Annotated in this window: 49 protein-coding genes, 7 tRNA genes and 1 pseudogene (1 of these 57 only partly in view); 22 read left to right on the top strand and 35 right to left on the bottom strand. The window is 66.1% G+C overall.

The window, feature by feature from the left end:
- On the bottom strand, positions 1–497 hold the beginning of the coding sequence (locus ACFXKA_RS33595) for a lipase family protein (RefSeq protein ID WP_379430361.1). The gene continues 637 nt to the left of window position 1, outside the view; 497 of the gene's 1,134 nt are visible here — the first part of the coding sequence; its start codon is at positions 495–497; the stop codon falls past the left edge of the window.
- A complete protein-coding gene (locus tag ACFXKA_RS33590; RefSeq protein WP_379430360.1) occupies positions 494–1,735 on the bottom strand; it encodes a cutinase family protein in 1,242 nt (413 codons plus the stop codon). The genes ACFXKA_RS33595 and ACFXKA_RS33590 overlap by 4 nt, the downstream gene beginning before the upstream one ends.
- A 1,540-nt stretch (positions 1,736–3,275) precedes the next feature.
- Here ACFXKA_RS33590 and ACFXKA_RS33585 point away from each other — a divergent pair.
- Positions 3,276–4,106 carry a helix-turn-helix domain-containing protein gene (locus ACFXKA_RS33585; RefSeq protein WP_379430359.1) on the top strand — a complete coding sequence of 277 codons (831 nt, stop codon included), beginning with the start codon at positions 3,276–3,278 and terminating at the stop codon, positions 4,104–4,106.
- A gap of 1,673 nt (positions 4,107–5,779) precedes the next feature.
- Complete coding sequence (locus ACFXKA_RS33580; protein ID WP_379430400.1) at positions 5,780–7,468, top strand: recombinase family protein; 1,689 nt, start codon at positions 5,780–5,782, stop codon at positions 7,466–7,468.
- Here the strand turns inward: ACFXKA_RS33580 and ACFXKA_RS33575 are convergent.
- The 3 genes from ACFXKA_RS33575 to ACFXKA_RS33565 form a co-directional block, all read right to left on the bottom strand.
- Positions 7,425–7,499 (bottom strand) — tRNA-Val (locus ACFXKA_RS33575). The two genes, ACFXKA_RS33580 and ACFXKA_RS33575, sit on opposite strands and share 44 nt — an antisense overlap.
- A 61-nt stretch (positions 7,500–7,560) precedes the next feature.
- On the bottom strand, positions 7,561–7,716 hold the full coding sequence (locus ACFXKA_RS33570; RefSeq protein ID WP_379430358.1) for a hypothetical protein: 156 nt from the start codon (positions 7,714–7,716) through the stop codon (positions 7,561–7,563).
- 27 nt (positions 7,717–7,743) lie between these two features.
- A complete protein-coding gene (locus ACFXKA_RS33565) occupies positions 7,744–8,151 on the bottom strand; it encodes a hypothetical protein (protein WP_379430357.1) in 408 nt (135 codons plus the stop codon).
- A 384-nt stretch (positions 8,152–8,535) separates the two neighbouring features.
- Here ACFXKA_RS33565 and ACFXKA_RS33560 point away from each other — a divergent pair, with 384 nt between their 5' ends.
- Positions 8,536–8,838: a hypothetical protein gene (locus ACFXKA_RS33560; RefSeq protein ID WP_379430356.1), complete on the top strand. Its 303-nt coding sequence runs from the start codon at positions 8,536–8,538 to the stop codon at positions 8,836–8,838.
- A gap of 53 nt (positions 8,839–8,891) precedes the next feature.
- Entirely contained in the window at positions 8,892–9,233 is a 342-nt protein-coding gene (locus ACFXKA_RS33555; RefSeq protein WP_379430355.1) for a hypothetical protein, read from the top strand.
- A gap of 58 nt (positions 9,234–9,291) precedes the next feature.
- Here ACFXKA_RS33555 and ACFXKA_RS33550 read toward each other — a convergent pair whose 3' ends face one another.
- The gene (locus tag ACFXKA_RS33550) at positions 9,292–9,624 is read right to left on the bottom strand and encodes a hypothetical protein (protein ID WP_379430354.1); all 333 of its coding nucleotides are present in this window, start codon (positions 9,622–9,624) and stop codon (positions 9,292–9,294) included.
- Between the two features lie 121 nt (positions 9,625–9,745).
- On the opposite strand from ACFXKA_RS33550, the gene ACFXKA_RS33545 reads away from it, so the two are divergent.
- The gene (locus tag ACFXKA_RS33545; protein WP_379430353.1) at positions 9,746–10,768 is read left to right on the top strand and encodes a putative zinc-binding metallopeptidase; all 1,023 of its coding nucleotides are present in this window, start codon (positions 9,746–9,748) and stop codon (positions 10,766–10,768) included.
- Between the two features lie 83 nt (positions 10,769–10,851).
- Here ACFXKA_RS33545 and ACFXKA_RS33540 read toward each other — a convergent pair whose 3' ends face one another.
- The 7 genes from ACFXKA_RS33540 to ACFXKA_RS33510 form a co-directional block, all read right to left on the bottom strand.
- Positions 10,852–14,655 (bottom strand): ABC transporter ATP-binding protein, encoded by a 3,804-nt coding sequence (locus ACFXKA_RS33540; protein WP_379430352.1) that lies wholly within the window; start codon positions 14,653–14,655, stop codon positions 10,852–10,854.
- Positions 14,652–15,998: an LLM class flavin-dependent oxidoreductase gene (locus ACFXKA_RS33535; RefSeq protein WP_379430351.1), complete on the bottom strand. Its 1,347-nt coding sequence runs from the start codon at positions 15,996–15,998 to the stop codon at positions 14,652–14,654. Before ACFXKA_RS33535 ends, ACFXKA_RS33540 begins: the two co-directional genes overlap by 4 nt.
- A 10-nt stretch (positions 15,999–16,008) precedes the next feature.
- Positions 16,009–16,734, bottom strand: coding sequence for an ABC transporter ATP-binding protein (locus tag ACFXKA_RS33530; protein ID WP_379430350.1), 726 nt, complete (start codon positions 16,732–16,734; stop codon positions 16,009–16,011).
- Entirely contained in the window at positions 16,710–17,558 is an 849-nt protein-coding gene (locus ACFXKA_RS33525; RefSeq protein WP_379430349.1) for an ABC transporter permease, read from the bottom strand. Before ACFXKA_RS33525 ends, ACFXKA_RS33530 begins: the two co-directional genes overlap by 25 nt.
- Entirely contained in the window at positions 17,555–18,592 is a 1,038-nt protein-coding gene (locus ACFXKA_RS33520) for an ABC transporter substrate-binding protein (protein WP_379430348.1), read from the bottom strand. The genes ACFXKA_RS33525 and ACFXKA_RS33520 overlap by 4 nt, the downstream gene beginning before the upstream one ends.
- A 165-nt stretch (positions 18,593–18,757) precedes the next feature.
- A complete protein-coding gene (locus ACFXKA_RS33515) occupies positions 18,758–19,906 on the bottom strand; it encodes an ROK family protein (protein WP_379430347.1) in 1,149 nt (382 codons plus the stop codon).
- A complete protein-coding gene (locus tag ACFXKA_RS33510; protein WP_379430346.1) occupies positions 19,906–20,733 on the bottom strand; it encodes an NADPH-dependent oxidoreductase in 828 nt (275 codons plus the stop codon). Before ACFXKA_RS33510 ends, ACFXKA_RS33515 begins: the two co-directional genes overlap by 1 nt.
- 396 nt (positions 20,734–21,129) lie before the next feature.
- On the opposite strand from ACFXKA_RS33510, the gene ACFXKA_RS33505 reads away from it, so the two are divergent.
- Positions 21,130–22,332 (top strand): LLM class flavin-dependent oxidoreductase, encoded by a 1,203-nt coding sequence (locus ACFXKA_RS33505; protein ID WP_379430345.1) that lies wholly within the window; start codon positions 21,130–21,132, stop codon positions 22,330–22,332.
- Between the two features lie 12 nt (positions 22,333–22,344).
- Entirely contained in the window at positions 22,345–23,715 is a 1,371-nt protein-coding gene (locus ACFXKA_RS33500; RefSeq protein ID WP_379430344.1) for an NtaA/DmoA family FMN-dependent monooxygenase, read from the top strand.
- Here ACFXKA_RS33500 and ACFXKA_RS33495 read toward each other — a convergent pair.
- On the bottom strand, positions 23,684–24,925 hold the full coding sequence (locus ACFXKA_RS33495) for a cytochrome P450 (RefSeq protein ID WP_379430343.1): 1,242 nt from the start codon (positions 24,923–24,925) through the stop codon (positions 23,684–23,686). The two genes, ACFXKA_RS33500 and ACFXKA_RS33495, sit on opposite strands and share 32 nt — an antisense overlap.
- Positions 24,926–25,291: 366 nt before the next feature.
- Between ACFXKA_RS33495 and ACFXKA_RS33490 the strand changes: the two genes are divergently transcribed.
- Positions 25,292–25,516 carry a hypothetical protein gene (locus tag ACFXKA_RS33490; protein ID WP_354836682.1) on the top strand — a complete coding sequence of 75 codons (225 nt, stop codon included), beginning with the start codon at positions 25,292–25,294 and terminating at the stop codon, positions 25,514–25,516.
- A gap of 73 nt (positions 25,517–25,589) precedes the next feature.
- Here ACFXKA_RS33490 and ACFXKA_RS33485 read toward each other — a convergent pair.
- The 6 genes and pseudogenes from ACFXKA_RS33485 to ACFXKA_RS33460 form a co-directional block, all read right to left on the bottom strand.
- Positions 25,590–25,886: pseudogene (locus ACFXKA_RS33485) on the bottom strand (FHA domain-containing protein); the annotation flags it as partial.
- 81 nt (positions 25,887–25,967) lie between these two features.
- On the bottom strand, positions 25,968–27,452 hold the full coding sequence (locus tag ACFXKA_RS33480) for a serine/threonine-protein kinase (protein WP_379430342.1): 1,485 nt from the start codon (positions 27,450–27,452) through the stop codon (positions 25,968–25,970).
- Positions 27,453–27,463: 11 nt separating this feature from the next.
- Entirely contained in the window at positions 27,464–28,963 is a 1,500-nt protein-coding gene (locus ACFXKA_RS33475) for a serine/threonine-protein kinase (RefSeq protein WP_379430341.1), read from the bottom strand.
- Positions 28,960–30,555 carry a serine/threonine-protein kinase gene (locus tag ACFXKA_RS33470; protein WP_379430340.1) on the bottom strand — a complete coding sequence of 532 codons (1,596 nt, stop codon included), beginning with the start codon at positions 30,553–30,555 and terminating at the stop codon, positions 28,960–28,962. The genes ACFXKA_RS33475 and ACFXKA_RS33470 overlap by 4 nt, the downstream gene beginning before the upstream one ends.
- A gap of 234 nt (positions 30,556–30,789) precedes the next feature.
- Positions 30,790–32,172, bottom strand: coding sequence for a wax ester/triacylglycerol synthase domain-containing protein (locus ACFXKA_RS33465; RefSeq protein ID WP_379430339.1), 1,383 nt, complete (start codon positions 32,170–32,172; stop codon positions 30,790–30,792).
- Between the two features lie 446 nt (positions 32,173–32,618).
- Entirely contained in the window at positions 32,619–33,341 is a 723-nt protein-coding gene (locus ACFXKA_RS33460) for a hypothetical protein (RefSeq protein WP_354836690.1), read from the bottom strand.
- A 596-nt stretch (positions 33,342–33,937) separates the two neighbouring features.
- On the opposite strand from ACFXKA_RS33460, the gene ACFXKA_RS33455 reads away from it, so the two are divergent.
- A complete protein-coding gene (locus ACFXKA_RS33455; RefSeq protein WP_379430338.1) occupies positions 33,938–34,180 on the top strand; it encodes a hypothetical protein in 243 nt (80 codons plus the stop codon).
- A gap of 2,483 nt (positions 34,181–36,663) precedes the next feature.
- The gene (locus tag ACFXKA_RS33450) at positions 36,664–37,179 is read left to right on the top strand and encodes a hypothetical protein (protein WP_354836694.1); all 516 of its coding nucleotides are present in this window, start codon (positions 36,664–36,666) and stop codon (positions 37,177–37,179) included.
- Positions 37,180–37,408: 229 nt separating this feature from the next.
- Here the strand turns inward: ACFXKA_RS33450 and ACFXKA_RS33445 are convergent, their stop codons facing one another.
- Positions 37,409–37,663: a hypothetical protein gene (locus ACFXKA_RS33445; protein ID WP_379430337.1), complete on the bottom strand. Its 255-nt coding sequence runs from the start codon at positions 37,661–37,663 to the stop codon at positions 37,409–37,411.
- A 371-nt stretch (positions 37,664–38,034) separates the two neighbouring features.
- Here ACFXKA_RS33445 and ACFXKA_RS33440 point away from each other — a divergent pair, with 371 nt between their 5' ends.
- Together ACFXKA_RS33440 and ACFXKA_RS33435 are read left to right on the top strand one after the other, a co-directional pair.
- Positions 38,035–38,349 (top strand): hypothetical protein, encoded by a 315-nt coding sequence (locus ACFXKA_RS33440; RefSeq protein WP_379430336.1) that lies wholly within the window; start codon positions 38,035–38,037, stop codon positions 38,347–38,349.
- 551 nt (positions 38,350–38,900) lie between these two features.
- Complete coding sequence (locus ACFXKA_RS33435) at positions 38,901–40,910, top strand: serine/threonine-protein kinase (protein ID WP_379430335.1); 2,010 nt, start codon at positions 38,901–38,903, stop codon at positions 40,908–40,910.
- Between the two features lie 213 nt (positions 40,911–41,123).
- On the opposite strand, the gene ACFXKA_RS33430 is transcribed toward ACFXKA_RS33435, so the two are convergent.
- Positions 41,124–41,198: transfer RNA gene (locus ACFXKA_RS33430), tRNA-Val, on the bottom strand.
- A gap of 371 nt (positions 41,199–41,569) precedes the next feature.
- Between ACFXKA_RS33430 and ACFXKA_RS33425 the strand changes: the two genes are divergently transcribed.
- The 4 genes from ACFXKA_RS33425 (at position 41,570) to ACFXKA_RS33410 (ending at position 44,337) form a co-directional block, all read left to right on the top strand.
- Positions 41,570–41,642 (top strand) — tRNA-Gly (locus ACFXKA_RS33425).
- Positions 41,643–41,665: 23 nt separating this feature from the next.
- A tRNA-Cys gene (locus ACFXKA_RS33420) sits at positions 41,666–41,736 on the top strand.
- Positions 41,737–41,761: 25 nt separating this feature from the next.
- A tRNA-Val gene (locus ACFXKA_RS33415) sits at positions 41,762–41,836 on the top strand.
- A gap of 203 nt (positions 41,837–42,039) precedes the next feature.
- Positions 42,040–44,337 carry an FdhF/YdeP family oxidoreductase gene (locus ACFXKA_RS33410; RefSeq protein ID WP_379430334.1) on the top strand — a complete coding sequence of 766 codons (2,298 nt, stop codon included), beginning with the start codon at positions 42,040–42,042 and terminating at the stop codon, positions 44,335–44,337.
- Here the strand turns inward: ACFXKA_RS33410 and ACFXKA_RS33405 are convergent.
- The gene (locus ACFXKA_RS33405) at positions 44,306–45,436 is read right to left on the bottom strand and encodes an FUSC family protein (RefSeq protein WP_379430333.1); all 1,131 of its coding nucleotides are present in this window, start codon (positions 45,434–45,436) and stop codon (positions 44,306–44,308) included. The two genes, ACFXKA_RS33410 and ACFXKA_RS33405, sit on opposite strands and share 32 nt — an antisense overlap.
- Before the next feature lie 403 nt (positions 45,437–45,839).
- Positions 45,840–46,763: a LysR family transcriptional regulator gene (locus ACFXKA_RS33400; RefSeq protein ID WP_379430332.1), complete on the bottom strand. Its 924-nt coding sequence runs from the start codon at positions 46,761–46,763 to the stop codon at positions 45,840–45,842.
- A 347-nt stretch (positions 46,764–47,110) separates the two neighbouring features.
- Here ACFXKA_RS33400 and ACFXKA_RS33395 point away from each other — a divergent pair, with 347 nt between their 5' ends.
- Positions 47,111–48,157, top strand: coding sequence for a fused (3R)-hydroxyacyl-ACP dehydratase subunits HadA/HadB (locus ACFXKA_RS33395; RefSeq protein WP_379430331.1), 1,047 nt, complete (start codon positions 47,111–47,113; stop codon positions 48,155–48,157).
- 39 nt (positions 48,158–48,196) lie between these two features.
- On the opposite strand, the gene ACFXKA_RS33390 is transcribed toward ACFXKA_RS33395, so the two are convergent.
- Positions 48,197–49,942 (bottom strand): amidohydrolase family protein, encoded by a 1,746-nt coding sequence (locus tag ACFXKA_RS33390; protein WP_379430330.1) that lies wholly within the window; start codon positions 49,940–49,942, stop codon positions 48,197–48,199.
- Between the two features lie 127 nt (positions 49,943–50,069).
- Here ACFXKA_RS33390 and ACFXKA_RS33385 point away from each other — a divergent pair, with 127 nt between their 5' ends.
- Positions 50,070–50,753 carry a CPBP family intramembrane glutamic endopeptidase gene (locus tag ACFXKA_RS33385; RefSeq protein ID WP_379430329.1) on the top strand — a complete coding sequence of 228 codons (684 nt, stop codon included), beginning with the start codon at positions 50,070–50,072 and terminating at the stop codon, positions 50,751–50,753.
- Here the strand turns inward: ACFXKA_RS33385 and ACFXKA_RS33380 are convergent.
- Entirely contained in the window at positions 50,726–51,220 is a 495-nt protein-coding gene (locus ACFXKA_RS33380; RefSeq protein WP_354836714.1) for a DUF1772 domain-containing protein, read from the bottom strand. The two genes, ACFXKA_RS33385 and ACFXKA_RS33380, sit on opposite strands and share 28 nt — an antisense overlap.
- Before the next feature lie 120 nt (positions 51,221–51,340).
- Here ACFXKA_RS33380 and ACFXKA_RS33375 point away from each other — a divergent pair, with 120 nt between their 5' ends.
- The 4 genes from ACFXKA_RS33375 (at position 51,341) to ACFXKA_RS33360 (ending at position 53,072) form a co-directional block, all read left to right on the top strand.
- Complete coding sequence (locus tag ACFXKA_RS33375) at positions 51,341–51,832, top strand: MarR family winged helix-turn-helix transcriptional regulator (RefSeq protein ID WP_379430328.1); 492 nt, start codon at positions 51,341–51,343, stop codon at positions 51,830–51,832.
- 90 nt (positions 51,833–51,922) lie between these two features.
- On the top strand, positions 51,923–52,792 hold the full coding sequence (locus tag ACFXKA_RS33370; protein WP_354836718.1) for a DMT family transporter: 870 nt from the start codon (positions 51,923–51,925) through the stop codon (positions 52,790–52,792).
- A 114-nt stretch (positions 52,793–52,906) separates the two neighbouring features.
- A tRNA-Gly gene (locus ACFXKA_RS33365) sits at positions 52,907–52,982 on the top strand.
- A gap of 15 nt (positions 52,983–52,997) precedes the next feature.
- Positions 52,998–53,072, top strand: a tRNA-Val gene (locus ACFXKA_RS33360).
- Between the two features lie 351 nt (positions 53,073–53,423).
- Here ACFXKA_RS33360 and ACFXKA_RS33355 read toward each other — a convergent pair.
- From ACFXKA_RS33355 to ACFXKA_RS33315, 9 genes are all read right to left on the bottom strand, one after another.
- Positions 53,424–53,735, bottom strand: a complete 312-nt coding sequence (locus ACFXKA_RS33355; protein WP_354836720.1) for a gas vesicle protein K — start codon at positions 53,733–53,735, stop codon at positions 53,424–53,426.
- Positions 53,728–53,961, bottom strand: coding sequence for a gas vesicle protein (locus tag ACFXKA_RS33350; RefSeq protein WP_379430327.1), 234 nt, complete (start codon positions 53,959–53,961; stop codon positions 53,728–53,730). Before ACFXKA_RS33350 ends, ACFXKA_RS33355 begins: the two co-directional genes overlap by 8 nt.
- Complete coding sequence (locus ACFXKA_RS33345) at positions 53,958–54,752, bottom strand: GvpL/GvpF family gas vesicle protein (RefSeq protein ID WP_379430326.1); 795 nt, start codon at positions 54,750–54,752, stop codon at positions 53,958–53,960. Before ACFXKA_RS33345 ends, ACFXKA_RS33350 begins: the two co-directional genes overlap by 4 nt.
- Complete coding sequence (locus ACFXKA_RS33340) at positions 54,749–55,135, bottom strand: gas vesicle protein GvpJ (RefSeq protein ID WP_354836724.1); 387 nt, start codon at positions 55,133–55,135, stop codon at positions 54,749–54,751. Before ACFXKA_RS33340 ends, ACFXKA_RS33345 begins: the two co-directional genes overlap by 4 nt.
- The gene (gene gvpO, locus ACFXKA_RS33335; protein WP_379430325.1) at positions 55,132–55,467 is read right to left on the bottom strand and encodes a gas vesicle protein GvpO; all 336 of its coding nucleotides are present in this window, start codon (positions 55,465–55,467) and stop codon (positions 55,132–55,134) included. The genes ACFXKA_RS33340 and gvpO overlap by 4 nt, the downstream gene beginning before the upstream one ends.
- Before the next feature lie 5 nt (positions 55,468–55,472).
- The gene (locus ACFXKA_RS33330) at positions 55,473–55,724 is read right to left on the bottom strand and encodes a gas vesicle protein GvpG (protein WP_379430324.1); all 252 of its coding nucleotides are present in this window, start codon (positions 55,722–55,724) and stop codon (positions 55,473–55,475) included.
- 3 nt (positions 55,725–55,727) lie between these two features.
- Positions 55,728–56,489, bottom strand: coding sequence for a GvpL/GvpF family gas vesicle protein (locus tag ACFXKA_RS33325; protein ID WP_379430323.1), 762 nt, complete (start codon positions 56,487–56,489; stop codon positions 55,728–55,730).
- Positions 56,489–56,893 (bottom strand): gas vesicle protein GvpJ, encoded by a 405-nt coding sequence (gene gvpJ, locus ACFXKA_RS33320; RefSeq protein ID WP_354836732.1) that lies wholly within the window; start codon positions 56,891–56,893, stop codon positions 56,489–56,491. Before gvpJ ends, ACFXKA_RS33325 begins: the two co-directional genes overlap by 1 nt.
- Positions 56,890–57,459: SRPBCC family protein (locus tag ACFXKA_RS33315; RefSeq protein ID WP_379430322.1), on the bottom strand; the 570-nt coding region annotated here is incomplete at its 5' end. The genes ACFXKA_RS33315 and gvpJ, both read right to left, overlap by 4 nt.

The raw sequence follows: 57,459 nt of genomic DNA, 5'->3' as shown, positions 1-57,459 counted from the left end.
CCCCACAAGACAATCGGCGCTTGCCCCGGATTCGACTGCGCCACTTCCGGTATCGCCTGGGATGCCCGTGCCAGATCGAGAGTGACCTGACCGGCTGCGCGGGCGGCGAGGAAGGTGTGCGGTCCGAGCCCGGTGATGCCGAGGTTCTCGCCGTCGGGGACAGCCACCGTCCACCCGCGATCCAGAGCTGCCTGAATGTGGTCGAGGGGTTCGTCCCCGGTCAGCAATTGTTGCGACGGCGCGCACTGGCCGCCGAGTCCGTGGAAGCTTGGGTAATACACCACCAGCGGATGCGGAGTCGACGAGGCGGCCGTGCCCGCCGCGATCACGATCCCCGAGACCGGGATCGGCTCACCGCGAGAGTCGCTGGACACGTAGACGATTCGCCACGCGTTTGTCGCATCGGGCAAATGTCGGACAGCAGTCCTCTCGATCCGCACGAGCTCACCCGGGCGTCGATCGCCCGCCACAACCAGCGGTGCATAGAACTCAGTCATGACCGGCTCCCTGCAATGTCACGGGCGAGAGCAATGAACCAGGCGATGCCCGAGGTCATCTGGCCGGTCACGGCGTAACCGTTGTGACGAGAGACAGTGTCGCCGAATCGAATCCACACAGCCGGGTTCACGAGGTCGCTGTTATTAGCTATCAACTGCCCCCAGGCCGCTGATAGCTGAGCTGCCAGCTTCGGCAAGAGGGCAACCGGGTCCACCGTGACAGCCGTCGTGATCTCACCCCAGCGCCCGGCGGCTGCTGCGACATCGTCGGATGATGGGCGGGGAACGCGTGGGTCGGCCGCGTCGATTAGCCGTTGGGACAAACTCTCGGCCGGCAGGTAGTCGACGGCCTCGGGCTGGACACGAAAGTCGTTGAGTACAAATTCTGTCCAGGCGTCTCCAAGGGCTGCCGAGAGCAGAGACTGAATCGACCCGACTGCTGCGATCGGATCGCGAAGGTCGGCCTGGGCGGCGAGTTCGGCACCGGCACGAAGTAAGGCCGCGTTATCCGGTGCCGAGCACGCCAAGTCACCGTCGACGCAGATGTCAGCGACACGGCCTGCCAGCGCGCCATAGGTCGCGTCATCATCGGCAATCCCCCCACCGACAAAGGCGGAACTGGTGACTTGGACTCCAGACACTGCCGCACCGCTGGTGCCAGGGGCAGGGTCCGGAACCGATTGCCCTGGTCGCCCAGGGAACACGGGAGCGCCGGAAGGGCGAGTCGGGTTGGAGTACAGCGCGATTCCAGCGATCCGCTCCGCCGGGACAGGACCATTGCCTGAACCGACCGATCGCGCAAACTCTGCGACAGCCTGCGCGCCTTGTGAATACCCGACCGCTGCCAGCATCGTAGCCGGGCACGTCGCCACGACCTGGACTGCGGCACTATCAAGCCCAGCCAGCGCATCGTTGACCGAAGTCACGTAGGGGTCCACGCCGCCGCCGGGCACCGCACCACCGAAAGCCGCGTCGTACGGAATGTAACTGCGCTGCACCAGCGTTGGAACCGTCGCAATCACCGGCCCGAGTAACGCACCGACCACTCCACTGTCCGCGGTCGGATCCGCGGTTGGCGACGATTGGCCTGTCCCCTGGATGCCGAGCATGTACAGGGCCGGGCAGCCAGGTCCTATCGGGACTGCCTGCACCACCGCGGTTTCCGATCCACCGACCAGCACGGCGCCACACACCAAGGTCATTGCGCCGCCTGCCATGCGCAATGCGCGTTTGCTCATGGCTGCCCCACTCCGACTCCGGCCCCGAATCCCGCTCCGACGCTGCCGCCAGCGATCGCCGCGACCACGGCCACAGGGATGCCCGCCACGGCGGCACCGACTGCGGCACCCGCCGCCGCTCCGATCGCGGTCCCTAAAACACCGGAAGTGACCGTTCCCACGACGGGAACCGGCACGAGGGTTCCGACTGCGGCACCAGCGATTCCGCCGACTGTGCCACCGACCAGGCCACCCACGACCGCGCCGATCGCGGCAACTGGGCCTCCGGCAATGACCGCCCCTGCCGCACCCCCGATGCCCGCACCGGCCAGTGTTGCGCCGCTGACCCGGTCGGAGCGTCCGGCAGGCACTCCGACGGAGTCCAAAGCTGTCGCGACCTGCGCCTCGCCATCAGCGGCTGTCGTGTTGATCCAGTCCCGCACGTCTGTGGGCATCCAGTCGGGCGAGGGGGTCTGCCACTCACCGACACGAATTGTGTTGTCCGGCGGCTGAATAGGCGCTACCGGCGGTACCGGCTCCGGCAGGTGCAGATCCTGCAGATCAACCTGCGGCGCAGGGTCCGAGGACGGCTGAGGCCTCAGCGACGGACCATTGCGCACCTCTGGAGGTTGCTCAGGATATTGCTGGGCACCCCGGTCGGGCTGGGCCTGCTGGTCACTGGATGGTGCGGGTGGGGCGGCCGGGGCCACCGTCCCTGGCTGCGAAGGACTGGTGACACCGGGTTGATCAGAGATTTGTTCGGGCGCGGCGCCGACGGCGTGGCTGGACCCAGTCAGCATTATCGAGACCGGTACGACGCCTGCGATAACGATGCGCCCGCAGCGGACGATGATCGGCCTCGCCGACGTAGACACCGCACGGATGCGCTCCCCACGGGCTCGGCGCATCCTTGACCACCGATCGCACGCGTCGTGATTCTCGGGAATTTGCATTCCGAATAGACCCTTCATCAGGAGAAGAGATGACTTCGCGCCAAATCGCGCATTGCTCGAAATCCCTCATGCCGGGCATCCTGGCTGCAGCTTTGCAGCCAGGACCGCCGTCAGGCAGAGTCGGGAATTACAGGAACGACGCCACGATCGAAACAAGCTGAGTCAAGAGGCTCAGACCATTCGACGCGATCGACGAGCCGAGATTCAGATAGGACAGAATAGACATCGGATCCACGAGGTTCCCTTTCTCAACGGTTGCACTTGCAACCTCATCAAAACCTCGAAAACAGCGTCGCGCCACACCTGAAGATGGTAAGGGATTTACCAAATAACATTCTTACCATCGAGCTCGCGACCAATACGCAGGCAATGTTGATCCAACTGGTAAGGAAATTATTCGTTCGACGCAACGGATGGATCGGACACGGTTAGACGACCCCCAACACTGCTGCCACAATCGCAAACGCCCCGCAATCCAGATGGCGAAATCCTCGTTGCCGGGACCACCCCGCCCTGGTAGGAACGGTCCCGACTCAAGGGGGAGTTGAGCCATTCAAAACGCAGTTCGCCTTGCGATGAACCACGACCGCAGAACGGGGGGAGAGGACATGAGTCCAGCTCCTGGAAGAAATCTCCGCCGGCAACCGCCTACCACACACGACAAGAAGCCAGTCGACATCCAGATGCCCAGCCTGGGCGCCTGGCTACAACGGGTCAGGGAAGACCGCCACCTCACCCGAGAGGAAGCGGCAGAACTCACCCACATCAGCAAGGACTACATCGCCAAGATCGATCGCGGGTACATCCCCGGACGAGACATGATTCATCGATTGATCGCCGGCTACGGCATGAACGCCATGCAGGCTCGCCACACCCTCGAGCTCTGGCAGCCTCCAGCTACGCTCCCCTCAGTAGGTGAGCTCCGCGACCGAGTCAACACGCCAAGCAGGATCAAGACGCTCGACCAGCTGGATAGAACAGGTGTGATCTGCGTTTACACAGATCCGCTATGGAATGTCCTGTCCGCCAACGAATCATTCCGTCGCGCCCTGCCGGGTGTCGATCAGGCGAATAGCAACGTCGCCCAGTGGTTCTTCGGCACCCACAAGAATGCCCGCCCGGCGATGAACGTGACACTCCAATGGGAGCAGGAGGCTCTCTTCCACGTCGCGATGCTCCGCGGCGCCTTCGGCCGCTACCGCACCAACCCCCGTGTCAAAGCTTTCTTCGACTACCTCAAACGCGATCGCGACTTCCGTCGTATATGGAGCAGCAGTATCCGTGTCGACTACGCGCGCCATCCCAACGAACTGGCCCACCTGCGCGACCTCGACACAGGCGATCCGTACTCCATCAGTATCGATATCGCCGAGATCTCAGACACCCGCGATATCCGCGTCTGCTATGCGTACAGGCAAAACGTCACCGACCCGCTTTAGCCCAGTCCGCGATAGCGCCCGATGCACAATAGACATTAATGTGTCGAGCGCCACAAGGGCTACCCCAGGCTCAGGGGCTGCCGGACATTTATGCCGCTAGCAAAAGCTCGCGATAACAAACTTCGCAAGGGCGATTCGCACTCGAGCTTGGGTAACCGTCGCTTGGGTGCGACTTGATCAGCCCGCGGTGGATCCCCACCCCAATCGCAGGCGATACCCAGTGCGCTATCAACCGGCTGAGACAATTGTGTCGGGATTTTGCCGACCAGCACGTCGGTCGTGACCACTATTGCCGACGTGCTGGTCGACACAGTGCAGCGCCGCAGCGCCGCCGAGGGGCAGACCCGATACCGGACCTGCCCACGGAACCCCGCGCCGAATTGCTAACCAGCACAACCGAGAACGAGATCGTGCACCCCCAACCGGTTCGTCCTCGGTCGCGGGCGTCTCGTCCCGACCTTCCGGTACGAGCTATAACAGGACGATCCCCGGCCATCGTCTCCCGTGGTGAGAATGCGACCCAGCGCGACCTTGTCCAAGCGATCTACGATTCGACGAGAACCGTTGCACACCACCAAGCACCGTCTGACACGCGGAGCGACCCGGCCCGTTGGAACCCCCGTTCACTGTCGCGTGACATACCCAATCGAGCCCCAGGACCGAAGTGCATCAGCCTGGGGCTCGCTCGGGGGTAATCGCCCATGTTGATCACACTCAGCATGTTTGACGGCCAGACACTACATTCGCCACCCCAGTTGTGGCGCCAGCAGTGATCTGCGACACGCACACCGTCCAGTGTCGATTGGCGGCTGCGGGTGTAGTGCACCCCGCAGGCATGGCCACATGGTCGATGCATCAGGCCCATCGAGCGAAGGAATCCGTCACGTCCGCGGATTGGGGCCTGCGGGAGGGATTTTGGCCAGGAAGCCCGCCAGCGCTCAGCAACAGGTTCCCGTCGCATAGCTGAGTCACCCAGAGCCTGCGGTCAGATCGCTGTGGGACTGGACAATGCCGACCCCGAATCGAAGAGCGATTTCGGACGATCTATCAGCGCAGCCTTCTGAGGTTCCTGAAGCTGGAAGAGAAGAACCTACAACCAACTTCAACACGCACAACACATTTCAGCATACGGCTGGCGCATCAAGTCCTCAGCTCTGTTCCATGAACCCATGACAATCAAGCCTGGTGCGCCCAACGTCTATTCCACCGGCGGTCGTCGCAGGCTCGGGTTTCGCGCATACGAGCGTCACCGAGAAGGCGGAGGACAGACCAACGCCGCCAGGATGTGTCCGTGGCACAGCAAATGCGATGAATGGCAAGTGATCCCATGGCCAGGCTTGCCCTTTCCCGACACCGCGACCGCTGGGCGTTCGTGCGCAGGTCATGAACCCCATTGCCATCCATGGCTATCTTTTAGCGAACCGAATCCTCTTGCAATGCAAGACGAAAACAAGAATCTTGGAGGGCGCTCCGGTCAACAGCTAGGCCGTAGCAACACCAAAGCGCCCAGCAGGCGAGTACGGAATGTCTAGGCGCGGTGAGACTCCGATCGGAGACAGACGTGAGCACCGCCTGGTCGTGGACAGCGACAGGCGTGAGCCACCGGATCTTCGCAGGCTCAGCCGCGCCGTCATCGCGCTGGCGAAGGAATCCGAATCAGCTGAGGAGGAACAGTGAAAGCTGCCGTGACCGCCGATCCGGCTGTCGCGTACCTGCGAGTCTCGGACAAGAAGCAGTTGAACACCGCCATCGACATCGACCCGGACGGCAATTCGATTGCGACCCAACGCAGCGTCGTCGAAAAGCGTGCCGACAATCTTCCTACCCGGATCGTCAAGGAGTTCGTCGAGCCAGGAGTATCGGCCAAGTCCGTCGAGAACCGGCCCGTGTTCCAAGAGATGCTGGCCTACCTGAACGAGCACCCCGAGATCAAGTACGTCATCGTCTATGCCCGGTCCCGTGCCTTCCGCAACTACATCGACGCCGCGGTCACCAAGCGCCAGCTCGACAAGATGGGCGTGAAGCTGATCTCGGCTCGGGAAGACTTCGGCGAAGGTATCTACGCCGACATGATGGCCGCCATCACTGACATCTTCAACGACACCCAGAACAGGCTGTCCGGCCAGGACATCAGCATCAAAATGCTGAACAAGGCCATGAGCGGTGGCACCTGCAGCCGAGCCAAAGTCGGGTACGTCAACACCCGCATACTGTTCGAAGGCCGCCAGGTCAACACCATCAAGATCGACGAAGACCGTGCACCGCTCGTCGTGCAGGCTTGGGAACTCTACGCAACCGGCGAGTACGGCCTCGACGATCTCGAAGCGGCAATGGCCGACTTGGGGCTGACTTCTCCTCCGACCAGCCGCTACCCGGCACAACGACCAGTATCGGCCTCAACCCTGCACAACATGCTGCGCGACCCGTACTACGTCGGCTACGTCACGTGGAAGGGCCAGATCTATCCCGGGCGCCACGAACCGCTGATCAGCCATGAACTGTTCGACCGCGTTCAGGATATGCTCCGGCAGCGCAGCGCCAATGGGAACCGCGACCGGGTTCACAACCACTACCTCAAAGGGTTCCTGTTCTGCACTCGCTGCCGCGACCAGGGGCATACCTCACGGCTGGTGTTCAACCAGTCGACCAGCCGCAACGGCAGCAAGTACACATACTTCAAGTGCCGCAGAAGCAAAGAGGGGTTATGCGATCTTCCCTACGTCCCAGTCGAAATGGTCGAAGAGGCCGTGGCCGAGCACTATCGCACACTGCAGCTCTCGACATCCTTCGCCACCGAGACCCGAAGGCTCCTCCAAGAAGTCGTCGCCGACGAACACACCACCGTCCGCGACCGACACGCCAGCCTCAACCGTCAACTGAAACAGCTCGACGCCAAGGAAAACCGCCTGATCGACCTGCTCGCCGACGGCTCGATGCCCCAAGCAAAAGTCCGCATGAAGCTGATCGACATCAAGACCCAACGCAAACGCCTCGAAGCCGGGCTCACGAACACCTCCGAAGAGCTCACCATCGGCGCGGGAGTGCTCCGGCACGCCTTGGACCTCGTTGCCGACCCTTACGTCCTGTACCGCGACGCCAGCACCGACATCCGCCGCCTGCTCAACGAGACCTTCTACCAACGCTTCTACATCGACGACCATCACGACACCATCGAACCGACGATCAGCGACGAGAAAACCGACCTGTTCGCCGCCCTCCATCAAGCCGGCCGCGCCTGCACCAGCCCCCCACCGCACAGAAAGCAGAAAGGGGCTTACTCGAACCAGCGAGCGGACGCCGGTTGGAATAAGCCCCTCATGGTGGTTCTAGCTGGGATCGAACCAGCGACCCCTCGCGTGTGAAGCGAGTGCTCTCCCGCTGAGCTATAGAACCGTAGCTCGTCGCTCGAGGCGACTGTCCGGTTCGGGTCTCCCCTGCTCCGGCTGAGAGAACATTAGCGCGTCCACCCACCGTCATGCCAAATCGGGTGCACCATCGCTCGCTGCGGCGCAGCGTAGCCGACTCGGTCGGTGTCGGCCAGGACGTCGAATTCCGCTGCGGTGATGGCGATTTCAGCGTCAGCAATGGTGCCTTCGACATGGGCGACCATGGCCGGATCCGCAGGAGCGAGCCGGCGCTACGGCTGATCGAACAGCTCGGCGACCGCGGCCACCGTGACAGCCCGGGTCAGCCAATCCGACAGCCGCTCCAGATCACCGCATGCCAGAATCCGCTCACGGGCGGCCCCGTCAACCTCGATCCCCCGAGCGGCCAGAACCGTGAGAATCGCCGAAGCCTCACCCTCGGCCCGGCCTTCGGCCACGCCCTCGGCCTTGCCTTCCGCTCGACCTTCCGCCACGCCTTCGGCGTGACCGATCGCCTGGTGGCGCCGAGCGAATTCGCTCTCCCACTGGTAGTTCTCGACCGAAATCGACATGATGGCCTCCAGCTCGATGCGGGCTGCCTCGGGCAGTCGGGCGCTGATGTAGTCATAGTCGATGAGGCCCCTCTCGGGCCCGAAGGTCTCGAGCGCCCGCAGCACCATCTCGAGTACTGGGTGCCGCGACTCGTCTTCCACATGACCGGGAGCCGACAGCAGCACCAGCTCGGGCCATTCTCGCGCTTGGTCCGGGTCGGTGACCGGTCCCAACCGCCCCGGCCAGTACGTGATCGGCGTGAAGACGAAACCCGGATGGCCAGTCTGGATCGGTTGTCCGACAGCCGCCGCGACTCGCTCGATCGGGCGGTAAGTGAAAGCCCGGCGCCAAGGTAATCGTCTGCAGTGGCGGGGCATTCGCGGGCAGCGGTCCGGGCGCGTGCCGAAACACGGCCGTATTTTTCTGGATACATGGCGGCGCCTTCGGCCGGTGTAGTTTGCCAGGGTTACGGTGCCCGAGCGATCGGGTGCAGATTCACCACGGAGGATCCAATGAAGTTGCGTATTGCTGGAGTACTCGGCGCTGCCGCGGTGGCCGGGATGGTGGCGGTGCTGGCGCCCGCGACCGCGGGCGCGTCGACCGGCACCCTGGTCTCGAACGGCAGGGTTCTCGTGAACCCGTCCGGTTGCGTCCGGATCCTGCTCACCGACCTGGACACGACCACCGTGACGAACTCGACCGACCAGGACGCCACCTTCTACGCCAGCATCGACTGCTCGGGCGATCCGATCGGCACCGTGGCGGCCGGAGCGGCCGGCACGCCCCCGATGGCGGGCAGCTTCTCCATCAACTGACGACTGCGCACCTGGCCAGAGTGCATCGCGCCCTGGCCAGGCTGCGGTTTCCCATGACCCTCACCGCTCGAGCAGGGGCGCCGAGGCATGAAGACGAGCTGGTGCCGTTTGACCGGCGCCGAGGCGGGTACGCGAATACGAAACAGATCGCGGCATACACCCGGAGGTCGAGAACCGTGGAAATCGCAAAAGGAACCCGTCTGGTCCCCATTCACGACACCGCGCTCGGTGCTTCCATTCAGGTCACAGCGGTGCGACACAACCCGATTCCGTACGCGGAGGTTCGACCGATCGGCGGCGGCCGGGTGTGTGCGGTATCGCTCACCGACCTGCAGCGGGATTTCCGCATCCTGCGCAAAAGCGTTTCGGCCGAAGATGATTCGACCGAGGGGTAGCGTCTCGCCTCTGGATCAGCCCGCCATCTCGACACCACATCGCTGCGCCGGGTCGGGCTCAGTACCGCGGCGGCCCGGCTGGACGCCAGACGATCGGCTCGTCGATGTCGGTCGTCATCGTCGTTCGCCTGCGTCGTTCCAGGACGATGAGCGCGGTGCCGCCGACGAGGCCGACGGCGGCCAGGATCGCGCCTACCAGGCCCAGGGTCGGCTGATGCAGCCAGAGGGCCAGGAACGCGACGGCAGTGGCGAGGACGCCGAAGAACATCAACGCGAAGCCCGCCCAGTTCCGGCTGTCGGCCAGCACCTCTCCCTGCTGCACCTGCGTTGCGCGGGAAAGATCCGCAGCGCCATCGAGCGGCGGAAACTCCGACGCTCCTTCTGTGGTCATTGTCGACACCTCCCATCCGGCCCGGGCGACGCGCCCGACGCCTGCTCTTCGGGGTTACCCGCGCCCAGGGATCCAAACGATGAACGCGGGAATCCCAGGAAGTACGGCGGGAAGGAATCCCTTGCGAGACTTCACGTGCGGTCGGTGCGGACAGCGATTGTCGTTCGAGAATTCGGTCTGCCTGAGGTGCGGCGGGGCGCTGGGGTTTCACCTGCCCAGTCGCACCCTGCTCGTCCTCGATACGCGCGGGACGACCACTGTCGACGGTCGTCAATGGCGGACATGCGGCAATCTGCAGCGCGCCCGGTGCAATTGGCTGGTCCCAGCGGCCGGCGGTGAATTGTGCCGTTCGTGCCGGTTGACCCGAACCCGGCCCGCGGACGACGACTCCCAAGGGCTGGCGCAATTCGCCGAAGCCGAGACGAGCAAGCGGCGGGTGATCTTCGAGCTGAACGAACTCGGGTTGCCGATCGTCGGGCGAGACGAGGATCTCGACCACGGCCTGGCTTTCGACCTGTTGTCCAGCGCGTGTGAGGCGGTGACGACCGGCCACCACAGCGGGCTGATCACGCTGGACCTCGCCGAAAGCGACGATGTGCACCGCGAACGACTCCGCGTATCGATGGACGAGCCATACCGGACACTCGTGGGCCACTTCCGCCACGAGCTCGGCCACCACTACCAGCAGGTCCTGGTGGGCGACGGCCTGCGGGAGCCGAGATTCCGAGCACTGTTCGGCGACCCCGACGAGGACTATGCGGCCGCGCTGGACCGGAACTATCGGATCGGCCCGCCACCGGACTGGCCGGATCGGTTCGTGTCCGCGTATGCCGCGACGCATCCCGTCGAGGATTGGGCCGAGACCTTCGCCCACTACCTCCATATCCGTGAAACCCTCGACACCGCAGCAGCATTCGCGATGACCCCGGCAAGCACCCGATCCGAAGTGCGGCTACGCGCCGACACCGGTTTCGATCGCCTCATCGAGCAGTGGCTGCCACTGTCATGGGCCCTCAACCAGGTCAACCGGTCGATGGGCCACCCCGACCTCTATCCCTTCGTCCTGGCCCCGGCGGCATTGGACAAGATGCGATTCATCCACGAGCTGATCGGCCGCGCAACAGCTTCGGCAACGCGGAAATAGCCGTTCAGTCGCGAACACGGCACCACGGGTAGGACCGGTCCCGCCTGGTCTGTGAAGAAACCGCAATTCGCGGGCACCCGTACTCATGATGATTCGGCAGCGAAGTGGTCCGCGGGGGCTTCGTCGCCGACGTAGGCCGACCACAACCGGCGGTAGGGGCCGTCGATCTCGAGCAGCTCGGCGTGGCGGCCGGTTTGCAGCAGACGGCCGTCACCCATCACGATGATCAGATCGGCATCGGCGGCGGTGGCCAGGCGGTGGGCCACGACGATGGTGGTGCGGCCCGCGGTGAGGACCTCGACGGCCGCGCGGACGCGGGCGTCGGTCGCCAGGTCCAGGGAAGCGGTGGCCTCGTCGAGGATGAGTATGTCGGGCTCCACCAGTTGAGCGCGGGCCAGCGCCAGCAGTTGGCGCTGACCGGCGGACAGAGCGGCGCCGTGCGCGCCGATCGGCTGCCGGTAACCGTGCTCGAGAGCGGCGATCATCTCGTGGGCGCCGACCGCGCGTGCCGCCCATTCGATGTCGGCGGGTGTGGCATCGGGTTTTCCGTAGGCGATGGTGGCATGCACCGTGTCGCCGAACAGGAACGGTTCCTGCGGAACCACGCCCAGCCGTTTGCGGTAGTCGCGCAACCGGTAGCGGCGGATGTCGACGCCGTCGACGAGCACGGCTCCGTCGGTCGTGTCGTACAGGCGCGCAAGCAGTTTCACCAGGGTGGATTTGCCGGCTCCGGTTTCGCCGACGACGGCGACCTGCTGGCCGGGCGCGATTCGCAGATCGATGCCGGACAGTACGCGCCGATCGGCCCCCTGGTAGGCGAAACCGACACCGCGGAACTCGATCTCGCCCGCGAGCCGCTCGACCGGACGCGCATCCGGCGCGTCCGGGGTGGACACGGGCTCGCGCATCAGCACACCGAGGCGCTCGATGCCGACGACCGCCTGCTGGTAGCTGTCGAAAACCTGCGACAACTGCTGGATGGGGGCGAACAGCAGATCGATGTAGAGCAGGAACGCGATCAATGTCCCTGCGGTGAGCGCACTCTCGCGCACCTGGTGCACCCCGACCGCCAGCACGGCGGCCGTGGCGATCACCGACATGATCTCGATGAACGGGAAGAACAACGCCATCAGCGTCTGACTGCGCAGCCGCGCATCGCGGTAACCCCATGAGCGACGCTCGAATTCGCGCTGATTGATCGCCTCGCGGCGGTAGGCCTGGGTCACCGCGATGGTGTCGACGTTCTCCTGCAGGTAGGCGTTCGCGGCGCTGACCTGCTCGCGCGCCAGGTTGTAGGCGGGCACCGACGCCCGGCGGAACGCGACCGTCGCGATCACCAGCACCGGCAGTAGCGCGAGCACCACCAGCGCCAGGCGGCCGTCGATCACGATCAGCGCCACCACCACGCCGCTGATGGTCAGCGTGCTGGTCAGCGCGACCGCCAGTCCCGTCTGCAGGAAGGTCGACAACCCGTCCACGTCGGTGATCATCCGGGTCATGATGCGGCCCGCCAGTTCCCGCTCGTAGAACTGCAATCCCAGCCGTTGCAGCTGGGCGAAGACCTTCACCCGCAGGCCGTAGAGCAGCCGCTCCCCCGCCTGTCCGGTCACGCGGACCTGGGCGACGGTGATCACCCAGTCCACGACCACCACGACCAGCGCGGACGCGGCGGCCAGCAGCAGCACGTCGCGGGCTCCGGCCAGCACGCCGTGGTCGATGCCGTAGCGCACCAGGAACGGAATCAGGATCTGTGCCAGGGCGTCCAGGGCGACCAGCCCCAGTCCGGCCAGCAGCGGCAACGCGAACGGCCGCAGCAAGCGCGTCAAATCGAAGTTCGGGTCCGGTGTGTGCGAAAAATGCTCGGGCACATCGGGTTCACCGGTGGCTGCGGGCAACCGCCCGATCAGGGCGCGCACGTCGCCGCTCGGCGGGGCGCTCGACATCATGCCCCCGCCCAGGTGACCGCCCATCGCCCCCGGCGAGCCGGCGGCACGCCGGGCGAACGCTCTGGCCATCTGCTCCAGCGCACGTGACTCGTCACCGTCGGTCTCGGTGCCCGTCCACAGTCCGGCGGTGGGCACGGTGTCGGTCACCGCGCTTAGATCGGCGGCGATACTCACCGGGTCCGGCGCGGTGAACAGGGTGTGGAACAGCTCTCCGGAGGTCTGCAGATCGTGCAGAGTGCCGAGTTCGGCGACCCGGCCGCCGTCCAGCACGGCCACCCGGTCGGCCAGTGCGAGAGTGGAGATCCGGTGTGCCACCACGATGGTGGTGCGCCGGCGCACCTCGGCGGCGACGCGGGCGAAGATCTGCTCCTCCACCTGTGCGTCGATGGCGGAGGTAGCGTCGTCGAGCACCAGGATCGGGGCGTCGGTGATCAAGGCGCGGGCCAGGGCCAGGCGCTGACGCTGTCCGCCGGACAACCGCTGTCCACGCTCGCCGATGTGCGTGTCCAGGCCCTCGGGCAGCGCGGCGACGAATTCGTCGGCGGCAGCCAGATACAGTGCGTGCCACACCTGTTCGTCGGTGGCGTCACGACGGCCGTAGGACACATTGGCCCGCACCGTGTCCGCCATCAGCGAGGTGTCCTCGAAGACCATTGCGATCCGGCCGCGCAGGTCCGGTAGATCCCGGATATCGATGCCGTCCACCAGAATTCGGCCCGCATCGGGATCGAACAGGCGGGGCAGCAGTTGCACCAGAATCGATTTGCCCGAACCGGCCGCACCGGCAACGGCCACCGTCTCCCCTGGCCCGACAATGAGGTCGAGCCCGTTCAACACCGGTGGCTGTGCCTCGAACGCGAAACGCACGCCATGGAACTCGATCCGAGGCGCACTGCCGGAGTCGCCCGCCACCTCGGCGGCCGACTGCGCCGCGGCCGCCTCACGCGGCACGGGCGTCTCGATCACCTCACGGACCCGCTCGAGCGAGGCCCTGCCCTGCTGGCTCACCGTGAGCAGCATGGAGAACATGCGGATCGGGGTGACGAACGAGCCCAGGTACGTCATGAAGGCCAGGAAGGTGCCCAGCGTGATGGACTGCCGAAGCGCCAGCAGCCCGCCCACGACCAGAATCAGCGCCTGCCCCGCGGCCGGCACCGCCTGCATGGCGGGGGTGAACCGGCTGGTGATCCGCGTGATGCGCAACCGCGACCGGTACAGGTCCCGGGCCGAGCCCGCCAGTTCCTCGAGCTCGTGCGATTCCTGCCCGAAACCCTTCACCACCCGCACGCCCGTCACCGCCGCCTCCACTCGCATGGCGACCTCGGCGGCGCGGGCCTGCGCGTCCCAGTTGGCGGGGAACAGCTCTCGCTGACTGCGGGAGGTGATCAGCCACAGCGCCGGAACCACCAGCAGCGCAATGACACTCAGCATCGGCGACATCGACGCCATCAGGATCAGTGAAACAGCCAGCAGCACCACATTGCCCGCGACCAGCGGAAGCAGTTGCAGGAACATCTGAATCAGCGTCACGTCGGTGATGGCACGGCTAACGACCTGTCCGGTGTAGAGCCCCGACCGCTGCCGGCCGTTCAGCCGCAGCAACGCCGCGAACAGGTCACGCCGCAGATCGTGCTGCACGTCCAGCGACAGCCGTGAGGACCCGGTGCGCCGCCCGTACCCCGCCACGAACCGGGTGGTCCCGACCGTGAGCAGCACCAGCACCCACGGCAGCACCGAGGCTGCCGTGGTGGTCACGGTGTCGACCACATGCCGTACCAGCAGCGGCAGCACGGCCGTGCAGACGTTGGATACCAACGCACCGGCGCACGCGAGCAATACGGTGCGGCGATGCTGTGCGCAACGCCGCAGCAGATAGCGAATCCACCCGTCGGCGCGGGTATTCGAGGCCGCGTCCGCGGAACAGCCGGAGCCCCAGCTCATCCCGCGACCACGAGCGCGCCGGCTCCGGAGAACTGATTGGCGGGCCGCTGCAGACCGTAGTGCCCACGCAGCGTCGTCTCGGTGTACTCGGCGCGGAACAGCCCGCGCCGCTGCAGGATCGGCACCACCTCGTCCACGAAACGCTCCAGGCCCGAGGGCAGCACGGCGGGCATGATGTTGAACCCGTCCGCGGCGCCGCGAGTGAACCACTCCTCGATGGTGTCGGCGACCTGATCAGCGGTGCCGGCGAAGGTGTGGTGGCCGCGTCCGCCCCCGAGCCGGGCGATCAGCTGGCGCAGCGTGAGCCGTTCGCGCCGAGCGAGATTCACGATGAGGGTGAATCGGCTCTTGGCGCCCTGGATCTCGTCCTCGGTGGGCAGGTCGTCGGGCAGTTCGCTGTCCAGGTCGAGGTCCTCCACCGGAATGCCCCAGGTACGGGCCAGCTGGCGCTTGGCGTACTCGGGTGAGATCAGCCGCTCCAGTTCGGCATCCAGTTCCCTGGCGTGCTCCTCGGTATCGCCGATGACGGGCACGATGCCCGGCAGGATTTTGATGGTCTCCGGGTCGCGGCCGAGAGCGATCGCGCGACCCTTCAGATCGGTGTAGAACGCGAGCCCGTCCTCGATGGTCTGCTGTGCGGTGAACACCGCCTCGGCGTAGCGGGCGGCGAAGTCCTTGCCGTCCTCGGAGGAACCCGCCTGCACCAGCACCGGATACCCCTGCGGCGGCCGCGCCACGTTCAGCGGACCCGCGACCTTGAAGAACCGGCCCTCGTGGTCGATCCTGCGGACCCGGTCCGGATCCGTGTGTATACCCGATTCCTTGTCCGCCAGCACGGCGTCGTCCTGCCAGCTGTCCCACAGTTTCGTTGCCACATCGACGAATTCGGCGGCCTTCTCGTAGCGCAGCCTGTGGTCGGGGACGTCGTCGAGTCCGAAGTTGCGTGCGGCGTCGGCGCCGGCGGTGGTGACGATGTTCCAGCCGACGCGCCCGCCCGATACCCAGTCCACCGAGGCGAAGCGGCGCGCCAGGTTGAACGGCGAGTTGTAGCTGGTGGACGCGGTGGCGATGAGACCGATCCGCGAGGTCTGCACCGCGATGGCCGTGAGCAGGACCGTCGGCTCCAGCTTGCCGGCGGGGCGGCGCCCGGTATCGCCGTAGAGCACCGGGCTGTCGGCGAAGAAGATCGAGTCGAGCTTCCCGCGTTCGGCGATGCGGGCCAGCTGCACATAGTGATCGATCTTGGTGTTCGCGTGCGGATCGGACTCCGGCAGCCGCCACGAGGCCTCGTGGTGTCCGGTCGACATGAGAAATGCGTTGAGGTGCAGCTGTTTCGATGGCATGAAGGGTTCCTTATCGGATTGCGGCGGGGACGACGCCCAGCGCGGACAACAGGGTGCGGCGGATGCGCTGGAACTCCGGTTCGCCCGGATCGCGCTCGGCCGGCAGGTCGAGGGGCAGGTCGAGGGTGAGGCGGCCGGCATCGAGCACCAGCACGCGCTGCGCCAGGGTGATCGCCTCGTCCACATCGTGGGTGACCAGCAGGACGGTCGGGGTGTGCCGCTGGACCAGATCACGGAGCAACGCGTGCATCCTGATCCGGGTGAGCGCGTCCAGCGCGCCGAACGGCTCATCGGCCAGCAGCAGATCGGGAGCTCCGACCAGGGCCCGCGCCAGCGCCACCCGCTGTTGCTCGCCGCCGGACAGTTCCGAGGGCCACGCGCGCTCCCGCCCGGCCAGTCCGACCTCCGACAGCAGGGCCCGGCCCGCCGCGCCGCGGGCGCGCGGCTGCCCGTACAGCACGTTGGTCAGCACCCGCTGCCAGGGCAGCAGTCTCGAATCCTGGAAGACCACGGCGGTTTTCGCCGGCACCCGCAGCACGCCTGAACCCTCGACATCGTGATCGAGCCCGGCCAGCGCCCGCAGCAGGGTGCTCTTGCCGGAGCCGCTGCGGCCGAGCAGGGCGACGAACTGGCCCGGCGGGATGGTCAGCGTTATGCGGTCCAGGATGGTCCGCTCCCCGAACGACCGGACCAGGTCGCGGGTCCGGACGCCTAGGTCGAGATCGTTCGACGCCATGACAGCACCTTGCGTTCGAGCAGCCGGATTCCGGCATCGGAGACGAGTCCGAAGGCGCCGTAGATGACCAGGCAGACCAGGATGACATCGGCCTGCCCGTAGTTCTGGGCGCTGGTCATGAGCTTGCCCAATCCGTCTGTGGCATTGACGGATTCGACGACGACCAGAGAGAGCCAGGCGCCGGTGACCGACAATCGCAGCCCGAGGAAGAAGCCCGGCAGCGAGCCCGGTATCACCACGCGGGCGATGAACTCCCAGCGCGAAACACCCTGCACCTCCGACAGTTCCACGAACCGCTTGTCGATGGCGGTGAGCGAGGCGTGCGTCTGCAGATACATGGCCAGCGCCACGCCCAGAGTGATCAGCACGATCTTGAACGTCTCACCGATGCCCAGCCACAGGATCATCAGCGGAATCAGCCCGAGGCTGGGAACAGCGCGCTTGACCTGCACCGGTCCGTCGATCAGCGATTCACCCAGCCGCGAAAGTCCCGCCACCAGAGCGAGTGTCGTGCCGATCAGGATGCCCAGCCCGAGACCGATCGCCGCCCGGTGCAGCGAGGCGAGCACGTTGTCCCCGAGCGTGCCGTCGCGGACGAGGTCCCAGCCGGTGCCGAGCACGGTCCATGGCGCGGACAGCTTGCGGTGGTCCAGCAGCCCGTAATGGCTGCCCGCCGACCAGGCCGCGAGCACCACGACCACGCCGAGCAGGCGTGCGAACGGCACCGGTTTCCGCAGTCCGAGGCGACGCAGGCGAGGCCGGTCCACGAACTCCTCGCCCGTCCGGGGCGCGAGCACCACGATACGGGGCAGCGCGAGTGTCATTGTGACTCCTTGATCCGGTACTGCGCGGGCACCGCGTCCGAGGCCAGCGATTCGAAACGACGGTCGAACAGTTCACCGGCATCGAAGCTCTTACCGAAGTAGCCGGAGCGGGTTACGAGGTCGATGGTTTCCTGTTCCCATTTGATGGCGTCATCCCATTTCGCCGGGTAATAGGGCTTGTCGACGGTGCCCTGAATCCGGCGGGCGTCCTCCGCCGAAACCTTCTGATCCTTCACGTAATACGCGTCGAGCCATTGATCCTGATGCTCCCAGGACCAGATGTCGGCCCGCGCCCAGACCTTCACGAATGCCGTGACCGCGGCCAGTTTCGCGGAATCCTGCAGCACCGCGGTCGGCGTCCACAGGATGGTCAGGGCGTCCACGGCCGGCGTTGCCACCGCACGTGCACCCTGATCGCCGTACTGGGCCAGGTATTTGGTGGTCTGCGGCTCGGCGAGCGGAGCGACATCGATTTGCCTGCCCTGCAATGCGGTGAGGAATTGCGGACTGTTCAACTCGACGAGTTCGACCTCTTTCAGGCCGATGCCGGCGGCCTGCAGAGTGCGCAGCACCACCACGCCCTGCGCCTGGCCGGGCGAAAATCCGATCCGCTTACCGCGCAGGTCGGCCAGGCTGTTGATGCTCGAGTTCGGTGCCGTCGCCAGTTGATACAGCGGCGTCGAGCGCACCTTGACACCGACGATCTTCGCGTCCACACCCGTGGCATGGGCGTGGATCGGCGGAATTCCCGCATTGCTCGCCACATCCAGGGCGCCGCCGCGAAAAGCTTGAATCACATCCGGCCCGGCGGAGACCACCGGCCAGTCGGAAACGGTGAACGGCAAGGTGTTCAACTGCCCGGCGGCATCCAGCGCGACCCGGGTCGTATTCACCGAAATGGACAGTTTGGTGTTCGGCGGCACACTGGTCGGCAGCGCCGCCGAAAGATCGGTATCCCCGGCGCGGGTGGCGCAGCCGGCCACCAGTACAACGGCCGCTACGGCAACGCCTAACCCGGATATCGCGTATCGCATTCTTTTCTCCTGATTCGACTGCGGCGGAGAGCATCAGGGAAATCCGGGGAACGATGACAAGCGAGATTCTCGGACCGGTCCGCGAGGACGTAACTTTCCATGTACAGACTCTCGCCGAAACCATTGCGACCGAGCAACATTCGTTCGACTTAAAATAAATGCGAATCAAACTCGGGCATCCGTCGCGGCCGGCTCGGCGGTGGACACCACCGACAATGGATCGGTGAACAGCCGCTGCAGCACCACGGCGCCGGCGGCGGTCTCCAGCACGCGCCCGAAGAACGACGATCCCGTGATGACCTCCTCGGGCCGTTCACAGGCCGAGAACCGGCGCACCACATCGAGATACGCCGCACGCACGCTCGGCACCCTGACCAGCGCCGGATCCACGATCACCACCGCGTCCGGATCCAGTAGGTCGATCACGACCGCGACCACCCGTCCCAGTACCCGGGCCCGCTCCGCGAACAACGTCTGCGCCGTCGTGTCCTGACCCGCGAGGGCGATGAGATCCGGAATCCGCTGTACCGGCAGCCCTGCCCGCCGGGCATGAGCCACCATCGCGCGGTCGGTGCACTCGGCCAGCGCCGACTCCGCCGCGTCGCCCCCGACCAGACGCGTGATCGCACCCGCCGCCGACCGTGGGCCGTAGTGCACCCGCCCGTGCACAGCGAACGCCACATCGATCACATTGCCCGCGAACAGCAGCACCGTCGCCGCCGCACTCCGCGCATGCCCGAACAACTGCTCCGCGTGCACGAGCGCCCGGCTGTGACTGTCCAGCGTCACCGGCAGCCCGGTCTGCTCCGAGAGATACTGCCGCACAGCCACATTGCGCCAGGGCAGGGTGCCGTGCTCGACCACGGACCCGGCGGAGCTGTCCACCCAGCCGCCGATCGCGACACCCAGCCCGATGACGCGTTCGGTCAGCTCACCCCGCAGCCGCCGCACCTCGGCGGCGGCGGACGCCAGGATCACATCTGGATCCAGGCCGAGGTGCGGCACCCGATGCGAAAGCCGCACGGTTCCGGCGATATCCAGCACCGCGACCGTGCAATGGTCCGCGGCGATGTGCAGCCCGATCACCACATTGCCCGCGACGTTCAGCACCAGCGGCGAATGTGGGCGGCCCATCCCGCCCGGCCCGGCCGTCTCCGGCAGTTCGGTCAGCAATCCCGCCGCGGCCAGCGCCCGCACCTGCGAGGTCACGGTCGCCGGCGACAATCCGGCCACGCGCGCGATGACGCTGCGCGGCGCCGTGCCCTCGGCGAGCACGGCGCGCAGCACCGCCCCCGCGCTCTTGTCCCCGGCCATCAGCGCAGCGGGAAACCCTGCGCCGCAAGCTGGTCACGCAGCCGGTCGCGGCCTTTGAGCGCGGCGGCCGAGCCGAGCCGGGTCAGTACCCGGTCGATCCAGGAGTGCTCGAGGTTCTGCTCGGCGTAGAACGCTGCGATCCGGCTCTCGTACTCGGCCAGATGCGCGCCGAGCCCGGTCGTGTCGTAGGTCTCCTCGTGCAGCACCGCGGCCTGCGGTAGCCGCGGCTTGACGCGGGCATCCTCGCTCGGGTCCGGGGTGCCGACCACGAGGCCGACGACCGCGAACACGCCTGGTGGCAGGGATAATTCAGCCGCAACCTGCTCGGGGTTGTTGCGGATGGCGCCGATGTAGACGGTGCCCAGTCCCAGCGATTCGGCCGCTGTCGCCGCGTTCTGCGCGGCCAGCGCCGCGTCCAGGAACGCCACATAGCTGGACTCCAGGTAGTCGGCTCCATCGAGCGGGGCCCCGCGCTCCGCGGCCAGTGCTCGCAGCCGGGCCAGATCCGCCGTCCAGACCAGCAGTACCGGCGCCTGCCGGATATGGTCCTGATCCCCGGCGAGCGTGGCCAGTCGTGCCTTGCGTTCCGGATCTCGGACCGCGATCACGCTCCACGCTTGGAGATTGGAGGATGTCGGCGCCGACTGGGCTGCCGAGACGAGCAGGCGCAAGATGGCGTCCGGCACCGGATCGGCCAGATAGCGACGGATCGAGCGGTGCTCGTGCAGCACCTGCAGTACCGGGTTCCATTCCGGCGCCGGGGTCGGCGCGGGGTCGCGGTAGCGCTGTGCCACCAGCTGATCCGCAAAAGCAGAGATCTGGGTCATGGACCGTATCGTGACCGCCGCGCGGGGCCAAGTCAGGTATTGACCGCAGCTCGAGCCGAATACTACGCAAACCGGCGACGAGGACTGAACGATCGTCGTATCCCCCGGTAGCGGCAACAGCTGATTCCCCTGACGTTCGATCTCGGGCAGATACGAGGTATCGGAGAGCACGAATTGCGTGATGCAATTCCTGCCGATTCCAGCGCTGTACAACAGCCTGCTGCCTTGACCGTAGCGCGAGCCGAGCTGTGCCCAATTTTATTGTGCTCCAAGATATTTCCGCAGGATCAGCCTGATCTCAACCGTTGACCATCACCACCGCGAAGGACGAAGGTGCCTGAGAGGAGCGCACGCCGATCCGGCGTGACACGAGGGCAGGAACGGAAACCGAGGATTATGGCATCGACACCATTGCACCTGGGCGCGGCGCTGGACGGTGCGGGCTGGCATCCGGCGGCCTGGCGGGAACCGAACTCCCGGCCCGCGGAGCTCTTCGGAGCCCGCTACTGGACCGATCTCGCCGCCACAGCCGAACGGGGACTGCTGGATTTCGTGACCATCGAGGACAGTCTGACGGTGCCGCAGGCTCCCGACCGCGCCGTCGACCGGGTGCGTGCCCGGCTCGACGCCGAATTGATCGCCGCACGCCTCGCACCGGTCACCCGCCACCTCGGACTCGTCCCGGTGGTGACCACCACCCACACCGAGCCGTTCCATGTCGCCACGGCGATAGCCACGCTCGACTACACCTCGCATGGCCGGGCCGGCTGGCAGACCCGAGTGTCGGGAACTGCCTCCGAGGCGGCCCATTTCGGACGGCGCACCATCGATGAGCTCACCACCGCGGAGTTGGCCGAAGCCGTGACCTCGGGCCGATTCCCGCCCGCCGCGCACGAGTTGTTCGACGAGGCCGCCGATGCCGTCGAGGTGGTGCGCCGATTGTGGGATAGCTGGGAGGATGACGCGGAGATTCGCGACGTCGCCACCCGGCGCTTCATCGATCGAGACAAGTTGCACTACATCGACTTCCGGGGGCGCTTCTTCAGCGTGCGCGGCCCGTCCATCACTCCGCGCCCGCCACAGGGGCAACCGGTGGTGACGGCGCTGGCACACGCGCCGCTGATCTACGAATTCGCCGCCCGTGGTGCGGATCTGGTGTTCGTCACCCCGACGCACGACGAGGGTCCCGCACCGATCGTGCGCAGGGTGGCGGAGGCGGCCGACCGGGTCGGGCGGGTCGGCGAACCGCTGCGGGTCTACGCCGACCTGGTCGTCTTCCTCGACACCGCCGACGCCACCGGAGCGAAACGTCTGGCCCGCCTCAACGATCTCGCCGGTGCCGAATTCGTCTCCGACGCAGCAATTTTCACCGGCAGCGCGGATGCCCTGGCCGATCTGCTCGCCGCCTGGCACGACGCCGGGGTCGATGGCGTGCGCTTGCGGCCGGGTGTGGCCGTCGACGACCTGAGCGCCATCGCCGATGTCCTGGTGCCGGTCCTGCAACGCCGCGGCCTGTTCCGAACCGGCTACGCCGAGACCACCCTGCGTGGGCTGCTCGGCCTGCCCACCGCCGTCCCCAATCGATACGCGAACGCCTGAGCGAGGCCACCCATGAGCACATCCCGTAAGCAGGTCATCCTGGGCGCCTACCTCGGCGGCGTGAACCATCACACCGCCTGGTGGCATCCGCGAGCCGGCAGCCAGATCGATTTCGGCACCTTCGAACACACCGCGCGCACCGCCGAGCGGGGAAAGTTCGACTTCTTCTTCCTCGCAGAGGGACTCATCCTGCGCGAGCGCGCCGGTCGGATCTTCGATCAGGACATCATCGGCCGTCCCGACACGTTCACCGTGCTGGCCTCGATCGCCGCGGTCACCGAGCACCTCGGGCTGGCGGGCACGATCAACGCCACCTTCAACGAGCCCTATGAACTGGCCCGCCGGTTCGCCAGCCTGGATCACCTCTCCGGCGGCCGCGCCGCCTGGAATGTGGTCACCTCCTTCGACGCGTTCACCGGGCAGAACTTCCGGCGCGGCGGTTTCCTCGATCCCGCCGACCGCTATGCGCGTGCCGAGGAAACCCTGAATGTCGTGCGCGCACTGTGGGATTCGTGGGACGAGGACGACCTGGTGGCGGACAAGAGCACCGGCCGGTTCCTGGGCCGCGCCGACGCCGGGACGTTCTCCTTCCACGGCAGCCAGTTCGACATCGAAGGCCGGTTCACCGTTCCGCGCAGCCCCCAGGGGCGGCCGGTGATCCTGCAGGCGGGTGTCTCACCGCAGGGCCGGGCCTTCGCCGCCGCGAACGCCGACGCCATCTTCTCCCCCTACGGCAAGCTGCCGGAGGCGGCCGAGTTCTATCGCGACATCAAGGCACGCGCCGTGGCCGCCGGCCGCTCGGCCGACGACATCAAGATCCTGCCGTCGGCGAGCTTCGTGCTCGGCGACACCGAGGCCGAGGCGGTCGAGAAGTATCACGCCATCCGGAACGAACAGGTCACCGGTCAGACCGCACTGATCCTGCTGGAACAGATCTGGAACCGCGACCTGTCCGGCTACGATCCGGACGGCCCGGTACCCGCCATCGATCCGGATCCCGATGCCCCGCCGATCATCCAGGGCCGCGCGTTCGTTCATCAGGACCGTTTCGCGACCGTACGACGACTGCGCGAGGTCGCCGAGGCGAAGAAGCTGAGCCTGCGCGAGGTGGTCATCGACCAGTTCGAACGCGGACCGCTGGTCGGCACGCCGGCACAGGTGGCGCAGCAGATCGATGATTTCGTGAGCAACGACGGCTCCGACGGGTTCATCCTCGGTTCGCATCTGGTGCCGTGGGGCCTCGACGAATTCGTCGACCGGGTGGTGCCCCTGCTGCAGGACCGCGGCGTGCTGCGCGCCGACTACACCGGAACCACCCTGCGCGACAACCTCGGTCTCGCACCCGCAGCTCTCACACCTCGGGCAGCGGCGGCGAAGGTGTGAAGACGACCGGGAGGGCGGCCAGGGCGCGATGGAAAGGTCCTGGCCGCCAAGACAATTCGGGGCTCGGGATCGCCAGCTGGATTTCCGGGAGGGCGTCGAGCAACTGGTCGACGGCCTCCTGGGCGATCAGATAGGCCAGCGAATTGGCGGGGCAGGAGTGCGGGCCCGCACCCCAGGCGAGATGCGAGCGGTTGCCGGCCAGCTCCTTGTCACGGATGGCCGGATCGGTGTTGCAGGCCGCCATGCTGATGACGACCGGTTGGTGCGCGGGGAGCCAGTAGTCGTCCAGGAGAACGGGCCGGGGCGGGAAGCTGATGCAGAAGTTCGCCATCGGGGGATCGTCGAAGAGCACCGCGTCGAGCGCGTCCCGGGTGGACAGACTGCCGCCCAGCGCGCTGCCACGGAACCGGTCGTCCACCAGGAGCAGCAGCAGCGTATTGGCGATCAGATTCTGCTGCGGCTCGATACCCGCACCGTAGAGCGTGGCCAGCTGGTGCACCATTTCGGTCTCGCTCAGCTCGGCGGGATGGCGGAGCATGCGGGTGGTGACGTCGTCGCCCGGGTGCGCTCGTTTGTACAGGGTCAGCCGCAGCAGCGCGTCCACGAGCAGCTTGTTGCCCTGCTCCGCGCCGACACCCTCGAAGATGGCGCGGAAACCCTCCGCCGCCTGCCCCGCGATGTCCACCGGACAGCCGAGCAGGTGGTTGAGCACCCGGAATGCCAGCGGAAAAGCGTAGTCGCGCACCAGATCTGCCGACCCGGACGTACAGAACGTATTGATCAGCGACACCGCGACCCGTTCCACCGTGCCCTGCAGACCGTACTGATCGATTCCGGCCAGCCCCGCGGTATTGATCCGCCGGTACCGCGCGTGCTCGATTCCCGCACTACGCAAGGCATTCGGCCGCCACTGCATCATCGGCAGGACCGGACAGTCGGCGGGAACCCCTGCCTGCCACTCCCGCGGATCGGCGGGAAAACGGTCCGGATCGTTGAGAATCCTTACCGCCGTGCGATATCCGAGCACCAGTGTGGCCGGCACCCCGGGCGCCAACTCCACCGGGGCCAACGCCCCGAACTTGTCGCGCATCTCCCGATAGACCCGGTGTGGATCGGCCGCGAACTCCGGCGTGTAGATGGGCACCCGCGCACCGGCGGCATCGACCGCCGCGCCATACCGGCCGCCGGCGATCGGCACTGACTCTGACATCGAACCCACTCCACATACTGCGCAGCACTCCACCGACGCCCGACACCGCACGTCCCGGACCCGGACCGAGGTGTCACCCTACCGACGCGCGCGCTCCCCCGTGTGCCCATCGCGATCTTTTCCGCACGGGGGGTGCGACCGGGGGAATCCGGCCGGGTTCGACGAAATCATTGACAAGGGTGATCCGGCGTCGCAGGCTTTACGAGGCGCAATTGTTGTCTCGACAGTTGCTGCCGTTATCCGGTTGTCGGTGATCGTCGCCGAAGCGGCGGGGAGAGCCGCACAGCGCACGGAGATTCGGCGGACGCGGTGTCATCCGCGTCCGATCTCATAGTTCGGACGGAACCTACCGATGCGGAGGTTGAAATGTCTGATCGCAAGGGCCGAAAACCCAGCCAGATGGCAAACAAGGCCAAGCAGGGCATGAAGGACCAGGGCCAGCGCATGGAACGTGACGTGGACCGGCTGGCCGACGACGCCAAGCGCGATATGGACCGGGTGGGTGACGGCATGAAGCGAGAGGGCCAGCGGGCGCGGTCGGACATGGAGGACCGAACCAAGGAGATGAAGCGGAAGCTGCAGCACCACTAGCTCTTCCGTTCGGCGACGGCCGGTCCATCGGAGATCTCCGATGGACCGGCTGTTCCACCAGCTCTAAGACGAAATCGCCGGTGCCGATGCGGATTTCGCCACCGTCGGACAGCACCGCGGTGTCGCCGATCCGCTCACCGTGCACGAACACTCCGTTGGACGATCGCAGGTCGCGGATCACGAAGCTCGGGCCGGTGTCCACGATGACCGCGTGATGGCGGCTGACCTTGCCGTGTGAGAGCACCGGGTCGTTGTCCGGCAGACGCCCGATGCACAGCGCCGTGGACCCGAGACGGATGACCTTCCCGGTGTCGTCGCGAAGCTGCGCGGTTGCCGACGGCGAACGCTCGTCGATGATCGTGACCGCCACCGCGGCGGTCGCGGCGGCGGCCTCCTGCGCGGGCAGCGGCTCCTGCCGGAGCCGACTTCTTACGAAGTTCTCCGGGCTCGCTCACCTCGAGGAAACCTGCTGCCACCAGGCGAACAACTGCTGCGCCCGGTCGGAGTGACCAACCGCGAATCCCAGGACGCGATCGGGCTCCGAGGTCCAGAAAACCCCGGCCATCGGCGGATTGTCGGTGGATAGGTAGCATCCGACCTGTCCTGTCGGCTCGGCTCGACCGGGCGCCGTAAAGGAGTGCGGCCGACTGCCGTCCGGGCAATCGACGATCTGAAGATGGTCGGCGTACAACGTATAGGCGTCGCGCAGCGAGGTGACATCGGCGAAGGAAAGATAGCGAGCCGACGGGACCGATCCCGGAGGATCGCCGCCCGCACAATGCAACTGCGCCAAGGCTATCCGGGGAGTCGGCGGCCATTCGGGCGTGCACGTGTCCTGGGAGTACCCGGGAGGCAACAGCTTCAGCAAAGCGACCTCTGCGGCGGACAGCTTCGAAGTCCCCGCCCACGGGGGGCTCGGCGGGCGAGCGGCGATCCACACCCCGAGGCCGGCCGCCGATACGACCACGGCCGCGGAAACCATCAACCACCTGCGCCGTTTCGATCGACCGCGCCGGGTGGGCAGCTCGCTGCCCACGGGTGGAGCCGCGGTACTGTCCCGGACCGTGCACTCCTTTCGCTGATCCCCGCCGTGCAACGCGCGCCGAGCAGCGTGTGCCAATTCCGCGGCCGTCTCGAAACGATCGTCGGGATCCTTCGCCATGCCCCGCGCGATCACCTCGTCGAATGCAATCGGAACCCCTGGATACACCACGCTGGGACGCGGAATCCGGCCGAACAAATGGGCGCTGATCACCCGTTCGATAACGTCGCCGGCGTAAGGGCAAGTGCCGGTGAGGCACTCGTACAGAACACACGCGAGCGAATAGATATCTGTCCGGGGGGTGACCTCTTCACTCTGGAATCGTTCGGGTGCCATGTAGGCGCAGGTCCCGATCGCGGTGCCGGTGCTGGTCAATCCGGGACCGGTCGGCGAGCGGGCGATACCGAAGTCGACGAGGTAAGCGAAGTCGTCGTCGGTGACGAGAATATTGGCCGGCTTGATATCTCGGTGGATCAGTCCGTCGGCGTGCGCGGCGTCCAATGCCGCCGCGATCTGGCTGATGATGGTCACTGCCCGTTCCGGTGGCAGCGGACCGTCATCGGATAGCAAACCGCCGAGGTCCGCACCGCGGATGAGGCGCATATCGATGTAGAGCAGCCCGTCGATCTCGCCGTAGTCGTGGATCGGAATGATATGCGGCTCCGACAACCTTGCGGCAGTGTGTGATTCGCGGCGGAACCGCTGCCGGAAGCGGTTGTCCGCCGCCAGATCTTCGGGCAGCAACTTGAGTGCCACCGTGCGGTCCTTGATCGTGTCGTAGGCCTCGTAGACCTCGCCCATACCGCCGCGGCCGAGCAACTTCACGAGCCGGTAGTGCCCGAATACCGTGCCCACCCGCGAATTTCGCGCCGCCTGGCTCATGTCTCCGCTCACCGGTGTCTCCGCTACGTGGATCCGACCTGCTGTTGCCACCAGGTGAACAGCTGCGGCAGGTCCCCGGTGCCGTTGCCGAAGACGATGCTCAGGACGAGATCGGGCTCAGTGGTCCAGACGATTGCGGCGAGTGTCGGCAGACAAGCGACCTGACCGGTCGCCTGGTCCTGGCCGTGCGCCGTGTACGGGCCCGGTGTGCTTCCGTCCGGGCACTTTTCGTCTCCGGCGGAGTACCCGGAGGTCCATTGGGTGTAGCCGTCGCGAAGCGCGCCGACGGTGCCGTACTGAGAGAAGAAGGCGTCCCGGACAAACGGTTTCCCGCCCGGCACGCAATACAGCTTGGCTGTGCCACCCGGAGGCGGATCGACGTGCGCGCAGGTGTGCTCGTCGTTTCCCGGCGGCACGAGCTTCACCAGCGCGAGCTCCGCAGGCGTGAACTGCTTGGCCGATGTAGGTGCCGTGGACCCGGTGATCGCTGCCGTGGGGCCGTTTCGGTTCGAACGATTCGCAAGCCATATCCCGGCCGCGACGGAAATCACCAGCAGCACCGCCACCACGGCCGTCCCGATGCGCCACCGCTTCCGCGGCCGCAGCGGTTCGGACGGCTGTCGCGGTGCGCTGAGGATCGGGGCACGGTTCCTGCCCAGGATGGTGGCCGCAGTGTGCCGGTCGGTGTCACCGAGGGCGTCATGTGCGGCGCGGAACAGGTCCCCGGCGCGGGCGTAACGATCGGCGGGGTCTTTGGCCATGCCCCGCGCGATCACGTCATCGAAAGCGGCGGGGATGTCCCGGCGGGCCCGGCTGGGATGCGGGATCGGATCGAACAGATGGGCCTTGATCACGACCTGGATGCTGTTTCCTGGGAAAGGCCTTGTCCCGGTGAGACATTCGTGTAGCACACAGGCCAGTGAATAGACATCGGTGCGAGAAGTGATCTCCCCTTTACGGAATCGTTCGGGCGCCATGTAGGCATAGGTTCCGATCGCGGTGCCCGTGCTGGTCAGTCCCGGACCGGTCACGGAGCGGGCGATACCGAAGTCGACGAGATAAGAAAAGTCGTCGTCGGCGACGAGAATGTTGGCCGGCTTGATATCCCGATGGATCAGTCCGTCGGCGTGCGCGGCGTCCAATGCCGCCGCGATCTGGCCGATGATGCCCACCGCCCGACTCGGCAGCAGCGGTCCATCGCGGGACAAGATGCTGCCGAGATCCGCGCCACGGATCAAGCGCATATCGATATAGAGCAGCCCGTCGATCTCGCCGAAGTCGTGGATCGGAATGATATGCGGCTCCAACAGCCGTGCGGCGGTGTGAGATTCGCGGCGAAACCGTTCCCGATAGCGGGCATCGGCCGCCAGGTTTTCCGGCAGGAGCTTGAGCGCCACCGTGCGGTCCTTGGTCGTGTCGTAGGCCTCGTAGACCTCGCCCATACCGCCCCGGCCGAGCAACTTCACAAGCTGGTAGTGCCCGAATGCCGTGCCTACCCGCGAATTTCGCGCCGTCTCGCTCATTGGAAGCCACCCCGGCTCTTCCACCAGCCGAGCAATTCCTGCGCGTCGCCCGGCTTGTCCGCGTACGCGATCCCCACGGCGAGATCGGGTTCGTTGCTCCAGATGATCCCCGGAACCGAGGGATCGTCATCGGAGGCGAAGCAGCCGAACTGGCCGACGACGTCGCGCTCGGGTCGGGTGCCGTTGTAGTAGTCGCCCCCTTGTGAACCATCCGCGCACCGCGCGGGATGTACTTGCTGATTGACGACCTTGTAGAACGCGCGAACGAGATCCACGGTGGGAAACAGAAAGAATCGGGCCGCCGGGACTCCGGCCGCCGGTTGGCAATTCAAGGCATCCATCTGTACCGAAGCATTCGAATGCCCGGCATCGTGTAGACAATTCGCTCGGGTGTATCCGGTGGGGACGAGCTCGAGCAGCCGCTGGTCCGCGGCCGAGTATCGATTCGGTACTGGCGCACCGTCTCCCGCCAGCGCTAGGGCGGCAGCCACCACGACCGCCGCCAGAACGACGATCGCCGCGCGCCGTTTCGACAGAGCGGGCCGGGCCGGCTGCGGCTGCGGCTGCGGCTGCGGCTGCGGAACTAGGGTCGCTGATGGACCGCTCACTTCGGTCGCCTCGAACTCCGGCGCCCGTGTCGCGTCGGTGGCGGTGGGCGCGGCCGCGGTGGCGGTGGCAGCGGGCATTGCTTCGGTAGCGCTGGGCGGCCCGGCCTCGGTATCGCCCAGGATCGTGGCTGCCGACTGCTGCTCGGTGCTGTCGAGCGCATCGCGGGCGGCGCGGGCCAGCTCGCCCGCTGTCCGGTAACGGTCGGCAGGCTCCGCAGCCATGCCGCGCGCGATCACCGCATCGAACGCCGCCGGAGTTCCCGGATGCACCACGCTGGGACGCGGAATCGTTTCGAGCAGATCGTCACCGATCCCCGCCTCGGCACTGCCACCGGGATGCGGGCGGCTGCCGGTGAGGCATTCGTGGAGAACACACGCCAATGAATAGATATCAGCTCGACTGGTGATCTCTTTGTCCTGCAAGACTTCTGGAGCCTCGTAGCCAGAGACTCCGGCCCGGGCGTCCCTGTCGGTCGATCCGGAACCACGGACCGAGCGGCCGATACCGAAGTCGACCAGATAGGCGAAGTCGTCGTCGCCGACGAGGATATTGGCGGGCTCGACGTCGCCATGGATCAGCCCGTCGGCATGCGCCGCATCCAGCGCCGCCGCAACCTGACCGACCACGGCCACCGCGGTGGCCGCATCCATCGGACCGCGCCGGGCGAGCCGCGTTCCGAGGTCATCACCGCGAACCAGCCGCCGGTCGATGTAGAGCAATCCGTCGATCTCGCCGAAGTCGTGAATCGGGACGATATGCGGTTCCTGCAAACGCGCCGCGAGACGCGATTCGCGGCGGAATTGCTCCCGGTAGTGGGAATCGGCGGCCAGGTCTCCAGGCACCAGCTCGAGCGCAACCGTGCGGTCTTTGACCGTGTCATACGCCTCGTAGACGTCCCCCACACCACCGAGCCCGAGCAGCCTTTTCAGCTGGTAGTGCCCGAATGTCGTGCCTACCCGCGAGTCCGCCGCCGACTGGCTCATGCCGGTATACCTGCCTCCCGGAAGGTTGCAGGGACGTCACCGCTTCTTGCAATACCCGACGATAGCCCGCCGACGCCGCCTGAGGCGACGATCCGTACAGCCGGGGGAACGTCCCTTCCAGCCGCTTTCGGATGCCTGACCTCCGCTCACCAGCGATGGGCGGACGCGCGCATCGCCGTCGCCGACTCGCCCCAGTTCCACCTCCGGTATCGGCGGGCTCGATCGGGCCCGCAGCTAGCGGTCGGGCGGGTCCGCGTCGAGGTCGGCGACCATCCGGAACCCGGCCGCGATGCAGTCGGTCAGGACCTCCGGATCGGGGACAGCCCCGATGTCGGAGTTGATTCCGATGCAGCAGGTGGCGACGTGAGAGATCAGGGTGATATTGAACGCGGTACCGGTGGTGGGGCCGAAGGGATAGATCCGATCGACCTTCGCGCCGGCGAGGTAGAGGTCCACCGGGGAGCCCCGGACGTCGGAGGCGACGAAGTCGACGTGTTTGAACATTTCGGTGAGCAATCCGACCGGTAGCCGGTTGAAGGTCGCCGCGACGGCATTCGATAACGGGATCGCCGGTTCGTGCTTCCACCCCTCGACCGTGGCGTCGAGCGCGTGCATGAGGTCGACGGCCGCGGCCTTGTCGACCGGAACAGCGAAGCGCGCCAGAGTGATCCGGTTTCCACCGATCGGATCCGCAGCCCGCCGCAGACTGATCGGCATGGCCATCCGCAGTTGATCCACCTTCGCGCCGTGGCGGTCGTGATAGGCGCGCAGACCGATCAGCACTCCGGCCAGGAAGGCATCGTTGACCGTGCAGCCGGCGAGGTGCGCGCCGTGCCGCAGGGCATCGAGCGGCACATCCAATACCGTCAGCTTCCGGCCCAGGGTTCGTTCGGTCATCAGTGGCGACAGGGTGCTGGTGATGGGGTACGCGAGACGCAGCAGCGAACCCGCCAGCGCCGCACCGTCTTTGATCGCAGCGACCGGTTCGGTGACCGTCCGCCGGAGTGCCGGTAGGACGATCGACAGCCCACCGCGCACCAGTTCCGCGCCAACCGTCCAGTTCCATGCCACGATATCGCCGAGAACACCGCGCCCGTTCGCATGCGCGGTCTCCGGAATCTGCGCGCGCTCGGTGCCCGCGCGGTCGAAATCGAGTATCTCGCCGGCGATCTGGATACCACCGAGACCATCGGTGAGGCTGTGGTGCACCTTCAGGACAACGGCGCTCTTGCCATCGGCGAGACCGCTGAGCACGGTGAATCGCCACAGCGGCCGAGCGGGATCGAACGCTGCCATCGCCTCGGTGCGCGCGAACTCCAGCACCGACGACAGATCAGCGGGGGCCGCAACGTCGAAATGCCGCACATGCCACGACAGGTCGAAATCCGGATCCAGCGTCCACCGCGGGGGTACGAGACCAAACGGCACCGAAACCAACCGATGCCGGAATCGCGGTACCGCGCGCGTCCCCCGATCGATCATGCACAGCAACCGATTCCAGTCCGGTTCGGTGTCCAGCAACAGCACCGACACGATCGTGGAACGAAGGCTCGGGTCCTGCTCCATGCTCCACGTGAAGAGGTCCGACTGTGTCATATGGGAGTCGAGTGAAGCCATTGTCCGCGCCATCCGTAGTAACTGCCCGCGCCGTCGGCCGGTCCTTCCGATCCGAGACCCTGGAACCGCTCGGCGCACCCGAATCCCGTACCCGCAGAGCATGTCCTCAGTTCACTGTGACTCCACCGAACTGGTGATCGGGAGGGCAGAAGGTCACCGGACCGTCCTCGAACTGCAGAGAGCCGAATCGCCGCGCCCCGCCGGCGGCGTAGTTGCACGTATGTTGCACGGAAAAACGGCCGGTCATCGACAAACATCGATGACCGGCCGTCTTCTGCAGACCTGGCCGGGCGTTATTCAAACCGCACTGACCTGTTAAGACAGCGCCTCTGCCAACGATGGCCGAAGAACTCGTCCACGCCTACCGCGGCGGGGACGTTGCGGCGCTGCAGCCAGCTTGCCCGATACCCGGTATGTCGGCCGGCAGTCGGACCATGCGACACCGACTATGCCTGCAGCGCCGGCTGATCGGCGGGCAGGTTCGGTGTCGCGGGCTCCAGCGCGCCTACAACGGCACCCACCCCCGCCCCGATTGCGGAACCGACCACGGCCGCGGGGATCGCGAACACTGCGGCACCGATGGCAGCACCGATTACCGGTACGACCACCAAGCCCGCCGGGAGGAAGGGAATACCGGCAATGAAACCGGCGACGGCACCGACCATCGCACCGGTCGAGGTCAACGGGCTGGAAACGATCCCCGCCACCACATTGCCCGCAAGTGCACCGGCGAGAGCGTCGGCGGCCATGCGGTCCGACCGCGTCGGCGAGAATCCGACCGAGTCGAATCCCTGGGCCAGCATGGCCTCCGTCTGCCCGTAGGAGTCGTTGATCCCGTCGACGAACCCGGGGTCGACCCAGTCCGGCCGTCCGACCGAAACAGAGCCGATGCGAATGGTCCCGTCCGGCGCCTGGATCGGCGCGACGGGCGGGGCGAGGGCCGTTGGCAGGTGCAGACTGGACGGATCGACCGGGGCGAGGCGGCCGTCAGGAGCGGGCCGCTTCCCGCTCATATCGTTGCGACTGGTCGCCGTTGGAGGATTGGCCGCATCCGCCAACGCCGGGGAGACCTCCAACAGCGTCACCGACAACGGAACCGTCGCGAGGACCAGTAGTGATCCAGCACGCCCGAACCGCCTGGTCGAACGAGCGAGATGCTGTCCTGCCATGAATGACCTCTCTGTCGACTTCTGATGAGTTGTGCAAGAGATTCGAACGGCACGCCGGGCGGATACGGACGCCCACGAGCTGCTTGCGCCGATCGGCCATGCCTTGATCCCGCTTCATCACCAGAACGGGGCATGACTATGGCGAATTGGCGACGCAAGACTCCCGTGGCCTGCGCCGACTGCCATGGCGCTATCGTCTTATCGCACGTATGCGCTGATTCGACCTCAGGTCAAGCCTCGGCGACCCGAGCTGCTGCGGAATTGGCAGATATCGACTGTCTCAGGTATTTCGGACGCATATCAGTCCAGTTCGTCGTTGATCAGAACGGAGAACCGGCCGTCTTCGTCATCGAATGGGTTAGTGCTCATACTCGCCTCACAATTGCAGCATTGATTGCGTCGTGTAGCAGGTGGCCAGGAGCAAGACAATCATCCCTGGCGCGTACATGGCCTGTACGCACCAGGGATGACTAGATCAACACCATCGTCATCTCTGTCCGCGCGAGTCGATACTTCCCGCAGATCTTGCCTGCGAACTGCACGGTGTTCCGTACCGCGCGATGCACGGATGGGAACCGACCGGAAACCTAACCACCGTGGGCCAGGACGTCAAGTACTTCCACACGGCTGGCGTGTCACCTGGCTTGTTCGTGCAAAACGGACAAAATCCGAACATTGGACATAGGGTGCGCGCCAGAGGGATTGGCGCGACGAGAATCGCCACCAAGCGCGAAGCCGGCCACGCTGTGTTCAACGCACTCCTTGCGATCACCGGGGCCTATGTAGCTGGTTCACCGAGGGCGCGCAGCAATATGGCCACCATTCAGCTAACACAATGAGATGGGTCTGACACTTGTCGATCCATCCCGGACGCAGGGCGACTGACAGGTTTGCCGGAATCCCAGGACCGAGGCTGTGGGTGTTTCGTCCGAATAGAGACGGTCACCAATCCGGCAAACAGGAAAGCTTTCCTCTTTATCCATCGATTATCGCCCAATAGCTGTAATGTGGCGAACGATCCGCTACCCCCTCAGGCGGATCCTGATGTTGTGGAACGAACGCCCTTCTGCGCTCCGCAACGCCGCGGTGGTGTCGTCTATCCACGACACCACCGCTCGGGGGAAACATGTTCACCGATCGGGAGGCGTTGGACTTGGGAGGGCGTTGGACTGCCGCAATGGGAGAGTGGCGGCCGAGGCTCGAGTCGCCTGCTCCACCGATTCACACGTCAACTCGAGGGTAAATGTTTGGGCAAGTCTAGGTGCCGATTGCATGGATGGAGCGCAGTGTACGCCGAGCACGTAACATTCAACGATTTTCGGGTTGTCTGGGTTACCGAAAGATCTACCTTCATTGCCTACTGTGAACGCTATCCGGGATTGTTCGCCAAAGACCCCTGGTCAGCGGTGCGCGCTAGACGGAGCCTGGAGGACCTGGCGCGCAATGTGCTGGTGTGCAGCGACATTTCGTGAGTTCCGCAGGGTAGTGCGCTCGAGTCCGTAGAAATACACCGAAGGGCACTTCATGCGGAGAAGGATTCCGATGCCACACCGTCGAAGTCGTCGACATATCCCCTGGGCAGCTTCGGCTCGTGTTCGAAGGCCGCTCGATGAAAGCTGTGATCGCATGAGCATCGTGATGATCGTCGAGGTGATTTCCATCTGGACGCTTCTAGGCCTGTTTTTCGGCTGGGTCATGATGGGTGGCAAACGCTGACCGCTTTTGAGGACGGTCCTCAATCGGACAATTCGATCGAAACAACCAGGCTGGGTCGGATTCGCATCGAGATCGCGTCAGCCGCCGCCTCGAGGTTCTGCCACAGAGCGCCGAGGCGGCGGCTGGACTCGCCCAGTCCGCCCGCTCCCGAGTCCCGCCAGGAATTTCAAGGATTTGATGCGGCTTAATCCTGCAAACCCATGGCCAGCCACGACCGAACGGCTAGAGTCACCTGCTATGAATCCTGAGGGTGCGAACACGCGGGCCCGGCGACGTGTGCGGACGGACCGGGGGAACGGCAGCACGTGGGTGACAGCGAGGACACAGACGGTCACAGATCTGATGTCGGCGCGCCTGCGGAAGCGCCAGAGCTACCCGTCAGCCACCACGGTGATCTGCGACGGGTGTTGGTATTGCTCGGCGAGATCCGAGGCATCGGGGCGCGTGCGGTCCGGATCCGTGACAGAGCTGAACACACTCGACGGTTCCCGGTGGCCTGGAGAACTCGCCACAGTAATACCCTTTCGTCGCCCGATGCCGATGAACGATTGCCGATGAACGACGGAGCAGCAGAGGGGTCGCCACCGCCGGCCGTGGCAGCGCACAGCTCACCTGGTACACGCGAGTATCAGCGAACTCCGGTATCTACGCAGATCGACAAGCCGACGATCGGGCCACCGAACGATCGAACAACCGCCCGGCCCGAATTTGTGACCTTCCAGGTTCGAAGGGACTTCTCATACAAAGATGTCAAGATCAGATCCTGACCGGAACCGAATTGCATGAGGTCTTCGAGGTCAGAGATTGCCTTTGAACTTCGCAATCGGGTGGTGGCATCCCTAGCCGAATCGCCCCCTGGCGTACATCCTGACCAATATTCGCATTTTGCCCGTTTTGCACGAATAAGCCAGGTGACACGCCAGCATGTGGCAATGCTTGACGTCCTAGTCTGCGGTGGATAGGTTTCCGGTCGATTCCCACCCGCGCGTCGCTTACGGCCGCGATTTCAGCGGTTACCGAATCGCGCGGTTCGCGGGCCTGATCTGCGGGGGTGTCGACTCACAGTCTGAACTTCCATAGCACAGAGCGGATGTAGGTATTCCATACAGGCGTTTCGGCCGTCCCCGCCGAGCGCTCGCAAGTTAATGAGGCTCGACTCGAGATCGAATTAGAACGTACGCGCGAGAATTACACCGGCAGTTGTGGCGTAGCAGCTGAAATTCTCTTTCCATATGAAAGGCGTTCAATGAGCACAGGCAAACATAGAGTTCCCCACCAGCCCCGATACAAATTGGCGTCCTTGGCCGTCGTGGGGGTAGTTCCAGTGACGTTAGGGCTGGCGGGAACCGAGCCTGCGAACGCCGCGCCGACTGACAGCACCGAAGTGTCACAGTCCGACCGGTCTCAACGGGACCAGCGTCTGGCCGACCCGTCTGGGCCCGGCCGAACTCAGCCTGACGGATCGCAGCCTGACCGGCTCCAGGGCGACCAGCCTCGATCCGACCAGCCCGTGCAGTGGCCCGCGGCTGAAGCACCCAATGTGCATCCGTACCAAGGCCTTCGGATTCCAGATGACACGCTGAGCTCGCTGCAGTGGGCGCGTCCGATGCCGGAAAACAAGTACCTCGCTCCCTTGGGAGAATTGCATGCGCCCGTGCCGGTAGCCCCGGTGCCGCCAATTGCGCCCCCGCCTGGCAAATTGCGCTTCGGTGACGTGCAAGTCGATTCACCGGAGTGGCTGAATCGTGAACAGGCAATCCAGCTGAACGATGGCGCCGCCCAGGCCGAGGCGGCCACGGCAACCTTCCTCGACTCGATCGGAATGGAGCGCAGCCGGTCCGACCGCGTCGCAGGAGAAATTATTGGCGGCGCTGCGGTCGGCGTAACGGCAGGGGCAGTGGCGGCGAGCCCCTTCGGGCTGTTCGGTGGGGTCGTCGGCGGCATGATGGGCACGGCGATCGGCCTGCCGTTTGCGCCCATCGGCCTTGCGGCGGTTCCCGTAGGCGCTGCTTACGGTATGGCCCTCATGGAGGTTCCCATTGCGGCCATCGGTGCCGGCATCGGCGCATCTCTCGGTGCGATGCATGCCCTCAGCGCACCGCCGCGGGCGGTCGGCGATTGACACTCGGTAGACGGCCCGTGGGACGGATGTCATACGAGGATCGAACCGCCTCGAGCACGGCCTGGTAGGGATAGGCCACGTCGAAACCGCACCCGCGGATGCATTCACACCGTCCTGGCCTCCCAAAACTGGGGCCCGACCTCGGGCGGGTCGGCATTCGCGGGTGACGTTTCGGTGCGCCTGCGTGCGCAGCAAGTTCACGAACCGAACCTTCGAGGCACCAGTGTCCTCACTCGCGCCGCCCACGACGCGGCCGCCTACGGCTCGTACTCCAGGGCGAAGCCGTCACCGCCGCGAAATTCCTGATCACCGCATACGACCTGCGTGCAGGATCTCCAATCCGCAATCGACGCATCCAGTTGGACCCCGCCTGCGCCTGGCCAGGACGCACGACTGTGGGTGTGTCCAGCAGAACGTGCAGGCGGGCGATGAAGGCGTCGATGCCGCCGTAGCGCACGAGGACCTGCGCGAGCAGTTCGTGCACGGTCGATCACGTAGCTAATCCCGAGATATCGGTGACCTTCCGTGCCTTAGCACTCTCGATTCGTGCCACCAGCGCGGCATTCGGGCCGGTCCAGCACAGGATCTCGATACGGTGCGGTGCGGGTGAGCCGATCGTGGAGTGTGGCGAGAATCAGGGTGCGGTTATCGCGCCGCATTCTCACTTCGGATCATCCGCCCGGGGTCACAGTGGACGACTCCGGAATCGATGCCCCGCTTCGCCGACTCCGAGCGGTGCATCGTGCTCGGCGGCCGGGTGGATCGGCCCGCAGACTCTTTCGATCCACTCGGCCTGAGCAGCAATTGGACAGTCACGGTGGAAATGGTCGTTCGAGGGGAAGTGCTGGAGTGCAGATGTTCATCACCGGCCGGGTCAGCCGCCGCGGCGGTGAAGCCCACATCGTCATCGGTGCACCGCGGCCGGTCGCGGGGTCCGCCCAGGGTGACAAGGTCTGCCGCGTCGAAATCCGCCACGCGGGCACCACTGTCCGGCTGCATCCCCAGCCGGGATCCATGCGGGCGGCACTCGACAACGCGCTGTGTGAAGTCACCCAGCATCTGGGCATCGACCTACCGGTGTTGCTCGCACACGTCGCGATCGGGCCCGCGGTGCCCGAGCCCCAGGTCGCACGGCGCCGGCACGGGCAGCGTCGAAGCACGTCTGCATGAACCTCTCGAACTCCTCGGACGATTCCAGTCGATGACCACCACCGACCACGCGGAACGGCTGAGGGTGCGTTGAACGCAGTCTGTGTGGGGTCGGGTCGGCTCGACCAGGCCGAGATCATCGTGTTTCGTCGTGCCGGACTGCTGCCGAAATCCTCGATACAGTCCGAGCCGCCGGCGCCGAGGCCGTATTCGTGTCCGGCGCAGTGCATTTCGAGGGCGGCAAGGTGCCTGCACGGCATGTCAGGTGACAACCGCCCGATACGCTCTGGCAGGGCAGGCCACTGAGAGATAGCCGCATCTCGGCGTTGACCCGAAGTCGCGTTTGGGTTTGCTGGACAGGTCCGAAGCGTCGCCCGGTGCAGTGAATCGTGACATGCTTGCTTACGAGGCTTCGTATCGGTGACCCTCGTCGGCGGGAATTCCGGAAGTCGGTGCGGTAATGCGATATCCGATCGGACGATCCTGGGAGCCGGGCACATGCCCGACCGCGCCCGGCACGGTGCCGCAGCGACCGATCTGCCCAGGTCACCTGCAATACACACGGGGCGGGCGTGAATAGCCCACGGCTACCGCTGACGCCCGGGTCGACGTTCGGGAAGTATCGGCTGCGGCGGTTGATCGGTTCCGGCGGAATGGGCAGAGTGTTCGAGGCGCTCGACACCACCAAGGGCCGGGTGGTTGCCTTGAAAGTGCTGCCCGAACAACTGGCCGACGACCCGGTCTATCGGGCCCGGTTCCGGCGCGAATCCCACATCGCAGCAGTGCTGCAGGAGCCCCACGTCATCCCTATCCATGACTACGGCGAGATCGACGGGCTGCTCTACATCGACATGCGGCTGGTGCGCGGCGAAAGCCTGGGCACCGTGCTGAGAACCGCAGGCCCCCTGCCACCCGAGCAAGCCGTCGCGGTGATCGGACAGATCGCCGCCGCGCTCGATGCCGCACACCACGAAGGCCTGATCCACCGCGACGTCAAGCCCGACAACATCCTGCTCACCCACGACGGGTTCGCCTACCTGGTCGACTTCGGCCTGGCCAACACGAACACCGACGAACGCCTGACCAAGACCGGTTCGGCGATCGGGTCGTTCAACTACATGGCACCCGAGCGTTTCCAATCCGGCCCGACCACGGCGGCTGTCGACGTGTATGCGCTGGCGTGCGTGTTGCACGAATGCCTGACCGGCACCCGCCCCTACCCGAACGACGGCAGCGACGCCGCTGTCATGCACGCACACATATTCGAACCTCCACCCCGACCGAGCACCCGCGCACCGGGAGTACCGGTCGCGATCGACGCTGTCGTTGCTCGCGGCATGGCGAAGTCGGCCGATCAGCGCTACGCCAGCGCCGGCGAACTCGCCGCCGACGCCCGCGCCGCACTGGCATCCCCGCCCAGCGACGCCGAAGACGGCAGTCCCACTGTCACAGTCGACGGCGAGCCCACCGTTACGGCGCGTTCCACACCTGTGGCGACATCCACACCCGAGGCCCGAGCTGTGCCGGCGGGCAGGCGCCGACCGCGCCGCCTCTGGATCGCCGCTGCCGCTGCCGCGGTCGTGGTCGCCGCGGCCTTCGGCGCCTGGCCGCTGCTCCACAAGTCCGGACCAGGGACAGGGCCGGCGAAAGCCGAATTCACCGACGACGATGTCACCCTGCTGAAATTCCTGCCCGCGGCGTACAGCCGCAGCACTTGTCATCACCAGAACCCGGGGACCTACGGGGACAAAGCCCATCTCGCATGCGACGGGCTTGCCGAAATCAGTTCGGCCAGCGGCGATTTCCATCTGTTTCCCAATACCGATGCACTACACCTGACCTACCGCCGCGTGACCCGCGATCTACACGCCAGCAGCTGTCCGGGCGATCCACCCGGCCCCGACGGCCCCGTGACGAAGGCCGGCAGGGAGGTCGGGCGGATGGCCTGCTTCACGAGTGCGACGACGACCCCGCCGACACCGGCGCTGATCCAAACAGACGAGGCGGCCTTCGTCATAGCGGTTTTCTTCTTCGACGAGTCGGCCGGCGGCAGCGCCGCATTGGCCTATCAGGTGCGCGACAAGGGAGACGGGAATTCGCTTTTCAAGACCACTCCGGCGGACCCTGACTTCTACACTCCGGCCGACCGCGTTCTGCTCGCCAAACTCCCCGCCTCCTACAACCCACGGTACTGCCGACACGTCGAACCGCCCTCCAACAATGTGAGCGCGGCCGCTTTCTGCTTCGGTAACGAGTCCGGTGCACCGTTTGCAGCTTTCTCGCAGTCTCCCGACCATGCGGCCGCGAGCCGGGTTTTCGATTTCTTCAGGACCCTGCTCGACGGCCACGCGTGCGACGATGCGACGGTTCCCGACCAATCGTGGATTCGCAAGGGCACGACGGTCGGCCGGTTCGCCTGCGCCACCGATCGATCTACCGGGCAGCCCTTTCCTTCGCTCCTCGCTGTGGATCAGAGCGCTGATACCGTCGTCGGCTTCCTATCCGACCGTCCCGATTCTCCCTACAACCGTCCCAAGTCCGAACAGGAATTGGTCGACTGGTTCAAGAGGAACTTTCAGTAGACGCCGGTGTCCGGGGCCGCGGCATGACGGCTCCCGATCCCGGTCCGTTCGGCCCGGCAGCCGCCGACACGATGCACGCGTGTCCGGCTCGCGTGCCAGCCGATCCTCGATCACCCCACGTCGCAGGAGCTGCTCGTCCACCGTATCGGTCTCGACATGCCAAAGGGGCCTACCCGAACCAGCGGGCGAACGCCGGTTTGAATAAGCCCCTTATGGTGGTTCTAGCTGGGATCGAACCAGCGACCCCTCGCGTGTGAAGCGAGTGCTCTCCCGCTGAGCTATAGAACCGCGGGTGTCGCCGAGGCGACTGTCCGGACCGGCGTTTGCGGTGCCGCTCGAACGAGAATGAAGACTACACACCCGGTTGCTGTCACACCAAATCGCGTGCACAACAGCGTAAAACTGAGGTTTCTGAGGGTGGTGTGGTGGGTGAGGCTTCACCGGCACGTTGCCGAAGCGACACGGGCCCGTCGCCCGGGCGCGGTGGGATGGACCGCGATTCGCGCTCTTCCGGTTCCCTCCGCCCCGGACGACCGGCGGAACTACACGCCTGTAGTTCAGATTTACCCCCTCCTACCAGGCGATTTGTTACCTGCGCAGATCGTCGGCTAATGTTCTCTCTCGTCAGCGGGACAGCCGAAAGGCGCCCGGGACGAAATGCGGATGTAGCGCAGCTGGTAGCGCATCACCTTGCCAAGGTGAGGGTCGCGGGTTCGAATCCCGTCATCCGCTCGAGAGGCCAACACGGCCTGCTTGGCGGTGTGGCCGAGTGGTGAGGCAACGGCCTGCAAAGCCGTGCACACGGGTTCGATTCCCGTCGCCGCCTCTTCTTTTTGAAGAGCAAAAGACCCGCGCGATTAGCTCAGCGGGAGAGCGCTTCCCTGACACGGAAGAGGTCACTGGTTCAATCCCAGTATCGCGCACCATGTTTCATACAGATCAGGCCCGGCTCACGCCGGGCCTTTCTGCTGTCTCGGGCAAGATCGGCGGGGCGCCCGCGCGCGGTGATCGGCGAGATCTATCGTTGGTTTGTTGATGCGTCTTGGACGTCATCGGCGAGCAGTGGCGAGGATGAGGACAGTTTCGGGCCCGGCCCGGTCGGATCATCGAATCGTCGAAGGGATACGTGATGGCGACGGTTTCACCCGAGAGCGTCGGCGCGAGCGACGAGCACGAACCCGTTTTCCACCCCTACCATCACCCCGCGGCCGGCTGGGGTGCGGCCAAGAGCGTGACCGGTTTCCTGGCCCGCGAGGGCGAGCCCATCATCGGGCCGCGCGCGATCCTGAAGATGAACCATGAGAACGGCGGCTTCGACTGTCCCGGGTGCGCATGGCCCGACGACATGAAGGGCCTGCATCTCGACATCTGCGAGAACGGCATCAAGCACGTCACCTGGGAGATGACCCACAAGCGCGTCGGGCGCGAATTCTTTGCGGCCCATACCGTCGCGGAGCTGTCGGGGTGGAGCGAGTTCGACCTGGAGAATCAGGGCCGGCTGACGGAACCGATGAGCTACGACCCCGATACCGACCGCTACGTCCCCATCTCCTGGCCGGACGCGTTCGAGACGGCCGGGCGCGCGCTGCGAGAGCTCGACGACCCGAATCGGGCGGCGTTCTACACGTCCGGCCGGCTCGGTAACGAGGCCACGTTCCTGTATCAGCTGCTCGCGCGGGAGCTCGGCACCAACAATCTGCCGGACTGCTCGAACATGTGCCACGAAGCCAGTGGCCGCGCGTTGCAGGCCTCGCTCGGAACCGGCAAGGGCACAGTCGATCTGAAGGATTGGGAAGCAGCGGACGCGCTGTTCATCCTGGGGGTCAACGCGGCCTCGAACGCGCCGCGCATGCTGACGGCGCTGGTCGAGGCCCACAAGCGGGGCGCGCGGATCGTGCACATCAATCCGCTGGTCGAGGCCGCGGCGCGCAAGGCGATCATCCCGCACGAATTCCTCGCGATGGCCACCTTCCGGGCGACGCCGACCAGCAACCTGAACCTGCAGCCCCACATCGGCGGCGATATGGCCCTGCTCCGGGGCATGGCCAAAGCCGTTCTGGAGCAATCGAAGTCGGACCCGAAGGCGCTGGACCACGAATTCATCGACCGCTACACCAGCGGGTTCGACGCCTATCGCGCGGTGTGCGAGGCGACCTCGTGGGCCGAGATCGAACAGCTGTCCGGAGTCAGCGAAGCGCGAATCCGCGCGGCGGTGGACATCTACCGTGCCGCCGACCGCACCATCGTCAGCTGGTGTCTGGGAGTCACGCAGCACGAACACGGCGTCGATACGGTGCGCGAGATCGTGAACCTGCTGCTGCTCCGCGGCAATCTGGGCCGCGAGGGCGCGGGTCCGTCCCCGGTGCGCGGGCACAGCAATGTGCAGGGCAACCGCACCTGCGGCATCGACCACCGGCCCACCGAGGCGTTCCTGGAACGGCTCGGCCAGGTGTGCGGCATCGAGCCGCCGCGCGCGCACGGCCTGGACACGGTCGCCACCATCGAGGCGATGACGGCCGGGCGGGTGAAGGTGTTCATCGGGATGGGCGGGAATTTCGCACTCGCCGCGCCGGACACCGCCTACACCTTCGAGGCATTGCGCAACTGCGAGTTGACGGTTCACGTCAGCACCAAACTCAATCGCAGCCATCTGGTGCACGGACGCCGTGCGCTCATCCTCCCCTGCCTGGGCCGCACCGAGAAGGACATGCAGCGCAACGGGATCCAGTCCACCTCGGTGGAGGACTCGATGAGCATGGTGCACCTGTCGACCGGCATGAAGAAGCCCGCGTCCCCGCATCTGCTCTCAGAGCCGGCGATCATCGCCGGGATCGCGCGGGCCGCGCTGCCCGACAGCCGCACCCCCTGGCAGGACTACGTCGGCGACTATGACCGCATCCGCGACACCATGGCCGCCGTCCTGGACGGATTCGAGGACTTCAACCGCCGGGTGCGGTTGCCGCTCGGGTTCCGGATCCGCCAGCCCGCACGCGAACTCGTCTTCCGCACGCCGTCGGGGCGCGCGGAGTTCTCCGCGGCCCCCTTGCCGCAACTGGCACAGAACGCGGATGTGCTGACGCTGGCGACCATGCGCTCACACGACCAATGGAACACCACCATCTATTCGGACAACGATCGCTACCGGGGCATCAAGAATCTGCGCACCCTGATCTTCATGAACACCGACGATATGCGCGAGCGTGGGCTCGGCGAGTTCGACGAGGTCGACATCACCAGCATCGCCCGGGACGGCAGCACGCGGAAGCTGAGCGGCTACAAGGTCATTCCCTATGACATTCCGCGAGGTTGCGCGGCCGGGTACATGCCGGAGATGAATGTGCTGTGCGCGATCGGCGACCACAGCACCCAGAGCGACCAGCCGATCATGAAGAACGTCAATGTACGGGTCGAGGCCTCGGGTCGCTGACCGGGCCTCGCGAATACAGAGCTTTCGACACTCGGCTCACGGGCGAGGTTCGGGCGTCGGCGCCGCCCCGATCCTCGGCCGGGAGTTCGGGCTGCGACGGCCCGGGAGTCGTCCGCGGTCGGGTGGCGACGGCTACACAGATACCGATGCCCACCCCGAGGATGGTGTCCGTGCCGCGGTCGAGCAGTAGCCGAACCGGGTCGGCGGGCGCGGCGAGGTCGGTCATCACCATGATCAGCGGGGTGAAGAAGCCCAGTGCGAGAGCGTAATTGCGGGCCATGAACAGTTCGGTGGGAAACAGCAGCAGTAAGACCAGCACCCCGAGCAGAGCCGCGGGCAGATGCGGCAACAGCAGGATCGCGGTGGCAGCCAGGCCGACGAAAGTCCCCAATACGCGGTGTATCCCGCGCAGCACGTGGCCGCGCGTACCCTGGGCCGCCAGGGGTACCGCAGCCGCGGCCATCGCCCAATTGGCATGGGCCACACCCCACCCCACCCCGATCGCACCGGCGAGCGCGACCGCGAGGACATAGCGGCCGGCGTAACGCACCGACTCCCCCGGCTCGAACGCCCGGACTTCCGCGGTCGGCGCGACGCTGTCGGCGTGGAGCGTCCCGAGCAGGACGCAGAGCAGCGCGGTGGCGGCGAACAACGACAGTCCCGGCAGTGGTGCGGCCGCACACGCGGGAACCGACGCCAGCGCACCGAGCGCGAACAACCCGAAGAAGGGCCCGCCGGGCCGCAGTCCGGCGCGGTCGGCGAACAACGAACCGGCAGCGGCGAATCCGGTCTCGACGGCGACCAGGAGCACCGGACGGGCATGGATCGCCGCCAGCAGGACGCCGATCGCCGCGCCCGCACCGATCAGCGCGGTCGCGAACAGTTGGTGCCGAAGGCGTGACCAGCGCGTGCGGCCACGCCCGTACATGCCGATGAAGGAGCCGAATACCGCGAACACCAGAAGATCCGTCCGGCCCGCCAGCACCAGCACGGTGCCGGGGATCGCCAGCCCGGACGCGACGCGCACCGCATGGTGGTGGTCGTCGCCGCGGGGCCCGACCACCAGCAGGTCCCGTGTCAGTCCGCGTATCAGGTGCACAGCCGGTCTCCGATCGTCGTACGAGCAGCTCCGCATCGCCTGCCGGTGACGCCACCGGGCATAGAGATACGGCACGCCCACCGACGGTGTGAGCCGGAGTTCGCGCGAGGTGGTGACGGACGAGCGGACCGACGCTCACGATCCGACAACGGAGGGGACACCGATCCGCGGGTATTCGTCCGCGAACCCATTGTCGTCGATCATGAATGCCCATTTCAAACGGCAATTCTTATCCCCCGATAAACAGCGCCGATCAACGCCGGTCGACCCGGCCCGGCGACCACCGGATCTCGGCGCGGCGGTGCACCGCCCGGCAATCAGCGCACTTAATTGACCACCGCAGTCCCCGGAGATCAGCCCACCGCGAACCACCGCGCTCCCCGGAGATCAACACGCTGCTGAACTACGCTGGGCGATCTGTGGGCTCGTGCTCGACGACATCGGGGCGCGCGGCGCGGGCGGTTTCGATCAGGGCCCGGGCCAGCGTAGAGACCGGTTCGTCCGACTGGATGACCAGCGCGATCATCGAGCCGACGGCAGGATCTCGCAGGGGCACGACCCGGGCTCCGGCGGGTGGCGGCGTAGTGCGCAGCCACGTCGAGGGGATGACCGTGGCCCAGCGACCGGTGGCGACATGCGCGAAAAGGGTTGCGACCGAGTCGGTTTCGAGACGCGGGTGCGCGACCAGATTGCGGGCGGCAAGGGCGGCGTCGACCAGCTGGCGGCCTCGCATTCCGGGATTCAGCAGGCACAGCGGCAATTCCACGATGTCGATCCAGTCGAGGGGGCTCGTCCGCTCGGCGACCAGGTCGGCGCCGACGAGCAGCACCTGCTCTTCGCGGTACAGGGGCGTGACGGTCAGTCCGGAGGTGTCCTGCCCGTCGGGGTAGATGACGCCCGCGTCGAGTTCGAACCGGCGCAACCGATCGACGATGTCCGCGGAGGCCAGGCTCGTCTCGACGTGGACCCGCACCAGCGGATGCGCGGCGCAGAACGGGTCGGTGAGCAGCGCGATGGTCGCGGCGGAAGCGGGGATGACACCCAGCCGCAGCTCGCCGGACAGACCGGTCCGCAGCGCGGTGACCTCCTGTTTGAGCGCGTCGTGGTCGGCCAGGATGCGACGCGCCCACAGCACCAGCCGCTCCCCCTCGGGTGTCAGCCCCTCGAAGGTGCGGCCGCGCTTCACGAGCGGCACCTTCAATTCGTTCTCCAGTTTGCGTATCGCCTCCGACAACGCCGGTTGCGACACGTAGCAGGCGGCCGCCGCCCGCGCGAAATGACGCTCCCGCGCGAGCGCGACGAAATACTCGAGCTGGCGGAACAACATGGCCCTATTCGATCACGCCGATCCCGTGGTGCCTGCGGCCGATTCACTTCATGGGCCGCCACCGTGCGGATTCCGGTCGCGGTGATCGGCCGGAGGCCCGCTTCCCTCGCTGGGCATCGATTCGGGATCCCCGCCGTCGCCGAGCTGTCTACTCACTCGGGGGTCTTTGTCCGCTTCGGGGTCGCTGCGACAGAAATGCGCGTGAGTTGGTTACTCTGCCTTGTCACGCCGTTACGGATTCGCTCGACTCACGTTCGATCGACCCGGGGTTCGCTGGACCACGCGGCTGTTGCCCTACATCGATGACTCGAGATCGTTCACATTCGGTTCGTGCAGGAGGTGGGGTAATGGAGGCCGGGGTCGGCGTGGATACCCGAGACGGGTTCGATGCGGTCGAACACGCGCGCGAGATGGCCGGGCGGCGCTTCCGGCTGGACGGGTATTACGAGGTCGGGCGCGAGAAGGTGCTGGAGTTCGCGGCAGCGGTTCAGGACGAGCATGCGGCGCATTGGGATGACGAGGTCGCGGCCGCGCTGGGATATTCGGCATTACCGGCTTCGCCGACGTTCGTGGCCCTGCTGGGCGGCCCGGTGCTGCACGGGGTGAGCGGGCTGCTGATGGGTTATGACCTGCGGGCTTCGGTGCACACGGATCAGGTGCTGGAGTTCCATCGGCCGGTTGTGGTCGGGGATCGATTGACCAGCAATGTGGTGCTGCAGTCGTTCCGGCAGGCGTTCGGCGGGGACATGCTGGTGTTCGAGAATGTCGTCACCGATCAGTGCGGCGAGGCGGTGGTCACCGGGACGACCAGCATGATCTCGCGGTCGGACCGGTCGGCACAGACCGCGGAGTTGGCGCAGCGGATCGGGGCGCTGGTGCACCGCAGTCTGGACACGTTCGTGCGGCATGCGCCCGAACGGGTCGAGCTCGTCGATTGGATCCCCACGCCGGCCACCTACCGGAGCACCCACTCGCGGGCAGTCGGCTCGCTCCGCGAATGCGATGAGTTGCCCAGTCGCACAGTCTTTCTCACCATCGGCGATCTGGTCCGCTACGCGGGGGTGGCGGGCGACGCGAATCCGATCCATTGGCACCCCGACGCCGCCCGCATGGTGGGTCTGGAGCGTGGCGTGGTCGCGCACGGCATGCTCACCATGGCCTACGCCGGCGCCTTCGTCACATCCTGGCTGGGTGATCCGGGCGCGCTGAAGCGGCTGAGTGTGCGCATGAGCAATCCGGTCTACGTGGGCAGCGAGGGGCCGACCGCGATCGAATTCACCGGCAAGGTCAAGTCGATCGATCCGGTGGCCGGCACCGCCGCGGTCGCGATCACCGCAATGCACGAGGGCCGCAAGGTATTCGGCCGCGCCACCGCCGTGATCCAGCTGAGCTGATCCGCCCCGGCCGACGTCACCGGCGGTCACGTCCGGCAATCAATGTGAACGCTGGGAGCGGATGAGGGCTCCTGGCCGGGCGCCGGTGTCCTCGCCGTCGCGGAGCACGACCTCGCCGGAGACGATGGTCGCGCGGTAGCCTTCGGCGCGCTGCAGCAATCGGCGAGCACCACCGGGCAGGTCATAGGCCATGGCGGGCGGCAGCAGGCGCAGCGCCTCGAAGTCGATCACATTGAGGTCGGCCTTCTTACCGACGGCGATGACGCCGCGGTCGTCCAGGCCGTACATCTGGGCGGTGTCGTAGGTCATCTTCCGGATCGCGAGGGGCAGCGGAATGCGTTCGCCCCGCGCACGATCGCGCGCCCAGTGGGTGAGCAGGTAGGTGGTGTTGGAGGCGTCGCAGATCGCGCCGACGTGCGCGCCGCCGTCGCCGAGACCCACCGCGGTGGCCGGATGCAGGAGCATCTCGCGGATCGGATCCTGCGTGAAGCGGGAGTAGTTGAGCAGCGGGCGGTAGAACAGCGCCCGGCCGTCGCGGGAGAGCAGCTGGTCGTAGATGTAGTGGAACGGTTCGACTCCGGCGCGGGCGGCGTCGCCGGCCAGGCTGGCTTCCGGGTCCGGTTCGTAGTCGGGCGGGTCGCCGAGGGTGAATGTGCGGTCGAGTCCCATGCTGATGAAGGCCATCGGATTGTCGGGGAGATCGGCCTCGGTCAGGATCGTCTCGCGCAGCGCGGGATCGCGGAGTTCGGCGACGAGGGCGTCCAGGCTCTGGCCCGCGCGCTCGACCGCGGCCTGGTAGGAGGGCCGGAACGAAAACGGGTTGAAGGTCTGCAGGCCGATCAGCAGGCCCAGCGGCCGTGCGGAAACCTGTGGGCGCACCGGGATTCCGGAGTCGAAGGCGGCGGCGGCCGCGTCCAGCAGGCGTTTCCAGTCGTCGGGTGCGCCGTCGTGCTGCAGCAGGCCGAAACTCACTGTGCGGCCGGTCTGTTCGGCGAGGCGCAGCATCCAGGCCAGTTCGCGATCGGGGGCGGCGAGATCTTCGCCCATGATGCCGGCGGGGGCGAGTTCGAACACGCCCGCCCCCGCGTCGGCCAGCGCCTGGCCGATGCCGAACAGTTCCTCCTCGGCGGCGAAGGTGCCGGGCACGGGTTCGCCGTCGATGGCGCGGTGCACGATCGTGCGTGAGGTCGAGAAGCCCAGTGCCCCGGCCTCGATGCCCTCGCGCACCAGTTTGGCCATCATGGCGATGTCCTCGGGCGAGGCCGGGTCGTTCTTCGCGCCCCGCTCCCCCATCACGTACGCGCGCACCGCGCCGTGTGGCACCTGTGTGCCGACGTCGATGGCCAGCGGCAGCCGGTCCAACGCGTCGAGGAATTGCGGGAAAGACTGCCAGTCCCAGCGGATTCCGGTCGACAGCGCCGCGCCCGGAATGTCCTCGACGCCCTCCATCAGCCCGATCAGCCATTCCCGCTTCTCCGGAGTGACCGGGGCGAACCCGACTCCGCAGTTCCCCATCACCACGGTCGTCACGCCGTGCCAGCAGCTGGGCGTGAGCTGCGGGTCCCAGGTGATCTGCCCGTCGTAATGCGTGTGGATGTCCACGAAGCCCGGGGTGACCAGCAGCCCCGTCGCGTCGATCCGGTTCTGCGCCACCGCGTTCGCGAGCGCCCCGGGCGCGGCGATCACCGCGATCCGTCCGTTCTCCACCGCGATGTCGGCCGGATACGGTTCCGCTCCGGTCCCGTCGACGATCGTGCCGTTGCCGATGATGAGTGAGTAGCTCACGAGAGGTCCTAGCAATCCAGATTCGCTAACACTGCACAGATTAACTAGACATGACGTCAGCGAAGCGGGAATCGGGAGAATCGGTTCTGATCAGCGCGTTCACGCGCGGGAAATTATGGTGGAGCCCATGAGAATTCGGCGGTGGCGGCGGGTTTATCTGGCCGCCGAGTACGCGGCGTTGTTCTTCGGCGGGACGACCCTCTACAACGCGGTACTGCGGGGGAAGCCGCCGATTCCGGCGCTGCTGGTGCTGGGGACCGGGGTGACGGTGTATCTGCGGCGGTCGAAGGGATTCGATCGAGGGTCGCTGTGGCGGGCGGAGGCGTTCCCGGAGCAGGCGCGGTCGATGGCGGTGACCGGCGCAGCGAACGCTGCGGCGCTGACCGCCGTGACCGCGGCACTGCGCCGGGAGGATCTGTTCGATCTGCCGCGGCGGAATCCGCTGATCTGGCTGGCGGTGATGGTGCTGTATCCCGCTCTGAGCGTGTATCCGCAAGAGTTGATCTTCCGGTCGTTCCTGTTCCACCGCTACCAGCCGGTGTTCGGTGACGGACGGGCGATGGTGGCGGCCAGCGCCGCGGCATTCGGATACGTGCACATCGTGTTCGGAAGCTGGTTCTCGGTGGCGGCGAGCAGCGTCGGCGGGTGGTTGTTCGCCGCGCGGTACATGCGGACGCAGTCGCTGTTCACCGCCTCCGTCGAGCACGCGCTGTACGGGATGTTGGTGTTCTCGGTCGGGCTGGGACGGCACTTCTATCACGGCGCCGCTCCGGCCGCCCGAATTCAGTTGGGGGCCACCAGAACCGCCTGACGCGACGGTGCGGACTGGGCGAAGACCGCCACGGTGACGATGAGCACGAAGGCCAGCAGTGCCGTCGTGGTGCGGGCGAGGTGGAACAGCTCCCAGCGGTGCAGCAGCTGGGCATAGTCGGCGGGGACCGGGCCGACCGCCCACTGCTTGATCTTGCCGTTGATGGGGACGTTGCCGAATCGCGTGATGACGAAGCTCGTCACCTCGAGGCCGAACGAGGTGGCGGCCAAACGGCGCACGAGACCGCCGCTGTAGACGGCCAGCAGCAGTGAGGTCAGCGCGGCCAGCGCCATGGTCGATTGCATGACGGGACCGTTGACCTTCATGAGGGCGGTGTGGAAGGTGAAGCGGACGTCCAGGGGGACGGTCTTGAATGCCTGGGCGACATTGATCAAGCCGTAACCGAATGCGCCGCACAGGTATCCGGTGGTGAGCAGAGCGGCTGCGGTGAGCAGGCGGGTGCGCATAGGGCGAGCCTTTCGAGAGGTCAGTGGTGCGCAGATAGTTCATATTTCTGAACAGTTCTGATTTTTGAACCTGTATCCTGAATCTGTCAAGACAGCGGTTCGACATCGATCGGAGGGTTCGTGCCTCGTTCACCGCGAGCGGCGGACACCGCGGGCGCACCGGTGAGCGCCGAGGAGCAGCGGCGGCTCGAGGCGCTGGCGCCGCTCATCGCCACGCATTTCCGCCGCGCCCACGGCGATATGCCCTCGACCCTGCGCACGTCCTTCGAGGCGGACGGGCTGGGCAATCGCCACGGCGCGGTCCTGGCCCAGGTGCTGGCCGCGGGCAGCATCAGCGTGAGCGAGCTGTCCCGTCGCCTCGGCATCAGTCTCACCAACGCGAGTCAGCTTGCGGGAGAACTGAATCGGGCCGGCTGGCTGCAGCGCCACAACGACCCGGACGACAATCGCCGCACCCTGCTGTCACTCCCCGACGACCGCCGCGACGATGTGGCCACCTTCATCAACCGGCGCTCCGACGCCCTGCTGCGCGCCATGTCCCGGCTCGGCGCCGAGGAACGCCGGGGCTTCCTGGCCGGCCTGCAAGCCTGGGCCGAGGAAGTCGACCGCTGACGGCTGCCCTGCTTATCGACCGCCTCACATTCCGCTGGTAGCGGGGCCCTGGCGACCGACCAGCATAGGCTGATCGGGCAGACTGGCCGGGTGGGAAACCTACCTGTGGCAGCGATGATCTGCGCGTTCATCGGTGCGATCCTGTTCGCGGTGTCGGCGGTGGCGCAGCAGCGGGCCGCGGCGGATGTGCCCGAAGGGGATGCGCTGGTCGCCAAGTTGATTCGGAATCCGCGGTGGCTGGCGGGTTTGATCGGGGACGCGGGCGGTTTCGCGTTCCAGGTGGCGGCGCTGGCACTGGGCTCGGTGCTGGTGGTCCAGCCGATCCTGGTGACGGCGCTGGTGTTCGCGTTGCCGCTCGCCGCGCACTACAGCGGCCGCCGGGTGACGGCGGTGATGTGGATGCAGGCGGCGGCGCTGTCGATCGCGCTGGCCTGCTTCCTGGTGGTCGGGGACCCGACCCAGGGGGTGACCGAGGCGCCCTGGCATCGATGGATGCTGCCGCTGGGTTTGACGCTGGGTGCGATCGTCGCCGGCATCGCGGTGGCAACCACCGTGCGGGTGCCGACCCTGCAAGCCTTGCTGCTGGGCACGGCCGCGGGTCTGCTCTTCGGTATCTCCGCCGCTCTCACCGAGAATGTCACCCAGCTGTTCCGGGTCGGCATCGGCACCGCACTGACCAGCTGGGAGCTCTACGTGCTGGCCGGGTGCGGCATGCTCGGCCTGTACGTGCAACAGCGCGGCTATCAGGTCGGCCCACTGTCGGCCTCGCTACCCGCCTTCACTGTGGCCGAACCGCTGGGCGCGGCCTTCCTCGGCATGACGGTCCTCGGCGAGCGGCTGCGCTCCGGCCCCGTCGGCACCGCCTTCGTCGCCGCGTCGGTCGTCGTCATGTGCGTTGCGGCGGTGCGCCTCTCCCGCGCCCAGGCCGTCCCCGCCCAACCCCGGCCCGCCACCGACTGACCATCGCCGCCACGCCCGAAATCCCCCGTTTTCCTGGCGATTTGCATTGACCACCCACCCATAGGCTAATGTTCTGTCCCGCAAGCCAATCGGCCCACAAGGCCGGGCGAGCACGCGGATGTAGCGCAGCTGGTAGCGCATCACCTTGCCAAGGTGAGGGTCGCGGGTTCGAATCCCGTCATCCGCTCCACGGGGGATTTTTTCGGCGCGATTAGCTCAGCGGGAGAGCGCTTCCCTGACACGGAAGAGGTCACTGGTTCAATCCCAGTATCGCGCACCAGAGTTCGACCAGATCAGGCCCGGTTCCTGCCGGGCCTCTCTGCTGTCGTGAACTCAATATGAACCGAGGTCGGTAAGCTCGATCTGAACTGAGGGCCCGGCTCTCAGGTGCGCCCGTCACGGCCATCATCGAGCCGGACCCCACTGCCGGCACGGCGTCGGGCACATCGGGATGATGGGATCGGATTGTCGCCCATACGTTCTCCGACGCGGAGACGAGCAGTCCGGTGATGGTGCCGGAGTCGGTCCTGGGCGCGCAGGCCAACTTCGGCACCCCAATCTTCCAGTGACGCTCGAACCCAAGTCCTGTTCGACTGCGTCACAGGGCATTTCACGGCTCAGCCCATCGAGGTCACTCGAAAGAGCGATCGGGGTGGTCCGGCAGAAGCGGGCCGAGGGGGCCGAGGTCGATATTGAGATCTTCCGGGGTGAGTCCGAAGTGATCGCGTAGTTCGTCCATGCGTTGTTCGAGCAGCATCAGGGTGGTGCCGATGCGTTCGATCTGGGCATCGGTGAGGTCGCCCGCGTCGACACGGCGTAGCGCTTGCCGCTCCATCAGTTGCCGCAGTAGCTCCACCAAGGTGAGGACCAGGGTGACCAGCCCGCGCTCGACCGATTCCGGATCGGTGTCGATTCGCGGTGGGATGCCGCCGAATTCAGTCATCGCCGGCCGGTCCTTCCGGTACCTCGCGCGTCACGGCACCGACCGGCGCGTACAGGGTGCTGATGGAGGAGATGAGGGCTCGTAGCGAGATCTGAACCAGATCGACGTCGGCGATGGCGAGTTTGATGTCGCCGGAAATGACCACGCCACCAGCCAACACTCGGTCCAGCAGGTCGACGAGTGCGACGCGGCGCTCGGCGTCGACGGTGGAGTCGGCCCGAGTCATGTCGGCCCTCGTGTCAGGCCTGCGAACGAATACGGCGGCCAGGGGCCGGTGAGTTCGAGCCGGATGCCTGGGAATTCGGCGCCGAGCGTCGTGACGGTTGTGGTGAAGTCGTCGGTGCGGTCGTCGTCTACGAGGTATGTCCCGTTGAGTAGCATCCAGTCCCGGCGGCCGCTTACCGCCGGATCGGTCAGCGGCTGGCGTCGTCCCGCCGCAGCGTGGTGAACCAAGCGCACGTGAATCTCCTCGGCGCGCTCTGCCGCATCGCGTTCCACGCTCTCCTGCGCGGACAATTGCGCGCGTCGCCGGGCCAGATACGCGGCCCCTGGCGTCATTGTGCCGACCTCTTCCGCGGACCTGGCCTCGGCAACGGCAGTGGTGAGGGCAGCACGATCGCCGTAGGCCCTGACACCCCACTCGGTACGGCCGCTCACCAGCTGCAGGGCGGCGTCGAAGTCCGCTTGCCGCTCATCGAGCAGCTCACGCACGCGATTGTCGTCGCGGAAGACGGTGGCGAGCCGGAGCGGGACGGCCGGACCTCGGCGCACCATGGCGGATACGACCGCGTCGTGTGCTCGTGCTGTCGCCTCCAGCCAGTCGAGATCCTCGAAGTTGCGGCGTAGTGGTTGCTCCCCGAAAACGTCCAGCGGCACCGAGCCGACGACTGCTGTCAGGTCCCCAGCGGCGACCGTCCGCACCGGTTCGCCCGCGACTCCGGTCAGTGCGCTCAGCTCCGCCGCGCCGTCGCGGCGGGGTGCCACCACGTACAGCCAGACTGCGAAATCACCGGTCACGATCGTTCTTTTTTCCGCTCGCGGCCGCGTTCGATGGGTTGACGGTGTTCATTTGCCGCCTCCAGTTCGGCGATCCGGTCTCGGAGTTCCCTGTTCTCGAGTTCGAGGTCGGGTTCCTTCCGTTCCAGCGCGTGGGCCTTGCTGTTGAGCCAGGGGTCGGTCTCCCACCAGTCGATGCCCACTGCCCTGGCCGTCTCCAGGGATGCGATCACCAACCGTAGTTTGATGGTGAGCAGTTCGATATCGAGGAGGTTGACCTGGATGTCGCCTGCGATCACCAGACCCTTGTCGAGGACCCGTTCCAGGATGTCGGCAAGGTTGGTCGACTGGTGCCCACCCCCGTAGGGCTGGGGCGCGTAGGAGCCGCCTCCGACGACCGTCATCGCTGATTCCTGAGTTCGATGTCGGTGCTGCCGCGCGTGTAGCGTTTGATTCTGCGGCTGGCCAGCAGATTCTCGTCGAAATCGATCTCCACCTCGTAGAGTGCCATGATGTCCGCCGAGGGCGGGATGCGGCGATCCTCCAGTGCCTCGATTTCCACGAGCCAACCATCCTCCGTCGGTTCCACGCGCGTGACGCCCTGGAGGTCGTTGGAAGTCAGTTCTGCGAGGCGTTCGATGGCCACCGCGGCGGCTTGCGCCGCAGTGAGGGCCGGTTGTTCATTCGATGCCGAGTGAACATTGTCCGAGTCGTTGGAAGTGGTGTCGCGGGCCACGTGAGTCACTCCTTCCGGTCGATGAGGCCTGCCCCGGAGCCGGTCATGCGATCCAGGGCCGCTCTCTGCGCTTGCTCGGCCTGTTCTGCGGACAAGTCACCGCGCGCCGCGGCGCTATCGATCTCCTCGAGTTCGCTCCGTAGTGCCGCGGGATCGTGTAGCTGCCGTTCGACCTGGTCCTGGATCAGTTCGCCCACCCAGATCACACCGCGAACCGGCGCGAGGGGCAGCGAGAAAATCGATGAGAACAGACCCATATCTCAGTCCTCGGGGGCTCGTTTCGTGACGAAGTCGTAGGCCGCCATCGGTCCGAGCAAGTTCAGCTCCACCCGGCCGTCCCAATCCGCGATGAGCCGGCGCACCGTTTCCTCCAGCTCTTTTCGCCGGGCCGATTCGACCAGTACCGCTAGGTGGACGGCGTCCTCTTCATGGCTGGGTTGGCGCTGGTTGACCAGTGCTTCGAGTTTCTCGAGTTCGGAAATTACCTTTCCGGTGTCCTCGGCTCGCTTGGCCTCGATGGCATGATTGATCAGCTCGCCCAAGGCGATTCGCGCGTCGCGGGTGGCGTCTTCGGGTTTGCCGCGGATCTCGTCTTTCAGTTGCGCGGCCTGGGCGTTCTCGTCGAGGAGTTCCCGCAAGATCGCATCTTCGATGTAGCGTCCCCTGATCACGAACTGGACCCGGCCCTCGAGTTCCTCGAGGGCGGCGCGGAATTCGTCCTCGTTGGCCTCGAGCAGTTCGTTCTCCACCGCGTCGGTGTCGGTCATGACCGCACCGAACCGCAGCGGCAGCACCGGACTGACGGCGGCCGATCCGTCCAGCAGTTCCTCGTGGGCTCTGAGGTCTGCGGGTGTGCCCAGTGGCCGGTCGGACTCGAGTGTGCTGACCAGCGCGGCGATCGCGCCGTGCCGCACCACCGTGACTTCACTCGGTGGATCGCCGACACCGGTGGCGTGTGGTTCGGCCTCGACGTCGGCGGGCACGATGCCGTAGACGTATACGGCTGTTGATCCGGGAGCCATCACTCCTCCTCACGTTCGGATGGCCTGCGCGCTGTCTGACGCTGCTTGTTCACATCGCCGAGGAAGTCGGCGACCTTCTCGCCGGCCGCCTCGAGTGCGCCCTTCGTCTTGTGTTTCGAGGCGCCTTCGGTGACGTCGCCGACGATGTCGGTCAGGCCCTTGGGCTCGCTGCTCGAGATCTCGAGCCGGTTGACCGCTTCGGCGAAACGCAGATAGGTGTCGACGCTGGCCACCACGACGCGTGCGTCGATGGTCACCAGTTCGATGCCGACCAGCGACACGCGGGCGAACGCGTCGATGACCAGGCCTTTGTCGAGGATGGTGTCGACGACATCAGCCAGGCTGGAAGAGTTCGGCCGCGCCAACGTGCTGGTTGCGCCGCCGCCTGCGGGTTCGATAGTCATCTGTTTGCTCCTTCACTCTCACGCGACCGGCGGGCCGCCGGACTCTTGCGGCGGGCGGCCGAACGATTGGGAGGCGGCTCTGGTTCTTCTTCCTCGTCCGTGGCGCGCTGATCCTCGTCGTGCTCGTCGGCCTCGTCTTCCTCGGCCTCTTCCGTTTCTTCATCTTCTTCATCGGCGCGATCTTCTTCGGATTCCCTGCGCCGTGCGGTTTCGTCGTCTTCGACGACCTGGCTGTCGTGGATCTCGCCGTGCCAGCCGACGATGTCGTCACTGTGCAGCACAGCCTCGGTCATGACGTGCCGCTGGAAGTGCTTGAGTTCCAGCCGGCAGCGGCGACCTGCCGCGCGCCACAGATTGGCGGTCTTCTCGAACACTCCCCCGGGGTGGTATTCGAGCACGACGAGGATGCGGGTGAGGTCCGGGGTGATCTCGTGGAAGGTGACCGCACCGTCGATATAGCCCTTGGCGCCTTTGGAACGCCACACGATCCGCTCGAACGGCACCTGCTCGAGGATCGTGGACTCCCAGGTGCGTCTGGACCAGAACACCTTGCCGGTCCAGGAGAG

This window comes from Nocardia sp. NPDC059228, assembly GCF_042754245.1.
In the GTDB taxonomy this organism is placed as follows: Bacteria; Actinomycetota; Actinomycetes; order Mycobacteriales; family Mycobacteriaceae; genus Nocardia.
The sequence above is the reverse complement of the archived record's forward strand: the minus strand, read 5'-3'. Positions and strand labels throughout refer to the sequence as shown.

Excerpts from the sequence above, each read along its gene's own strand:
- ACFXKA_RS33590 (WP_379430360.1), bottom strand. The coding sequence starts at position 1,735 with ATGAGCAAACGCGCATTGCGCATGGCAGGCGGCGCAATGACCTTGGTG.
- ACFXKA_RS33585 (WP_379430359.1), top strand. The coding sequence starts at position 3,276 with ATGAGTCCAGCTCCTGGAAGAAATCTCCGCCGGCAACCGCCTACCACA.
- ACFXKA_RS33570 (WP_379430358.1), bottom strand. The coding sequence starts at position 7,716 with ATGGTCGCCCATGTCGAAGGCACCATTGCTGACGCTGAAATCGCCATC.
- ACFXKA_RS33565 (WP_379430357.1), bottom strand. The coding sequence starts at position 8,151 with ATGGTGCTGCGGGCGCTCGAGACCTTCGGGCCCGAGAGGGGCCTCATC.
- ACFXKA_RS33560 (WP_379430356.1), top strand. The coding sequence starts at position 8,536 with ATGAAGTTGCGTATTGCTGGAGTACTCGGCGCTGCCGCGGTGGCCGGG.
- ACFXKA_RS33555 (WP_379430355.1), top strand. The coding sequence starts at position 8,892 with ATGACCCTCACCGCTCGAGCAGGGGCGCCGAGGCATGAAGACGAGCTG.
- ACFXKA_RS33550 (WP_379430354.1), bottom strand. The coding sequence starts at position 9,624 with ATGACCACAGAAGGAGCGTCGGAGTTTCCGCCGCTCGATGGCGCTGCG.
- ACFXKA_RS33540 (WP_379430352.1), bottom strand. The coding sequence starts at position 14,655 with ATGAGCTGGGGCTCCGGCTGTTCCGCGGACGCGGCCTCGAATACCCGC.
- ACFXKA_RS33535 (WP_379430351.1), bottom strand. The coding sequence starts at position 15,998 with ATGCCATCGAAACAGCTGCACCTCAACGCATTTCTCATGTCGACCGGA.
- ACFXKA_RS33530 (WP_379430350.1), bottom strand. The coding sequence starts at position 16,734 with ATGGCGTCGAACGATCTCGACCTAGGCGTCCGGACCCGCGACCTGGTC.
- ACFXKA_RS33525 (WP_379430349.1), bottom strand. The coding sequence starts at position 17,558 with ATGACACTCGCGCTGCCCCGTATCGTGGTGCTCGCGCCCCGGACGGGC.
- ACFXKA_RS33520 (WP_379430348.1), bottom strand. The coding sequence starts at position 18,592 with ATGCGATACGCGATATCCGGGTTAGGCGTTGCCGTAGCGGCCGTTGTA.
- ACFXKA_RS33515 (WP_379430347.1), bottom strand. The coding sequence starts at position 19,906 with ATGGCCGGGGACAAGAGCGCGGGGGCGGTGCTGCGCGCCGTGCTCGCC.
- ACFXKA_RS33510 (WP_379430346.1), bottom strand. The coding sequence starts at position 20,733 with ATGACCCAGATCTCTGCTTTTGCGGATCAGCTGGTGGCACAGCGCTAC.
- ACFXKA_RS33505 (WP_379430345.1), top strand. The coding sequence starts at position 21,130 with ATGGCATCGACACCATTGCACCTGGGCGCGGCGCTGGACGGTGCGGGC.
- ACFXKA_RS33500 (WP_379430344.1), top strand. The coding sequence starts at position 22,345 with ATGAGCACATCCCGTAAGCAGGTCATCCTGGGCGCCTACCTCGGCGGC.
- ACFXKA_RS33495 (WP_379430343.1), bottom strand. The coding sequence starts at position 24,925 with ATGTCAGAGTCAGTGCCGATCGCCGGCGGCCGGTATGGCGCGGCGGTC.
- ACFXKA_RS33490 (WP_354836682.1), top strand. The coding sequence starts at position 25,292 with ATGTCTGATCGCAAGGGCCGAAAACCCAGCCAGATGGCAAACAAGGCC.
- ACFXKA_RS33475 (WP_379430341.1), bottom strand. The coding sequence starts at position 28,963 with ATGAGCGAGACGGCGCGAAATTCGCGGGTAGGCACGGCATTCGGGCAC.
- ACFXKA_RS33470 (WP_379430340.1), bottom strand. The coding sequence starts at position 30,555 with ATGAGCCAGTCGGCGGCGGACTCGCGGGTAGGCACGACATTCGGGCAC.
- ACFXKA_RS33465 (WP_379430339.1), bottom strand. The coding sequence starts at position 32,172 with ATGGCTTCACTCGACTCCCATATGACACAGTCGGACCTCTTCACGTGG.
- ACFXKA_RS33460 (WP_354836690.1), bottom strand. The coding sequence starts at position 33,341 with ATGGCAGGACAGCATCTCGCTCGTTCGACCAGGCGGTTCGGGCGTGCT.
- ACFXKA_RS33450 (WP_354836694.1), top strand. The coding sequence starts at position 36,664 with ATGCCGGAAAACAAGTACCTCGCTCCCTTGGGAGAATTGCATGCGCCC.
- ACFXKA_RS33440 (WP_379430336.1), top strand. The coding sequence starts at position 38,035 with ATGTTCATCACCGGCCGGGTCAGCCGCCGCGGCGGTGAAGCCCACATC.
- ACFXKA_RS33410 (WP_379430334.1), top strand. The coding sequence starts at position 42,040 with ATGGCGACGGTTTCACCCGAGAGCGTCGGCGCGAGCGACGAGCACGAA.
- ACFXKA_RS33400 (WP_379430332.1), bottom strand. The coding sequence starts at position 46,763 with ATGTTGTTCCGCCAGCTCGAGTATTTCGTCGCGCTCGCGCGGGAGCGT.
- ACFXKA_RS33395 (WP_379430331.1), top strand. The coding sequence starts at position 47,111 with ATGGAGGCCGGGGTCGGCGTGGATACCCGAGACGGGTTCGATGCGGTC.
- ACFXKA_RS33385 (WP_379430329.1), top strand. The coding sequence starts at position 50,070 with ATGAGAATTCGGCGGTGGCGGCGGGTTTATCTGGCCGCCGAGTACGCG.
- ACFXKA_RS33380 (WP_354836714.1), bottom strand. The coding sequence starts at position 51,220 with ATGCGCACCCGCCTGCTCACCGCAGCCGCTCTGCTCACCACCGGATAC.
- ACFXKA_RS33355 (WP_354836720.1), bottom strand. The coding sequence starts at position 53,735 with ATGACTGAATTCGGCGGCATCCCACCGCGAATCGACACCGATCCGGAA.
- ACFXKA_RS33350 (WP_379430327.1), bottom strand. The coding sequence starts at position 53,961 with ATGACTCGGGCCGACTCCACCGTCGACGCCGAGCGCCGCGTCGCACTC.
- ACFXKA_RS33340 (WP_354836724.1), bottom strand. The coding sequence starts at position 55,135 with ATGACGGTCGTCGGAGGCGGCTCCTACGCGCCCCAGCCCTACGGGGGT.
- ACFXKA_RS33330 (WP_379430324.1), bottom strand. The coding sequence starts at position 55,724 with ATGGGTCTGTTCTCATCGATTTTCTCGCTGCCCCTCGCGCCGGTTCGC.
- ACFXKA_RS33325 (WP_379430323.1), bottom strand. The coding sequence starts at position 56,489 with ATGGCTCCCGGATCAACAGCCGTATACGTCTACGGCATCGTGCCCGCC.
- gvpJ (WP_354836732.1), bottom strand. The coding sequence starts at position 56,893 with ATGACTATCGAACCCGCAGGCGGCGGCGCAACCAGCACGTTGGCGCGG.